At 67.5% G+C, this 56967-nt stretch carries 58 protein-coding genes and 1 tRNA gene (2 of these 59 running past the window's edge); 33 read left to right on the top strand and 26 right to left on the bottom strand.

Features of this window, described 5'->3' with window-relative positions:
- On the bottom strand, window positions 1-113 hold the start of the coding sequence (locus N536_RS0108420) for a phosphoribosylaminoimidazolesuccinocarboxamide synthase (RefSeq protein WP_029113214.1). 778 nt of this gene lie to the left of the window's left edge; the window shows 113 of its 891 coding nt (coding positions 1-113); the start codon lies at window positions 111-113; the stop codon falls past the left edge of the window.
- Between the two features lie 30 nt (window positions 114-143).
- Here N536_RS0108420 and N536_RS0108425 point away from each other — a divergent pair, with 30 nt between their 5' ends.
- Window positions 144-761: a hypothetical protein gene (locus N536_RS0108425; protein ID WP_029113215.1), complete on the top strand. Its 618-nt coding sequence runs from the start codon at window positions 144-146 to the stop codon at window positions 759-761.
- A gap of 95 nt (window positions 762-856) precedes the next feature.
- Window positions 857-1717: a type IV toxin-antitoxin system AbiEi family antitoxin domain-containing protein gene (locus N536_RS0108430; protein ID WP_029113216.1), complete on the top strand. Its 861-nt coding sequence runs from the start codon at window positions 857-859 to the stop codon at window positions 1715-1717.
- 41 nt (window positions 1718-1758) lie between these two features.
- Here N536_RS0108430 and N536_RS0108435 read toward each other — a convergent pair whose 3' ends face one another.
- Both N536_RS0108435 and purB read right to left on the bottom strand, forming a co-directional pair.
- On the bottom strand, window positions 1759-2994 hold the full coding sequence (locus N536_RS0108435) for a cytochrome P450 (protein ID WP_029113217.1): 1236 nt from the start codon (window positions 2992-2994) through the stop codon (window positions 1759-1761).
- Window positions 2991-4409, bottom strand: coding sequence for an adenylosuccinate lyase (gene purB, locus N536_RS0108440; RefSeq protein WP_029113218.1), 1419 nt, complete (start codon window positions 4407-4409; stop codon window positions 2991-2993). Before purB ends, N536_RS0108435 begins: the two co-directional genes overlap by 4 nt.
- A 42-nt stretch (window positions 4410-4451) precedes the next feature.
- Between purB and relZ the strand changes: the two genes are divergently transcribed.
- The gene (gene relZ / locus N536_RS37775; protein ID WP_051574325.1) at window positions 4452-6203 is read left to right on the top strand and encodes a bifunctional ribonuclease/(p)ppGpp synthase; all 1752 of its coding nucleotides are present in this window, start codon (window positions 4452-4454) and stop codon (window positions 6201-6203) included.
- Here the strand turns inward: relZ and N536_RS0108450 are convergent.
- Entirely contained in the window at window positions 6166-7593 is a 1428-nt protein-coding gene (locus N536_RS0108450; RefSeq protein ID WP_029113219.1) for an APC family permease, read from the bottom strand. The two genes, relZ and N536_RS0108450, sit on opposite strands and share 38 nt — an antisense overlap.
- A 16-nt stretch (window positions 7594-7609) precedes the next feature.
- On the bottom strand, window positions 7610-8242 hold the full coding sequence (locus tag N536_RS0108455) for a TetR/AcrR family transcriptional regulator (protein WP_036435778.1): 633 nt from the start codon (window positions 8240-8242) through the stop codon (window positions 7610-7612).
- 106 nt (window positions 8243-8348) lie between these two features.
- Here N536_RS0108455 and N536_RS0108460 point away from each other — a divergent pair, with 106 nt between their 5' ends.
- The gene (locus N536_RS0108460) at window positions 8349-9248 is read left to right on the top strand and encodes an alpha/beta hydrolase family protein (RefSeq protein WP_029113221.1); all 900 of its coding nucleotides are present in this window, start codon (window positions 8349-8351) and stop codon (window positions 9246-9248) included.
- A gap of 4 nt (window positions 9249-9252) precedes the next feature.
- Here N536_RS0108460 and purD read toward each other — a convergent pair whose 3' ends face one another.
- The gene (purD, locus tag N536_RS0108465) at window positions 9253-10521 is read right to left on the bottom strand and encodes a phosphoribosylamine--glycine ligase (protein WP_029113222.1); all 1269 of its coding nucleotides are present in this window, start codon (window positions 10519-10521) and stop codon (window positions 9253-9255) included.
- 124 nt (window positions 10522-10645) lie between these two features.
- Here purD and N536_RS0108470 point away from each other — a divergent pair, with 124 nt between their 5' ends.
- Together N536_RS0108470 and N536_RS0108475 are read left to right on the top strand one after the other, a co-directional pair.
- Entirely contained in the window at window positions 10646-11884 is a 1239-nt protein-coding gene (locus N536_RS0108470; protein WP_029113223.1) for a cytochrome P450, read from the top strand.
- Between the two features lie 27 nt (window positions 11885-11911).
- Window positions 11912-12508: a TetR/AcrR family transcriptional regulator gene (locus N536_RS0108475; RefSeq protein ID WP_029113224.1), complete on the top strand. Its 597-nt coding sequence runs from the start codon at window positions 11912-11914 to the stop codon at window positions 12506-12508.
- Here N536_RS0108475 and N536_RS0108480 read toward each other — a convergent pair.
- The 5 genes from N536_RS0108480 to N536_RS0108500 are packed head-to-tail and all read right to left on the bottom strand — an operon-like array spanning window position 12495 to window position 17270.
- Window positions 12495-13721, bottom strand: a complete 1227-nt coding sequence (locus N536_RS0108480) for a hypothetical protein (protein ID WP_029113225.1) — start codon at window positions 13719-13721, stop codon at window positions 12495-12497. The genes N536_RS0108475 and N536_RS0108480 overlap by 14 nt on opposite strands.
- The gene (locus N536_RS0108485) at window positions 13711-14163 is read right to left on the bottom strand and encodes a carboxymuconolactone decarboxylase family protein (protein ID WP_029113226.1); all 453 of its coding nucleotides are present in this window, start codon (window positions 14161-14163) and stop codon (window positions 13711-13713) included. The genes N536_RS0108480 and N536_RS0108485 overlap by 11 nt, the downstream gene beginning before the upstream one ends.
- A 2-nt stretch (window positions 14164-14165) precedes the next feature.
- A complete protein-coding gene (locus N536_RS0108490; RefSeq protein WP_029113227.1) occupies window positions 14166-15032 on the bottom strand; it encodes an NAD(P)-dependent oxidoreductase in 867 nt (288 codons plus the stop codon).
- Complete coding sequence (locus N536_RS0108495) at window positions 15029-15790, bottom strand: SDR family oxidoreductase (RefSeq protein ID WP_029113228.1); 762 nt, start codon at window positions 15788-15790, stop codon at window positions 15029-15031. Before N536_RS0108495 ends, N536_RS0108490 begins: the two co-directional genes overlap by 4 nt.
- A gap of 10 nt (window positions 15791-15800) precedes the next feature.
- Window positions 15801-17270, bottom strand: coding sequence for an aldehyde dehydrogenase (locus N536_RS0108500; protein ID WP_029113229.1), 1470 nt, complete (start codon window positions 17268-17270; stop codon window positions 15801-15803).
- Window positions 17271-17468: 198 nt separating this feature from the next.
- Between N536_RS0108500 and N536_RS0108505 the strand changes: the two genes are divergently transcribed.
- From N536_RS0108505 to N536_RS0108550, 10 genes are all read left to right on the top strand, one after another.
- A complete protein-coding gene (locus N536_RS0108505) occupies window positions 17469-18080 on the top strand; it encodes a TetR/AcrR family transcriptional regulator (RefSeq protein WP_029113230.1) in 612 nt (203 codons plus the stop codon).
- Window positions 18077-19279, top strand: coding sequence for a cytochrome P450 (locus N536_RS0108510; RefSeq protein ID WP_029113231.1), 1203 nt, complete (start codon window positions 18077-18079; stop codon window positions 19277-19279). The genes N536_RS0108505 and N536_RS0108510 overlap by 4 nt, the downstream gene beginning before the upstream one ends.
- A complete protein-coding gene (locus N536_RS0108515) occupies window positions 19279-20109 on the top strand; it encodes an SDR family oxidoreductase (RefSeq protein ID WP_029113232.1) in 831 nt (276 codons plus the stop codon). Before N536_RS0108510 ends, N536_RS0108515 begins: the two co-directional genes overlap by 1 nt.
- Window positions 20106-21461, top strand: a complete 1356-nt coding sequence (locus tag N536_RS0108520) for a cytochrome P450 (RefSeq protein WP_029113233.1) — start codon at window positions 20106-20108, stop codon at window positions 21459-21461. Before N536_RS0108515 ends, N536_RS0108520 begins: the two co-directional genes overlap by 4 nt.
- 8 nt (window positions 21462-21469) lie before the next feature.
- Window positions 21470-21676: a ferredoxin gene (locus N536_RS0108525; protein WP_029113234.1), complete on the top strand. Its 207-nt coding sequence runs from the start codon at window positions 21470-21472 to the stop codon at window positions 21674-21676.
- The gene (locus N536_RS0108530) at window positions 21676-22221 is read left to right on the top strand and encodes a hypothetical protein (RefSeq protein WP_029113235.1); all 546 of its coding nucleotides are present in this window, start codon (window positions 21676-21678) and stop codon (window positions 22219-22221) included. The genes N536_RS0108525 and N536_RS0108530 overlap by 1 nt, the downstream gene beginning before the upstream one ends.
- A gap of 86 nt (window positions 22222-22307) precedes the next feature.
- Window positions 22308-23435 (top strand): NDMA-dependent alcohol dehydrogenase, encoded by a 1128-nt coding sequence (locus tag N536_RS0108535; RefSeq protein ID WP_029113236.1) that lies wholly within the window; start codon window positions 22308-22310, stop codon window positions 23433-23435.
- Window positions 23436-23520: 85 nt separating this feature from the next.
- Window positions 23521-25575 carry an FAD-dependent oxidoreductase gene (locus N536_RS0108540; RefSeq protein ID WP_029113237.1) on the top strand — a complete coding sequence of 685 codons (2055 nt, stop codon included), beginning with the start codon at window positions 23521-23523 and terminating at the stop codon, window positions 25573-25575.
- A 16-nt stretch (window positions 25576-25591) separates the two neighbouring features.
- Entirely contained in the window at window positions 25592-26023 is a 432-nt protein-coding gene (locus N536_RS0108545; protein ID WP_081809102.1) for a ketosteroid isomerase family protein, read from the top strand.
- 35 nt (window positions 26024-26058) lie between these two features.
- A complete protein-coding gene (locus tag N536_RS0108550) occupies window positions 26059-26889 on the top strand; it encodes an SDR family NAD(P)-dependent oxidoreductase (RefSeq protein WP_029113239.1) in 831 nt (276 codons plus the stop codon).
- 10 nt (window positions 26890-26899) lie between these two features.
- Here N536_RS0108550 and N536_RS37780 read toward each other — a convergent pair whose 3' ends face one another.
- The 3 genes from N536_RS37780 to N536_RS0108565 form a co-directional block, all read right to left on the bottom strand.
- Window positions 26900-27214 (bottom strand): hypothetical protein, encoded by a 315-nt coding sequence (locus N536_RS37780; protein WP_036435781.1) that lies wholly within the window; start codon window positions 27212-27214, stop codon window positions 26900-26902.
- 190 nt (window positions 27215-27404) lie between these two features.
- Window positions 27405-29225 (bottom strand): glycosyltransferase family 39 protein, encoded by a 1821-nt coding sequence (locus N536_RS37785; protein ID WP_081809123.1) that lies wholly within the window; start codon window positions 29223-29225, stop codon window positions 27405-27407.
- Window positions 29226-29278: 53 nt separating this feature from the next.
- Window positions 29279-30523: a bifunctional glycosyltransferase family 2/GtrA family protein gene (locus N536_RS0108565; protein WP_081809103.1), complete on the bottom strand. Its 1245-nt coding sequence runs from the start codon at window positions 30521-30523 to the stop codon at window positions 29279-29281.
- A gap of 95 nt (window positions 30524-30618) precedes the next feature.
- On the opposite strand from N536_RS0108565, the gene N536_RS0108570 reads away from it, so the two are divergent.
- The gene (locus N536_RS0108570; RefSeq protein ID WP_029113241.1) at window positions 30619-31023 is read left to right on the top strand and encodes an HIT family protein; all 405 of its coding nucleotides are present in this window, start codon (window positions 30619-30621) and stop codon (window positions 31021-31023) included.
- A 35-nt stretch (window positions 31024-31058) separates the two neighbouring features.
- Here N536_RS0108570 and N536_RS0108575 read toward each other — a convergent pair whose 3' ends face one another.
- Both N536_RS0108575 and N536_RS0108580 read right to left on the bottom strand, forming a co-directional pair.
- A complete protein-coding gene (locus tag N536_RS0108575; RefSeq protein WP_029113242.1) occupies window positions 31059-32492 on the bottom strand; it encodes a cell wall metabolism sensor histidine kinase WalK in 1434 nt (477 codons plus the stop codon).
- 43 nt (window positions 32493-32535) lie between these two features.
- Window positions 32536-33258, bottom strand: a complete 723-nt coding sequence (locus N536_RS0108580; RefSeq protein WP_029113243.1) for a response regulator transcription factor — start codon at window positions 33256-33258, stop codon at window positions 32536-32538.
- 127 nt (window positions 33259-33385) lie between these two features.
- Between N536_RS0108580 and N536_RS0108585 the strand changes: the two genes are divergently transcribed.
- The 3 genes from N536_RS0108585 to N536_RS0108595 all read left to right on the top strand — a co-directional run bounded on the left by N536_RS0108585 (window position 33386) and on the right by N536_RS0108595 (window position 34663).
- The gene (locus tag N536_RS0108585) at window positions 33386-34114 is read left to right on the top strand and encodes a hypothetical protein (protein ID WP_029113244.1); all 729 of its coding nucleotides are present in this window, start codon (window positions 33386-33388) and stop codon (window positions 34112-34114) included.
- Window positions 34115-34137: 23 nt separating this feature from the next.
- Window positions 34138-34212: transfer RNA gene (locus N536_RS0108590), tRNA-Thr, on the top strand.
- Between the two features lie 46 nt (window positions 34213-34258).
- Window positions 34259-34663, top strand: a complete 405-nt coding sequence (locus tag N536_RS0108595; protein ID WP_029113245.1) for an HNH endonuclease — start codon at window positions 34259-34261, stop codon at window positions 34661-34663.
- Between the two features lie 13 nt (window positions 34664-34676).
- Here the strand turns inward: N536_RS0108595 and ponA2 are convergent, their stop codons facing one another.
- Window positions 34677-37151, bottom strand: a complete 2475-nt coding sequence (ponA2, locus tag N536_RS0108600; protein WP_029113246.1) for a transglycosylase/D,D-transpeptidase PonA2 — start codon at window positions 37149-37151, stop codon at window positions 34677-34679.
- A 341-nt stretch (window positions 37152-37492) separates the two neighbouring features.
- Window positions 37493-38227: a cutinase family protein gene (locus N536_RS0108605; RefSeq protein WP_081809104.1), complete on the bottom strand. Its 735-nt coding sequence runs from the start codon at window positions 38225-38227 to the stop codon at window positions 37493-37495.
- 139 nt (window positions 38228-38366) lie between these two features.
- Between N536_RS0108605 and N536_RS0108610 the strand changes: the two genes are divergently transcribed.
- Window positions 38367-39053: a PAS and ANTAR domain-containing protein gene (locus N536_RS0108610; protein WP_029113248.1), complete on the top strand. Its 687-nt coding sequence runs from the start codon at window positions 38367-38369 to the stop codon at window positions 39051-39053.
- A 175-nt stretch (window positions 39054-39228) separates the two neighbouring features.
- Window positions 39229-39606 carry a hypothetical protein gene (locus N536_RS0108615; protein ID WP_029113249.1) on the top strand — a complete coding sequence of 126 codons (378 nt, stop codon included), beginning with the start codon at window positions 39229-39231 and terminating at the stop codon, window positions 39604-39606.
- A 240-nt stretch (window positions 39607-39846) separates the two neighbouring features.
- Here N536_RS0108615 and N536_RS43495 read toward each other — a convergent pair whose 3' ends face one another.
- A complete protein-coding gene (locus tag N536_RS43495) occupies window positions 39847-40494 on the bottom strand; it encodes a hypothetical protein (protein ID WP_369798397.1) in 648 nt (215 codons plus the stop codon).
- On the opposite strand from N536_RS43495, the gene N536_RS0108620 reads away from it, so the two are divergent.
- Window positions 40457-41893: a DUF4185 domain-containing protein gene (locus tag N536_RS0108620; RefSeq protein ID WP_369798398.1), complete on the top strand. Its 1437-nt coding sequence runs from the start codon at window positions 40457-40459 to the stop codon at window positions 41891-41893. The two genes, N536_RS43495 and N536_RS0108620, sit on opposite strands and share 38 nt — an antisense overlap.
- Before the next feature lie 8 nt (window positions 41894-41901).
- Window positions 41902-42414, top strand: a complete 513-nt coding sequence (locus N536_RS37790; protein WP_036435784.1) for a hypothetical protein — start codon at window positions 41902-41904, stop codon at window positions 42412-42414.
- A gap of 4 nt (window positions 42415-42418) precedes the next feature.
- Here N536_RS37790 and N536_RS0108630 read toward each other — a convergent pair whose 3' ends face one another.
- The 5 genes from N536_RS0108630 to N536_RS0108650 form a co-directional block, all read right to left on the bottom strand.
- On the bottom strand, window positions 42419-42856 hold the full coding sequence (locus N536_RS0108630; RefSeq protein WP_029113251.1) for a hypothetical protein: 438 nt from the start codon (window positions 42854-42856) through the stop codon (window positions 42419-42421).
- Between the two features lie 171 nt (window positions 42857-43027).
- A complete protein-coding gene (katG, locus tag N536_RS0108635) occupies window positions 43028-45259 on the bottom strand; it encodes a catalase/peroxidase HPI (RefSeq protein ID WP_029113252.1) in 2232 nt (743 codons plus the stop codon).
- Between the two features lie 48 nt (window positions 45260-45307).
- A complete protein-coding gene (locus tag N536_RS0108640; protein ID WP_197040096.1) occupies window positions 45308-45724 on the bottom strand; it encodes a Fur family transcriptional regulator in 417 nt (138 codons plus the stop codon).
- 76 nt (window positions 45725-45800) lie between these two features.
- Window positions 45801-46673: a DKNYY domain-containing protein gene (locus N536_RS0108645; protein WP_231514454.1), complete on the bottom strand. Its 873-nt coding sequence runs from the start codon at window positions 46671-46673 to the stop codon at window positions 45801-45803.
- Between the two features lie 30 nt (window positions 46674-46703).
- On the bottom strand, window positions 46704-47711 hold the full coding sequence (locus N536_RS0108650; RefSeq protein ID WP_029113255.1) for a VWA domain-containing protein: 1008 nt from the start codon (window positions 47709-47711) through the stop codon (window positions 46704-46706).
- A gap of 106 nt (window positions 47712-47817) precedes the next feature.
- Here N536_RS0108650 and N536_RS37795 point away from each other — a divergent pair, with 106 nt between their 5' ends.
- From N536_RS37795 to N536_RS0108680, 6 genes are all read left to right on the top strand, one after another.
- Window positions 47818-48975 carry an XdhC family protein gene (locus N536_RS37795; protein WP_051574328.1) on the top strand — a complete coding sequence of 386 codons (1158 nt, stop codon included), beginning with the start codon at window positions 47818-47820 and terminating at the stop codon, window positions 48973-48975.
- 111 nt (window positions 48976-49086) lie between these two features.
- Complete coding sequence (locus N536_RS0108660) at window positions 49087-51417, top strand: xanthine dehydrogenase family protein molybdopterin-binding subunit (protein WP_029113256.1); 2331 nt, start codon at window positions 49087-49089, stop codon at window positions 51415-51417.
- Window positions 51418-51419: 2 nt separating this feature from the next.
- The gene (locus N536_RS37800) at window positions 51420-52037 is read left to right on the top strand and encodes an SRPBCC family protein (protein ID WP_051574329.1); all 618 of its coding nucleotides are present in this window, start codon (window positions 51420-51422) and stop codon (window positions 52035-52037) included.
- A gap of 15 nt (window positions 52038-52052) precedes the next feature.
- Window positions 52053-52934, top strand: coding sequence for a xanthine dehydrogenase family protein subunit M (locus tag N536_RS0108670; RefSeq protein WP_029113257.1), 882 nt, complete (start codon window positions 52053-52055; stop codon window positions 52932-52934).
- Window positions 52927-53403: a (2Fe-2S)-binding protein gene (locus N536_RS0108675; protein WP_029113258.1), complete on the top strand. Its 477-nt coding sequence runs from the start codon at window positions 52927-52929 to the stop codon at window positions 53401-53403. Before N536_RS0108670 ends, N536_RS0108675 begins: the two co-directional genes overlap by 8 nt.
- A gap of 91 nt (window positions 53404-53494) precedes the next feature.
- Complete coding sequence (locus N536_RS0108680; RefSeq protein WP_029113259.1) at window positions 53495-53827, top strand: DUF732 domain-containing protein; 333 nt, start codon at window positions 53495-53497, stop codon at window positions 53825-53827.
- 3 nt (window positions 53828-53830) lie between these two features.
- Here N536_RS0108680 and N536_RS0108685 read toward each other — a convergent pair whose 3' ends face one another.
- Window positions 53831-54265: a YdeI/OmpD-associated family protein gene (locus tag N536_RS0108685; protein ID WP_029113260.1), complete on the bottom strand. Its 435-nt coding sequence runs from the start codon at window positions 54263-54265 to the stop codon at window positions 53831-53833.
- A 36-nt stretch (window positions 54266-54301) separates the two neighbouring features.
- Between N536_RS0108685 and N536_RS0108690 the strand changes: the two genes are divergently transcribed.
- Window positions 54302-55192: an NAD(P)-dependent oxidoreductase gene (locus tag N536_RS0108690; RefSeq protein ID WP_029113261.1), complete on the top strand. Its 891-nt coding sequence runs from the start codon at window positions 54302-54304 to the stop codon at window positions 55190-55192.
- Here N536_RS0108690 and N536_RS0108695 read toward each other — a convergent pair.
- Entirely contained in the window at window positions 55189-56028 is an 840-nt protein-coding gene (locus tag N536_RS0108695; RefSeq protein WP_029113262.1) for an SDR family oxidoreductase, read from the bottom strand. The genes N536_RS0108690 and N536_RS0108695 overlap by 4 nt on opposite strands.
- A gap of 276 nt (window positions 56029-56304) precedes the next feature.
- Between N536_RS0108695 and N536_RS0108700 the strand changes: the two genes are divergently transcribed.
- Together N536_RS0108700 and N536_RS0108705 are read left to right on the top strand one after the other, a co-directional pair.
- Window positions 56305-56649 (top strand): hypothetical protein, encoded by a 345-nt coding sequence (locus tag N536_RS0108700; RefSeq protein ID WP_029113263.1) that lies wholly within the window; start codon window positions 56305-56307, stop codon window positions 56647-56649.
- Between the two features lie 151 nt (window positions 56650-56800).
- Window positions 56801-56967 carry the start of a hypothetical protein gene (locus N536_RS0108705; RefSeq protein WP_029113264.1) on the top strand. It continues 208 nt past the right edge of the window, so only the first 167 of its 375 coding nucleotides appear in the window; it begins with the start codon at window positions 56801-56803; the stop codon falls past the right edge of the window.

A 56967-nucleotide genomic window follows, 5' to 3' on the forward strand; every position in this document is an offset into this window, starting at 1 on the left:
AACGCCGAGATGCGGTCGGAGGCCACGAACAGCAGGTGGTCGTCGTCGATCCGATAGAGCTCGCGAACCTTGCCGCTGGCCAAATGCACGTAGTCGGTCAGAGGTGGGCGCATCGGGCAAGACTATCTGCTGAGATCTTCGACATGACGTCCCGTTATCTGCCGTACGCCACCACGCCTGCCCGGCTGCTCGCGCAGTTGGTCAGCGACATCGTCGTCATCGCGTGGACCGCCGTCTGGGTGTCCGTCGGCCTGGCGGTGCACTCCGCGGTGTCGACGATCGCCGCCGTCGGCCGACAGGTGCAGGAAGGCGCCAACGGCGTCTCCGGCAATCTGAACTCGGCGGGCGACAGCGCCGACGACGTGCCCCTGATCGGCGACGCGCTGAGCAAGCCGCTGCGCGCGGCAAGCGAGGCGGCGCTCGACATCGCCGGCGCGGGCCATAGCCTCGACACGACGGCGACCTGGCTGGCGTGGGTGTTGGCGCTTGCGGTGGCCTCGCCGCCGATCCTTGCGGTCGCGATGCCGTGGCTGTTTCTGCGGGTGCGGTTCTTCCGGCGGAAGTGGACGGCGATCGCGCTGGCCGCCACCCCGGCCGGTGAGCAGTTGCTGGCGCTGCGCGCGCTGGCCAACCGTCCGCTGGCCAAGCTCGCGGCGGTCAGCATCGACCCCGTGAACGCCTGGCGCCGCGACGACGCCATCGCCGTCCGGGGCCTGGCCAACCTGGAGCTGCGCGCGGCAGGAGTCACCCGCCGCCGCTAGCCGATTTGTGGAGTCTCACCGGCGCCCACCGCCGCTTAAACTCCACAAACCGCGGAGAATGGAACCCGTGCGACCCCGCACGCGTCAATTCACAGGTGCTCGACGGTTACCTTCGCGACCAAGACGGCGTCATCACGCTTGCTCAGGCCAAAGATGCGGGCCTCAGTCAGGACGCGGTCAATCGATTAATCCGTTCCGGCCGCTGGCGTCGATGTACTCCGGGTGTGTTCTTCGCCGAAGACCACCAGTACACCGACGCTGCGAGGTATCGCATCGCAGTGTGGAGTTACGGCGCCGATGCCGCAGCCAGCGGGCTGGCCGCCGCGTGGTGGCACGGTGTGCTCCGACTACCGCCGGACATAGTCGAAGTCACGGTTCCCCGCGATCGGCGACTCGCGCATCGCCCAGGTACCCGCTTGCGCAGGCGTGATCTCAAGGCCGCTGATGTCGTTGAGCGCCGAGGCCTCCGGGTCACATCGCTCGAGCTCACGGTGATCGAGGCGGCCAGCCGCCGCGGCGGTGGCGCCAAGATTCTGGACTCGGCACTGCAGCGCCACACTGATTTATCTCCGCTGTGGCGGGCACATTTGCGCAACAAGGGCCGGCATGGTTCACCTCGAGCGCGACGGCTACTCCAGGCTGCCGGCGACGGTAGCCGTTCAGAAGCGGAGCGAATCCTCATACGACTGCTCAAGCAGGCAGGGATCACCGGTTGGGTGGCGAACCTCCCCGTCGGGGGCTATGCCGTCGACGTCGGCTTCGCGGCAAGCAAGGTCGCTTGTGAGGTCGATGGGTTCGCGTTCCACTCCAGCCCGGAGGACTTTCGGAACGACCGCATCCGGCAAAACCGATTGATGCTGCTGGGATGGCAAGTGCTGCGGTTCACCTGGCTCGACCTGACTGAACAACCTGAACGGGTCATCGCCGAGGTCCGCCGCGCGACTTGTGGCGTCTGACCGGTGCTCACCGCCGGTGACACTCCACAAATCGCGAGTATTTAGGGGGTGAGGGCGACGACGAGGTGGCGGATGCCCGTGTGCCGGTTGCTGCGGGTCCACTCAACCGGCTTCACCAGTCGCGCGGAGGAGAACCGCCCAAGCAGCTCCTCGAACAGCACCCGCAACTCCAGGCGCGCGAGGTTGGCGCCAAGGCAGTAGTGCACACCCTGTCCGAAACCCAAGTGCGAGTTGGGCTTACGAGCGATGTCGAACGAGTCGGCATCTGCGAAGACCAACGAGTCGCGGTTGGCCGAGCCCTCCCAGATCTGCACCTTCTGCCCGGCCGCGACCTCACATCCACCGAGCACCACGTCGCGGGTCGCTGTCCGTCGCTTCGACGGCGACGGCGTGGTCCACCGCACCATCTCCTCGATCGCCACCGGCAACCCAGAAGGATCGTCGCGCAGCGCCCGCATCTGGTCCGGATGGTCCAGCAGCGCCAACAGCCCACCGGCGACGGCGTTGCGCGTCGTCTCCGCGCCCGCGCTGAACAACAGCGAAAAGAACAGGTACAACTCCAGATCCGACATCGTCGGCTCGGAGTCGTCCATGGCGTTCGCGACGACCGACAGCATGTCGTCGGTCGGGTGCGCGCGCTTGGACGCGATCAGCTCCTGGCCGTAGGCGTACATCCGCGAGCCGGCCTCCTCCGGAGACATCTGCCCAACCGGCGCGGTGCGCGAACCGCCGAAGTCGAACTGCGGCTCGATGGCTTCGAAGAGCCAATGCCGTTCCGACTCAGGCACTCCCAGCAGGATGCAGATCATCTGCATGGGCAGCTCGGCGGCGACGTCGACCAGGAAGTCGAACGGCACACCGGGCTGCACGGAATCGAGCAGCGTCCGCGCCCTCGACCGCAGATCGTCCTCGACGAGCCGGATCATCCGAGGCGTCAGGCCCGAGCTGACCAACCTGCGGATCGCCGAGTGCCGCGGGTCGTCCATCATGTTGAGCACCTGGCCGGCGATCGACAGGTCCTGCAGCAGCGTGCCACCGAAGGGCCGAGAACCACCGGTCACCGACGAGTAGGTCTCCGGATCACGCAGCACCGCAAGGGTTTCGGCGTAGGTCGCCACCGACCAGAAGCCCTCGCCGTCAGGGGTGTGCTCTGTCGGCTGGTGCCAGTAGACGGGCGCCTCGCGGCGATGCACCGCGAACAGCTCGTGCGGGAAACCCGACGCGAAGTTGTCCAGGTCGGTGAAGTCAACCCCCGCCAGAGCGCCCGCCAGCGTCACAAAATCGCGCCCGACGTGTACTTGGCCGCCTCCGGATACCGGCTCACGAGCTCGTCGACCGCGGCCGCCACGGCATCCACCTGCTCGGCCGCCGCACCCGTGAACGCCTGCTTGTCGGCCAGCGCCGCGTCCAGTGCAGCAGCGTCGAGCGGCAGCCGCGGATCGGCGGCCAGCCGGTCCAGCAGGTCCGGCTCGGCGCCGTGCTCGCGCATCGCCAGCGCGACCGCGACGGCGTGCTCCTTGATCACCTCGTGGGCCGTCTCGCGGCCGACGCCCGCGCGCACCGCGGCGATGAGGATCCGGGTGGTGGCGAGGAACGGGAGATAGCGGTCCAGCTCGCGCTGGATCACCGCCGGGTAGGCACCAAACTCGTCCAGCACCGTCAGGAACGTCTCGATCTGACCGTCGACGGCGAAGAACGCGTCGGGCAGCGCCACCCGGCGCACCACCGAGCAGAACACGTCGCCCTCATTCCATTGCGCGCCAGCGAGTTCCGCGGCCATCGAGCCGTAACCCCGCAGCACCACCTGCAGCCCGTTGACCCGTTCACACGAACGGGTGTTCATCTTGTGCGGCATCGCCGACGAGCCGACCTGGCCCGGCGCGAAGCCCTCGGTGACGAGCTCGTGGCCGGCCATCAGCCGGATGGTGTGCGCCAGCGACGACGGCCCCGCACCGAGCTGCACCAGAGCGGACACCACGTCGTGGTCGAGCGACCGCGGGTACACCTGCCCCACACTGGTGAAAACGTTTGTGAAACCCAGGAATTCGGCGACCCGACGCTCGAGGTCGGCCAGCCGGGACGCGTCGCCGTCGAAGAGGTCCAGCATGTCCTGCGACGTGCCCATCGGCCCCTTGATGCCACGCAACGGATAGCGGTCGATCAACGAGGCCAACCGCGCCAGCGCCACCAGCGTCTCCTCGGCGGCGGATGCGAACCGCTTGCCCAGCGTCGTCGCCTGCGCGGCCACGTTGTGCGACCGGCCTGCCATCACCACGTCGCGGTACAACACCGCCCGCTCGGCCAACCGCGCCACCACCGCGACGCCGTGGGAGTGGACGAGTTCCAGCGACCGCCGGATCTGCAGCTGCTCGACGTTCTCGGTGAGGTCGCGGCTCGTCATGCCCTTGTGCACGTGCTCGTGGCCTGCGAGGGCATTGAACTCCTCGATGCGGGCCTTGACGTCGTGGCGCAGCACCCGCTCGCGGGCGGCGATCGACGCCAGGTCGACGTCCTCGATCACCCGCTCGTAGTCGTCGACCACGCCGTCGGGCACCGAGACGCCCAGCTCGGCCTGCGCGCGCAGCACCGCGAGCCACAGTCGACGCTCGCCGACGATCTTGGCCTCCGGCGACCAGATCGCCACCATCTCGTCGCTGGCATAACGGTTGGCCAGGACATTGGGAATCGTCACGAAGACACAGCTTACGAGGCGCCGTGCGGCAGGGTATGTCACATGTACTTCATCGGCCTCGATCTGGCGTGGGGCGAAAAGAAGCAGACCGGCATCGCCGTCGTCGAGCCCGACGGCAGGCTCGTCCACGTCGGCGCAGCGCACGACGACGCCGGTATCGAGGCGGCGATCAAGCCGTACGTGGCCGGCGACTGCCTGGTGGCGATCGATGCGCCGCTCATCGTGCCCAATCCCACGGGGCTGCGGCCGTGTGAGAAGGCGCTCAACGCCGACTTCCAGAAGTTCGAGGCGGGGGCGCGGCCGGCGTTCTCGGACAAGCCCGAGTTCAAGCATCCGCGTGGCGCGCGGCTGGCCACGGCGCTCGGTCTCGACATGGATCCGACGTCCGGTTCGAATCGGCGCGCGATCGAGGTCTACCCGCATCCGGCGACGATCGTGCTGTTCGGTCTCGCGAAGACGGTCAAGTACAAGAGGGGATCCTTCGCGGACCGTCAGCGCGAGCTGCTCCGACTGATGACGTTCATCGAGGACCTCGACACGGCGTCACCTCGGCTGCGCGCGAACCGCAACATCACCTGGGTGGAACTGCGCAAGCGGGTGCAGGCGGCGACGCGGCCGAGCCAACTCGACCTCGACGAGGACCCGGTCGACGCCGTCGTCTGCGCCTACGTCGCGCTCTACTCGTATCACCGGCCCGAGGACGTGACCATTTACGGCGACTTCGAAACCGGCTACATCCTCACCCCGACGCTCGCCCACGGGGTCAAGACGCCGCGCACCGAAACCGAGCCCAGCAGCCAATCCGCCGTCGCCGAGTACGCCGCCCGCCGCCCGGCCCTGGTGGCCTCCACCGACCACTACCTCCAGTTGGTGACGGCGCTGCTGGACGACGCGGGCATCAACTACCTGAGCATCACCGCGCGCACCAAGAGCGTGGAGTCGTTCGCCGCCAAGGCCGTCCGCATCGTCGGCGACCGGCGGCTCTACAGCGACCCGCTGGTCGAGATCACCGACCAGGTTGGCCTGCGCGTCATCACCTATCTGCGCGAGGACGTCGACGCGGTGGCCACGCTGCTCGCCGACGAGATGCGGCTGCTCGACGATCGCGACATGGGTCTGGAAACCGCGCGCGAGGGCCGATGGGGGTACGCCAGCCGGCACCTTCTGGTCGGGGTGGAGGGAGAGCAGCAGCCGGCGTCGATCCAGGTGCGCACCGTGTTGCAACACGCGTGGGCGGAGTTCGAGCACGACATCCGCTACAAGGGTTCGATTCCCGCCGAGCACGCCCCCGATCTGGACCGCAGATTCACACTCGCCGCGGGGCTTCTGGAGCTCGCCGACCGCGAGTTCACCGGCATCCGTGAGCGGTTGCTCGTCACGATGACCGACGACGAGTCCATCGACGTCGAAGCGGAGACATCGGCCGATCCACGGATCGCGACCCCGGTGCTGGCGACCTATCTGGGCAACCGGTACGCCGACGCCGGCTGGTCCCGCACCGATCACTACGGCTGGATTTCGGGGCTGCTGCTCGAGCTGGGCATCACGTCGCTCGACGAGCTGTCGACGGTGCTCGACGGCGTTGACGGCGACGCGATCAACCTGGCGATGGGCTACCGCTACCCGGCAGGCGCGGTGCGCCGCCTCGACGACGCACTGCTGGCCAGCTTCGGGCAGCGGTACGTCGATCTGCACGGCAATGCGCACCGAAAGGAGTTGCTGGAGAACAGGTTCGAACGATTGCGTGCGGGCCTGGCTAGTCCGGCGCCTCCGCCAGATGCGTCGGATCGCTGATCCCAGCACCGCGGATGCCGAGTTGGCGGTTGATCAGCATGGTGATTCCGAACAGCACGACGCCGATGGCGATCAGGATCAGCGCCAGCACGTACTGCTGCGCGGGCCGCCCTGACAGCGGCGTCACCAGATATAGCGACGCCACGAACCCGATCACCGGCAGCACGGTCGGCGTCTTGAAGTGGGCGCCGTCAGCGCGGACGTCTCGACGCAGCACCAGCACCGCGACGTTGACCATCGCGAACACCGCGAGCAACAGCAGCGCCGTGGTGCCACCCAGCACCGAGATCGCCTCACTGTTCGCGAACGCGGTGACGTAGAAGATCAGCCCGAAGGCGATCACGGTGGTGAAGACGATCGCGACCCACGGCGTGCGGCGACTCGCTGCGACGGTGCCCAGAACCGGCGGCAGGACGCGCTGCTTGGCCATCCCGTAGATGAGCCTGCTGGCCATCAGCATGTTGATCAAGGCGGTGTTCGCCACCGCGAACATCGAGATGAACGGCAGGATGTCCTCGATCGGCAGGCCCGGCGCACCAGCCTTGACGACCTCGATGAGCGGCGTCTCGCTCTCCTGCAGCACTCCGACGGGCACCAGCGCCACGGCGACGATCGCCACGACGACGTAGACGGCGCCTGCGATCGACAAACCCGTCAGCAGAACCTTCGGGAAGATCCGCACCGGATCCTTGGTCTCCTCGGCCATGTTCACCGAGTCCTCGAACCCGACCATGGCGAAGAACGCCAGCGACGTCGCGGTGGTGATTGCCAGGAACACGCCCTTGTCCGTCGCCGTGTCGAACGCGACCACCCGGGAGAAGTCGACGTCGGCCCTGCCGCCGGTGAAGGCCCACAGGCCCACCAGGATCACCATGGCCAGCCCGGTGACTTCGACGAGGGTCAGCACCACGTTGAGTTTGACGCTCTCGCTGACGCCGCGCAGGTTCACCACCGCCACCATCACCATGAAAAGCAGTGCGACGGCGACGATTCCGGCGGTACCCAAGCTGAAGTCGAACGCTTCGAAGAAGTTGGACGCGAAGAACCGCGATGCCGTGGACGCCGACGTGATGCCAGAACACATCACGATGAACGCCACCAGGAACGTGATGAACTGGACGCCGAACGCCTTGTGCGCATACAGCGCGGCACCGGCGGCCTGCGGATACTTGGTGACCAACTCGAGGTAGCTGAACGCGGTGACCGTCGCGATCAGGAACGCGACGAGGAACGGAATCCACGCCGCCCCACCGACTTCCCCCGCCACCTCACCGGTGAGCGCATACACTCCGGTGCCGAGGATGTCCCCGACGACGAACAACAGCAACAGTCCCGGACCCATTACCCGCCGGAGTTCGGGTTGTTCCTCGACTGTCGCCGTCTCCGCCATCACGTCCTCCCCCAGGTCAGCCCACGCTCAGCGCCACCGGCGCCGTTTCGGTCAACGGTGCAAGCACGTCGATGACGTCGACCAAGGTGGCCCGCGCCGTCGCGCGCGGACCTTCGCCGACGCCCACCAGCGAGGCGACGACCGCGCCGTCGACGGCGCACACCAACGCCGTCAACAGTTCCGGACGCACGCACCGTCCGGATCGCTCCACCACCTCGACCACGGCATCGGTGCGTTGCTTCATGATTTGGCGTTGCACGTCACGCAGGTTGGGTTGGCGCGCGCACGCGATGTAGCGCTCGTAGCGCGAGATCAACTGTTCGGCGTCGCGGGTTCCCGGTCCATCACCGACGAGGAGATCGACCAGAACGTCGGCGGTGGACTCGGCCCCGCGCTTGCGCTTCGACAACGCTGCCACCCGCGAATGGAGTTGTTCGGATTCGCGGAGGCCGACGTGTTCGACGGCCTTCGCGATCAAATCGTCGAGAGAGGAGAAGTAGTAGGTGGTCGACGCCAGCGGCAGACCCGCACGGCGCGCGACGGCACGGTGCCGCACCGCGTCGAAGCCACCTTCACAGAGCAGATCGGCAGCCGCGCTGATTAGCGCGTACCGCCGACGCTCTCCCTTAGGAGTGACCGCTCCGTTCACAGGATGCACTCTGCCAGCAAAGGCCGTGTGGTTTCGGGCTTTCGGCCACTCTTAAGCCTCTCCACAGGAAAGTCGCCCCACGCGGGTCGACCGGAGCCTCGATGGCATGATGGCCCGCATGCCAGACCTCGACCGTCGCGCGATTCTGCGTCTCGGGCTCGGCGCCGCGGCCGGCGCGGCGGGCGCCTATGCGCTCGGGTCCGCGTTGCCCGGTCCAGCGGTCAGCACGCCGCCGGTGGCGATGACGAGTGTCGGTGCGCCACTGGCCCCGCCGCCGGAACCGGCGCCGACGGCCGCGCCCACCTACGTCACCGGATCGTTCATCTCGGCGGCGCGCGGCGGAGTTGCCACGAATTGGGCGATCGCGCGGCCACCGGGCCAGACGGGTCCACTCCGACCAGTGATCGCGTTGCACGGCAAGGACAGCAACGCCGCCATGGTCATGGCCGGCGGCGTCGAGTCGGGTCTGGCGCAGGCGGTCGCGGCGGGCTTACCGCCGTTCGCGGTGGTCGCCGTCGACGGCGGCGGAAGCTACTGGCATCAGCGCGCGTCGGGCGAGAACTCCGGCGCCATGGTGCTCGACGAACTGATCCCGATGTTGGCCGGACAGGGACTCGACACGTCGCGGGTCGGCTTCCTCGGGTGGTCGATGGGCGGCTACGGCGCCCTGCTACTCGGCGCCCGGCTGGGCCCGGCTCGCACGGCGGCGATCTGCGCGGTCAGCCCGGCGTTGTGGACGTCGTCGGGCGCGACGGCTCCCGGGGCCTTCGACGGCGCCGACGACTTCGCCGCCAACAGCGTCTCCGGCCTGCCTGCGTTGGCGTCCATCCCGATTCGGATCGACTGCGGCAACGGGGATCCGTTCTATTCGGCGACCAAGCAGTTCATCGCGCAGTTGCCGAATCCGCCCGCGGGCGGCTTCTCCCCCGGCGGCCATGACAGCGCGTTCTGGAATGCGCAACTGCCCGCGGAGATCGCCTGGCTGGCGCCGCTGCTGGTCGCCTGACCCGCTAAACGCCGACCCGGCCCTCAGCCGCTGCCAGCCCGATATCGGTGCGGAAGTGGCTGCCCGGCAAGCGGATCGCGCCAATCAGCGTGTACGCGGCGTCGCGTGCCGCGGCCAGATCGGCGCCCGTGCCCACCACCGACAGCACGCGCCCGCCCGACGACACCACGGCGCCGTCGTCGCGTCGCGTGGTGCCGGCATGCAGCACGCCGTCGGCCTCCGAACCGGAGATGACGTCACCGAGACGTGGCCGCCCCGGATAGTTCTCGGCGGCCAGTACGACGGTGACGGCCGCGCCGTCGCGCCAGACGAGCGGCGGGTGTGTGTCCAGTTCCCCGGTCGCCGCGGCGTACAGCAGCTTCCCGAGTGGGCTGTCCAGCAGGGCCAGCACGGATTGCGTCTCGGGGTCGCCGAACCGGCAGTTGAACTCCACCACCGCGGGGCCCCGCGACGTCATCGCCAGCCCCGCATACAGCAGACCCGAGAACGGGCAGCCGCGCGCAACCATCTCGGCCGCAACGGGTTTGACGATGTCGTCGACGATCGCCGTGACCGCTTCGTCGGCCAGCCACGGCAGCGGTGCGTACGCGCCCATGCCTCCGGTGTTCGGTCCAGTGTCGCCGTCGCCGACCCGCTTGAAGTCCTGCGCAGGCAACAGGGGAACCACCGTCTCGCCGTCGACCACGCAGAACAGCGACACCTCGGGACCGTCGAGGAAGGACTCCAGCAGCACCGGGTGCCCGGAGTCGAGCAGCGCCGCCGCATGAACTCGGGCCGCATCGCGGTCGGCGGTCACCACGACGCCCTTGCCCGCCGCGAGGCCGTCATCCTTGACCACCCATGCCCGGTCGCCAGCCGACGGCCCGAACCTGTCGAGGGCGGCATCGAGATGCGCGGGGTTGTCGACGATCTCACTGGTCGCCGTGCGCACGCCCGCGGCGGCCATCGCGTCCTTGGCGAACGACTTCGAACCTTCGATGCGCGCCGCGCTCCTGCTCGGCCCGAAGCAGGCGATGCCCGCGGCCCGGACGGCGTCGGCCACGCCAAGCACCAATGGCACTTCGGGTCCGATCACCACCAGGTCGGAGCCGAGGCGACGGGCCAGCTCGACGACGGCCTCGCCGGAGGTGATGTCGACGTCGTACTGGTCGGCGATGATCGCGGTGCCTGCGTTGCCCGGCGCGACCGCCAACTCCTCCACGTCGGGATCTCGCCGCAGCGCCAGCAGCAGCGCATGTTCACGGGCTCCGGAACCGACGACGAGGACGCGCACGGTTGCCCACCCTAATCGCAGCGCAGCCTCTGGGTCGGCGATGCCCACTAGTTGCGGGCATACACTTGACTGCACGGTGTATGGTCTTAGGAAAAGTGCTTCACGTCACACGAGGAGGTGCGCCGTGGCCGTCACGGAGAACGCCTGTCCATTCCTGCCCGCCGGGTATGACTTCACCGACCCCGATGTCCTGGTCAAGGGCATCCCCGTCACCGAATTCGCCGAGCTGCGCAAGACCGCGCCGGTGTGGTGGAACGAGCAGCCGGAGTCGATCTTCGACGACGGCGGCTACTGGGTGATCAGCCGCCACGAGGACATCAAGGCCATTTCGCGCGACGGCGACCTGTGGTCGACGAACCGCAAGGGTGTCGTCATGCGCCTGCCCGAGGGCACCGACGCGGAGCAACTCGAGCTGACCAAGGCGCTGCTGATCAACCACGACGCGCCGGAGCACACCCGGTTGCGCAAGATCGTGTCGCGGCTCTTCACGCCGAGGGCGGTCGCGACGCTCGAGGAGAAGCTGGCCGTGGCCGCCCGCGAAATCGTCGCCGCCGCAGCGGAGAAGGAATCCGGCAACTTCGTCGACGACATCGCGATGCGCCTGCCGCTGCTGGCCATCGCCGACCTGATCGGCGTGCCGGAGTCGGATCGGGAGAAGTTGTTCGTCTGGACCAACTCGATCATGAACACCGACGATCCGGACTTCGAATCGGATTACGCCGCCGCCAATGCCGAGTTGATGGGCTACGCCTACAACATGGCCGAGGAGCGTCGCCGCTGCCCGGCCGACGACATCGTCACCCGCCTGGTCGAAGCGGACATCGACGGTGAATCGATGGGCGACGTCGAATTCGCATTCTTCGTCATCCTGCTCGCGGTCGCGGGGAACGAGACCACCCGCAACGCCATGACGCACGGAATGAACGCATTCTTCGAAAACCCCGACCAGTGGGAGCTGTTCAAGCGGGACCGGCCGGAGACGGCGGCCGACGAGATCGTCCGCTGGGCCACCCCCGTGCACTGCTTCCAGCGAACGGCGTTGGCCGACACCGAACTCGGTGGCGTCACCATCCGCGAGGGCCAGCGCGCCGGCCTCTTCTACAGTTCCGCCAACTACGACGAAGCCGTGTTCGACGACCCCTTCCGGTTCAACATCCTGCGTGACCCGAACCCGCATCTGGGCTTCGGCGGCAACGGCGCTCACTTCTGCATCGGCGCCAACCTGGCCCGCATGGAGATCAAGCTGATCTTCAACGAGATCGCCGACCAACTGCCCGACATCGCCAAAGTGTCCGAGCCGCAACGGCTTCGGTCCGGGTGGCTCAACGGCGTCAAGGATCTGCAGGTCTCCTACCGCGGCTGACGCGCCGGGCCAGCTATCATTCCCGGCGTGCGCACTCACGGCTGGTCGGGATCGGCCCCGGCAAGCGACGACGAGGCCGTCGAGCGGATCCTCGTCGCCGCAGGCAAGGCCATCGACGAGCGTGGCGCCGACTTCAGCATCGCCGACGTCGCCCGCACGCTCGGCGTCACGCGCCAAACCGTGTACCGGTACTTCCCAAGCACCGACGCGCTCCTGATTGCCGCAGCAGTGCGCGCCGCGGACGACTTCCTTTTGCGGCTGGCCGAGCACCTGCGCGGGATCACCGAGCCCGTCGAGGCCGTGACCGAGGCCATTGCCACCGCGCTCGAGTGGTTGCCGAAGGACAAGCACATCGGCCTGCTGATCGTGCCCGGCCGCGCCACCGCGCACACCGAGTCCGTGACGTCCGACGTCGCGCTGCAATTCGCCAACTCGATGCTGCGCCGTTTCGACGTCGACTGGGCCGCGCTGGGCTACACAGACGACGAGCTCGACGAGCTCGCCGAACACCTGCTGCGCATCATCCAGTCGTTCGTCATCGACCCTGGCCGCCCGCCGCGGACCGGCGAGGGCCTGCGCGACTACTTGAGACGATGGGTGGGTTCGGCCGTCACACGACCGTGAGCGGCAACGACTTCCGATCCTGGAACACCCACGTCGCGCCGCCACTGATCTTGGCGACCGCGACCTCGTCGAATTCCTTGGCGGGCGTATCGGTTTCGATGACGCGCACAGTCCAGTCGGACTGCGTACCGGACAGTTCGGCGCGCAGATGCGGATCGACCGCCGCGACGATGGCCTGCAGCGGCTTGTCCGCCACCGGCGAGCACAACGAGATCCAGGCGCCGTCCTCGTAGGCCGGTGACCTTCGGACGTGCAGGAAGTCCTTGTCGACGTCGACCGATACGTAGGCCGCCGGGTTCAGCAGCGGATGCAGCTCGAGGACGCGCAGCGCGCCCTTGACGCCGCCGGGCAGCGACAGCGCCCCGCGGATGCGCTCCGCCGCGACGCCCGCGATCCCGATGAGCTGTTTGGTGCAAATCGAATCCGCCAGGGCCGCATCACTTCCCGCCCTGGCGCGCACCGCGAGCGCGAACGACAGGTACAGCAGATGCATCTGCAGGCACACCTCGTCGGCGATTCGGACCAATGCCGAATGGGAGAACGCGCCGAAGTCGACGTCCGAGAGCAATGGCCCGGAGTAGTCGGCCTGGCCCTCGTCGGACGGATCGATCGGGTCGAGTTCGGTGTGCGCGGCACGGGAGGCGCCGACGACCTCGAGCGCCGGGATGCCGGAGACCTCCGGGTAGGACTCGTCGATGATCACCGTCCACGCGCAGTGCGGCTGGCGGTCCGACGGCGTCCGCGGTGGCCGGTGGATGGGCCGGATCTGCGCCTTCGCGTTGGTGGCGACGGCGGTGGCGTCGAAGGTGGGGTCTTCGATGTCGTGGCACATGCCGCGCACGTAGTCCTCGCCCATCGGCTCGACGTCCATGAGCGCGCCGCAGTGGTCGAGGTGGAACTCGCCGTGCCAGCGGTCGTGCACGGTGTAGCGGAAGTCCATGAATTGCGGTGGCGCGCCGATGTCCAGCTGCAGGCCCTTGAAGATCGTGATGACGTCGACGCCCTCGTAGCGCAGCGCCCTCTGCATCCGCCTGGTGTAGAGCGGGCTGGCGCCCATCCACTCCTCGATGGCGATCTGCAGCATCTCCTCGCGGCCGAATTCGGATATGCACCAAGCCATTCCGGAGCGGTCGATGAGCTGTCCGATCAGCAGGAGCTCCGGTACCAGGGTGGCCAGTTCGTCGCGGGAGAGCGCAGCGTACCTACTGTTCATCGAGTTTGCTCCCCGAGTGCATGTTCAGGGCCGCATTGACGTTGGCTCGTCTTTCTTCGGCCGTGTCCTTCCCACTCCCCTTCTCCGCATCCTTCCTCCGCTTGCCCGCCACCTTCGTCACGACCCCGTCCAGCTTGGAGCCAAGGGGAAAGCCTAGGTAGTGGGTCAGGAAGATCGCCATCTCCTTGAGCTCTTCCTCGGTGAGTTCGCCGTTGTGCAGGGCGGCGTTGACTTGAATCTCGGCGAGATCCGTTATGCCCAGCGCGGTGACGCAGGTCAGCGTCATCATGCGCTTCTCGCGCATCGACAGGCCTGGGCGGCTCCAGATCGTTCCGAACAGGTGATCGGCCGTCAGCGCGAAGTAATCACCCGGCATGTCGGGCATCTCCCAACCGTAGACCTCGTTCATCTTGTCGAGGCCCTTGCGGCGCAGCTCGTCCATCGCTATCCCTCACCCTCGTACGTCGAAGTCGTGTGCGGCACGCCGAGCCCGGCGGCCAGGTCACGCAAGGCGATCTCGGCCAGCGGCAGTTCGACCCCGGTGGCCTCGCCGAGGCCGAGCGCCAACCGCAGATCCTTCTCGGCCAGTCCGCGGGTATGGATGAACATGTCGTAGACGAAGTGGTCGGGCCCAAGGGGTTTGGTGTCGTCGCGCACCATGATCGCGCCTGGCCCGCCGCTCTGGGCGTCGCTGTGCCTGACCACCCGGCCGAGCTTCTGCAGGTCGATGCCCGCCGCCTCCGCCAGTTTCGCCGCTTCGCACGCGGCGGCGAAGCCGATGAAGGTCAGCATGTTCCGGGCGAGCTTCATCCGGGTTCCCGCGCCGGGCTCCCCCGCGCGGACGACCATCGAGGCCCACTGCTTGAACACCGGCTTCACGATGTCGTAGACCTCGTCGTCGGCCCCGACCATGACCGCGAGTTCACCCTTTTCAGCAGCGCCGGCACCACCACTGACTGGCGCATCCACGATGTGAATCCCCCTGGGCCGCAACTCGTCCGCCAGCTCACCGGCCGTGCCGGGTTCGATCGTGGAGTGGATCGCGATGACGGTACCGGGCTCGGCATGGGCCGCGAGTTCACCGACGACGCTGCGCACCTGCTCGTCGGTGAGCACGGTGACGCTGATGACATCAGCCTTTGCAACGTCGGCCACGCTGTCGGCGAGGCTGGCGCCCAGTTCGGCCAGCGGCGTCATGGCGTCGGTGCGCACGTCGAACACCGTCAGGCCGCCAGGCCATTCGACGAGGCGCTTGGCCATCGGTGCCCCCTGGTTGCCCAGGCCGATGTACCCCAACTTCAGCTCACTCATCTGATGATCTGTCCGCCGTCGACGTTGAAGATCTGCCCGGTGATCCACTTGGCCTGATCCGACAGTAGGAACAGGCACATGCCGGTCAGGTCGTCGACCTCGCCCATGCGCGACAGCGGGATTCCCTTCACGATGTCGGCGACCATCTCCTGCGGCGTGGTGCTCCGATTGGCCTCGGTATCGATGGGGCCGGGCGCGATCGCGTTGATCCGGATGTTCTGGCCGCCGAGTTCGGTGGCCAGCTGTTGAGTCAAGCCGTTGATGCCAACCTTGGCCAGCCCGTAGAAGTTCGAGTACATCCACGCCGCCGTCGAGGACTGGTTGACGATCGCGCCACCACCCCGCTTGGCCATCTTGCGGTACACCGCGCGGGTGCACACCAGCGCACCGTCGAGGTTCACGCTCATGAACTTCTTGTAGTAGTCCCAGTCGACGGTGATGAGGAAGTCGAGCTTCATCCCGCCGAAGATCGCGGCGTTGTTGACCAGGTAGTCGATGCCGCCGAACTCCGAAAGTGCCTGCGCAGCCATCTCCTTGGCCGACTCCGGGTCGGACACGTCGACACGCACCGCCAGCGCGTTGCCGCCCTCACCCTTGATGCCGTCGGCGACCTTCTGGGCGCCCTCGGTGTTGATGTCGGCGACCACCACGGCCGCACCTTCCCGAGCCAGCGCTTCGGCGTAGGCCTGACCGATGCCGCCACCGGATCCGGTGACGATGGCCACCTTGTCCTTGAACTGATCGCCGTAGAGTCCCACCGATGTCTCCTTAATTCGCTGCCGTGGCAATCGCCTTGGTCTCGAGGTACTCCTCGAAACCCGCGAGCCCCATCTCCCGGCCGATGCCGGACTGTTTGTAGCCGCCGAACGGCATGTCCGCCGAGTACCAGACCCCACCGTTGACGTTGACGGTGCCGACCCGCATCCGCGCCGCCACCGCGGCCGCCCGCTCGTCGTCTCCCGAGAACACCGTGCCCGACAGGCCGTACGGCGAGTCGTTCGCGATGCGCACGGCGTCGTCGTCGCCGTCGTGGGCGATGACCGTCAACACCGGGCCGAAGATCTCCTCCTGCGCCACCTTCGCACCGTTGTCCAGACCCGCGATCACCGTCGGCTCGATGAAGAAACCGGTGTCCCGGTCGGCGGGTCGCCCTCCGCCGCAAGCGAACCGGCCACCCTCGGCGACGGCGGAATCCAGGTAGCCCTGAATGCGGTCACGCTGGCGCGCGGAGATCACCGGCCCGCAGACCGTGCCCGGATCGTTCGGGTCGCCCGGCTTCAGCCCGGCCATGGTGCCCGCGGCGGCCTCGACCGCCTCGTCATAGCGTGCGCGGGGCACCACCAGCCGCGTGGTGATCGCGCAGCCCTGCCCTGCGTGCATCGACGCCGTGAACGCCGACATCGAGCACGCTGCCGCCAGGTCGGCGTCGTCGAGCACCAGAAACGCCGACTTTCCACCGAGTTCGAGGAACACCTTCTTGAGCGTGGCCGCCGCGTCGGACATGACGGCGCGCCCGGTGTTCGTCGACCCGGTGAACGACACCATGTCCACGCGAGGGTCCTTCGACAGCAGCGCACCAACCGAGTGGTCACTGGACGTGACGATGTTGACCACACCCGCGGGGAAGTCGGTGTACTCGGTGATCAGCTCGCCGAGAACCGCCGCCGCCCACGGTGTGTCGGGAGCGGGCTTGAGCACCAACGTGTTTCCCGCCGCCAGCGCCGGACCGATCTTGGCGAGGTTGATCTGATGCGGGAAGTTCCACGGCGTGATGGCGCCGACCACGCCGATCGCTTCCCGTGCGATCGTGCGGTGGGTCTTGATGCCCATCGGCGATGCGATGCCGTAGTCGGAGGTCCACTCATACGACTCCGCGGTGTCCGCGCAGAAGCTCAAATCCTCGACAGGGCCCTCGAGCTGAGCCATCGAGGTCAGCATCCGCGGCGCGCCGACCTCCGCGATCGTCAGCTCGCGCAGCTCCTCGACGTGATCACGCATCGCCTGTTGCAGCTGGCGGATGCACCGCACGCGGAGCTCGACGTTGGTGGCCCAGTCGGTCTCGTCGAACGCCCGACGGGCGGCCCCGATGGCCGAATCCATGTCATCGGCGGTGGCGTCGGCCGCGACGCCAAGCACCTCTTCGGTGGCGGGGTTGGCCGTCGGGAACGTGCCTCCGCTGCCCGTGACCAGCTTGCCGTCGATGAGAAGTCGACTCTCGCGATCGCTCAATAGCGCCATCGGAACTCCCCTGTGCCGAATCCGGTGTGGATGCCTGGACAACTGTCCGACCACGTTCCATCGAACCATAACCGCAGACCGCCGCCGGTCGCAAGGGTGGGCCGCCGCCTAGCCGCGATGCTGAAGATTCATGCACTTCACGCGCCATTTTGTCCGATGTGCTTGCCTCCGGGCGCGGTCGTCGGATAACTTGGACATGTGTCCAGCGATGCCGTGGTTGCCGCCCCAGGCGGATCACCGACCGACCCCGGCGAGACGACGCGCAACCGGCGGCAGGAGGAGACCTTCCGCAAGGTCCTCACTGCAGGCATGGCCATGCTCCGCGAGTCGTCCTATGCCGACCTGACCGTGCGGGCCGTGGCCGCGCGCGCGAAGGTCGCACCCGCCACCGCCTACACCTACTTCTCGTCGAAGAACCACCTGATCGCCGAGGTGTACCTCGACCTGATGCAGCAGGTGCCGTACTTCACCGACGTCAACGAGCCCATGCCGAGCCGCGTCGAGAAGGCGCTGCGCAGCCTCACGCTCGCGGTCGCCGACGAACCCGAGGTGGCGGCGGCGTGCACCACCGCGCTGCTGTCCGCGAGCGACCCCACCGTCCGCAAGGTTCGCGACCGCATCGGTGGCGAGATCCACCGTCGCATCAGGTCGGCCGTCGGGCCCGACGCCGATGCCCGCGTGGTCTCGGCTTTGGAGATGACGTACTTCGGCGCGCTGGTGAACGCAGGCAGCGGCGCCTTCACCTATCACCAGATCGCCGACCGGCTCAGTTACGTCGTCGGCCTCATTCTTGGAGAAGACGACCGATGAGCATCGAGACGACTGCCCCGATTCTCAACCCGTACGACTACCACTTCCACGAGGAGCCGTACCCCTACTACCGGCGCCTGCGCGACGAGGCACCGCTGTACCGCAATGAGGAGCTGAAGTTCTGGGCGCTGTCGCGACACAGCGACGTGCTGGCCGGCTTCCGCAACAGCACCACGCTGTCCAACCGGTATGGCGTCTCGCTCGATCCGATCTCGCGCAACACCGATGCCCATCGGGTGATGTCGTTCCTTGCGCTGGACGACCCGGCGCATCTGCGGTTGCGCACGTTGGTGTCGAAGGGCTTCACGCCGAGGCGCATTCGCGAGCTCGAGTCTCGCGTCACCGAGATCGCCGTCCAGCACCTCGATTCCGCGCTGCAGTCCACCGCCTTTGACTACGTCGAGGAGTTCGCGGGCAAACTGCCGATGGACGTGATCTCCGAACTCATGGGCGTGCCGGTGGCCGACCGCGACCGCATCCGCGGCCTCGCCGACGGCGTCATGCACCGCGACGAGGGCGTGGCCGACGTGCCCGCCGAGGCGATGCAGGCGTCAGCGGAGCTGATGGTCTACTACGCCGAGATGGTCGCCCAGCGCCGCAAGCAGCCCTCCGACGACCTGACGTCGGCGCTGCTGGAGGCCGAGATCGACGGCGACCGGCTGACCGACGAAGAGATCATGGCGTTCCTGTTCCTGATGGTCGTCGCCGGTAACGAGACCACCACCAAACTGCTTGCCAACGCGGCCTATTGGGGTTTCAAGAACCCCGATCAGCTGGCGCCGGTCTACGAGGACCACTCCCTCATCCCGCTGTGGGTCGAGGAAACGCTGCGCTACGACACGTCCAGCCAGATCCTGGCCCGCACCGTGTCAGGGGAATTGACGTTGTACGACACCACGATTCCCGACGGCGACGTGCTGCTGCTGCTGCCGGGGTCCGCCAACCGCGACGACCGCGTGTTCACCGACGCCGACGACTATCGCATCGGCCGCGACATCGGCTCGAAGCTGGTGAGTTTCGGCAGCGGTGCCCACTTCTGTCTCGGCGCGCACCTGGCTCGGATGGAAGCGCGCGTCGCGCTGACCGAACTCTTCAAGCGCATCCGCGGATTCGAGGTGGACGAGGCCAACGCCGTCCGCGTCCACTCGAGCAACGTCCGCGGATTCGCCCGCCTACCCATCACCGTGGAGGTTCGCTGATGCCCCGGTTCTCCCCACTCCCCGACCGCAGACCTGCCGTCGTCGCCGGTGCGTCATCCGGCATCGGCGCGGCCACTGCGATCGAACTCGCCAGCCGCGGCTTTCCCGTCGCGCTCGGCGCCAGGCGGGTGGAGAAGCTCGACGAACTCGTCGGCCAAATCCGCAGCGACGGAGGCGAAGCCGTCGCCTTCCACCTCGACGTCACCGATCCCGATTCGGTGAAGTCGTTCGTCTCGCAGTCCGTCGACGCACTCGGCGAGATCGAGGTGATGGTCGCCGGTGCAGGCGACACGTTCTTCGGGCGGCTGCACGAAATCAGCACCGACACGTTCGAATCGCAGATCCAGATCCACCTCATCGGCGCGAACCGATTGGCGACCGCGGTGTTGCCCGGCATGCTGGAACGTCAACGCGGCGACCTGATCTTCGTCGGCTCCGACGTCGCACTGCGCCAACGTCCGCACATGGGCGCCTACGGCGCGGCGAAGGCCGCACTCGTCGCCATGGTCACCAACTTCCAGATGGAATTGGAGGGCACCGGCGTGCGCGCCTCGATCGTGCACCCCGGCCCGACGAAGACGTCCATGGGTTGGAGTCTGCCCGCCGAGGCCATCGGACCCGCGCTCGAGGACTGGGCCAAGTGGGGTCAGGCCCGGCACGACTACTTCTTGCGCGCATCGGATCTCGCGCGGGCCATCACGTTCGTCGCCGAGACGCCGCGTGGCGGGTTCATCGCGAACATGGAACTTCAACCGGAGGCGCCGCTGGCCAGCGCCCCCGAGGAACGTCAACAGCTCAAGCTCGGTGAAGAAGGGATGCCTCCGGCATGACCACGACGACCGCTGTCCCCCGGGTGTCCGGCGGCGAGGAAGAACACGGACACCTCGAGGAGTTCCGCACCGACCCCATCGCCCTGATGCAGCGGGTGCGCGAGGAATGCGGCGACGTCGGCATCTTCCAACTCGCCGACAAGCAGGTGGTGTTCCTGTCCGGGGCCGACGCCAACGAATTCTTCTTCCGTTCCAGCGACGAGGATTTGGACCAGGCCGCCGCCTACCCGTTCATGACGCCGATCTTCGGCGAGGGCGTGGTGTTCGACACCGATCCCGAGCGGCGCAAGGAGATGCTGCACAACTCCGCCCTCCGGGGCGAGCAGATGAAGGGCCACGCCGCCACCATCGAACACGAGGTCCGCCGGATGATCGCCGGCTGGGGCGATTCCGGTGAAATCGATCTCCTCGACTTCTTCGCCGAGTTGACCATCTACACCTCGTCGGCGTGTCTCATCGGCCGCAAGTTCCGCGAGGAACTCGACGACCGGTTCGCCCATCTGTACCACCAGTTGGAGCGTGGCACCGACCCGCTGTGCTACGTCGACCCGTACCTCGACATCGAAAGCTTCCGCCTGCGCGACGAAGCACGCGTCGGTCTGGTGGCGCTGGTGCAGGAGATCATGAACAGCCGGATCGCGGCCGGGCGCCCCGACAAGGCCGACCGCGACATGCTCGACGTGCTGATCACCATCAAGGACGAGGAGGGCAACCTGCGCTTCTCGGCCAACGAGATCACCGGCATGTTCATCTCGATGATGTTCGCCGGGCACCACACCAGTTCCGGGACGTCGTCCTGGACGCTCATCGAGATGCTGCGCCACCCCGACGTCATGGCCGGTGTCATCGCGGAGCTCGACGACCTCTACGCCGACGGCCAGGAGGTGAGTTTCCATGCGCTGCGCCAGATTCCGAAGCTGGAGAACGTCATCAAGGAGACACTGCGGTTGCATCCGCCGCTGATCATCCTGATGCGCGTGGCCAAGGGCGAGTTCGAGGTGGCCGGCTACCCGATCCACGAAGGCGAGATGGTGGCAGCGTCCCCCGCCATCAGCAACCGGATTCCCGAGGACTTCCCCGACCCCGACGCGTTCGTGCCCGACCGGTACGACAAGCCGCGGCAGGAGGATCTGATCAATCGGTGGACCTGGATCCCGTTCGGGGCGGGCAGGCACCGCTGCGTCGGGGCGGCGTTCGCCACCATGCAGATCAAGGCCATCTTCTCGGTCCTGTTGCGCGAGTATGACTTCGAGATGGCGCAACCGGCCGACTCGTACCGCAACGATCACTCCAAGATGGTGGTGCAGTTGGAGCGCCCTGCCAAGGTGCGCTACCGGAAGCGCACCGGCTAGGAGACGCGATGGCATACCGGATCGAAGTCGACCTGGACCTGTGTCAGGGCCACGCGATGTGCGAACTCGAGGCACCCGACTACTTCACGGTGCCCAAGCGCGGCAAGGTCGAGATCCTCGACGCCGAACCGCCCGGCGACGCCAGAGACGAGATCGAACGCGCCGTCGCCATGTGTCCCACCCAAGCCTTGTTGATACGAGAGAAGGAAGACTGATGCCCTCACTGTCGCGGGACGAACTGGAGAACTGGGTCGAGCGGTGGCTGCAAGTCAACCGCGACGCCGAGAAGGCCGGTGACTGGAAGCCGTTGGCGGACTTCTACGCCGACGACGCCACCTACGGCTGGAACATCGGCCCGAAGGAAGACGTGATGTGCATCGGCATCGACGAGATCCGCGACATCGCGCTTGGCCTCGAGATGGCCGGCCTGGAGAACTGGACCTACCCGTACCAGAAGGTCATCATCGACGACAAGCAGGGCGAGATCGTCGGCTTCTGGAAGCAGGTCGCCACCGACTCCGATGGCACGCAGTCCGAGATCTACGGCATCGGCGGCAGCTGGTTCCGCCTGAACGCCGAGCTCAAGATCGAGTGGCAGCGCGACTTCTTCGACTTCAACCACGTCCAGAAGCTCTACCTCGACCTGATGAAGGCGGGCAAGCTCTCCGACGGCATGCAGAAGCGCATCGAGCGCAGCCTGGCCGGCGAGAAGCTGCCCGGCTACTACCCGCTTGGCAAGAGCCCGGTCCCGATTTGGTAGGTCTGGCGGCCAACCACCCGGTTGGTCATGCTGTGATGTAGATAACTTAACCTCGGATGCACGTCCCCTACGGAAAGCAGGTCGCGATGAAGACAAAAGGCGCTCTCATCTGGGAGTTCAACAAGCCGTGGTCCATCGAGGAGATCGAGATCGGCGATCCGGTCAAGGACGAGGTCAAGATCCAGATGGAAGCGTCGGGCATGTGCCACTCCGACCACCACCTGGTCACCGGAGGCATCCCGATGGCCGGCTTCCCGGTGCTCGGCGGCCACGAGGGCGCCGGCATCGTCACCGAGGTCGGCCCCGGCGTCGAGGACATCGAGCCCGGCGATCACGTCGTGCTGTCCTTCATCCCGTCGTGTGGTGCATGTCCGTCGTGTCAGGCCGGGATGCGCAACCTCTGCGATCTGGGCGCGGGCCTACTCGGTGGCCTGGCCGTCTCCGACAACACCCACCGCATTACGGCCAACGGCCAGCCCGTCTTCCCCATGACGCTGCTCGGCACGTTCAGCCCGTACATGGTGGTGCACAAGAGCTCGGTGGTGAAGATCGACAAGTCGATTCCATTCGAGGTCGCCTGCCTGGTGGGCTGTGGCGTGACGACGGGCTACGGTTCGGCCGTGAAGGCCGGCGACATCCGCCCGGGCGACGACGTCGCCATCATCGGCGTCGGCGGGGTCGGCATGTCCGCACTGCAGGGTGCGGCCAACGCGGGCGCTCGCAACATCTTCGTGATCGAACCCGTCGAGTGGAAGCGTGACGCCGCGCTGAAGTTCGGTGGCACGCATGCCTATCCGGACCTGGAGTCGGCGTTCGGCGGCATCGCCGAGGTCACCCACGGGCTGATGGCCAAGCAGGTCATCGTGACGGTCGGCGAGTTGCACGGCGCTGACGTCGACAGCTACGTCAACCTGACCGCCAAGGGTGGTACGACCGTGCTGACGGCCATCGGCAGCCTGCTGGACTCCAATGTCAGCTTGAACCTGGCGATGCTGACCCTGATGCAGAAACGCCTGCAGGGCACCATCTTCGGCGGCGGCAATCCGCACTACGACATCCCTCAGCTGCTGTCGATGTACAAGGCAGGCAAGCTCAACATCGACGACATGATCACCCGCCAATACAAGCTGGAGCAGATCAACGACGGCTACAAGGACATGTTGGAGGGTCGCAACATTCGCGGCGTCATCCGCTACACCGATGCCGACAGGTAGGAGATGATCGGGTGAGTAGCCCTGTGCGGGGCATCGTCACCAGCGCCGGCCGGCCGCTGCGCGCATTCGCCGGGCGCTTCGCACGTTGAGCCAATTCGCCCACCTCTTGGCGCCGGGCCGCATCGGCTCGATGCACGTGCGCAACCGCATCGTCATGTCGCCGATGGAAACCATGTACGGCACACCCGACGGGCTGCCGTCCGAGCGCACTCGCGACTACTTCGTCGCCCGCGCCAAGGGCGGCGTCGGGCTGATCACGGTCGGCGCCACGGGCATCGACCATCACCACCCGGAGACACCCGGCGGCCTGCACCTGGGCACCGACGCCGCGGTCGATGCGCACCGTGCGCTGGTGGACGCCGTGCACGAGCACGGCGCCAAGATTCAGCCCCAGATCGTGCATGCCGGCCCGGACGGCCTCGGGCCGGAGATGCACGGCGTCACGTCGATCGGGCCGTCGGTCATCCCGTCGTACCTCACCGGCCGGCCGTCGGCCGAGGTGACGCGTGAACAGATCGTCGAGGTGTTCGACCTGTTCAAGGCTGCGGTGCGGCGTGCCGCCGAGGCGGGGTACGACGGCATCGAACTGCACGCCGCGCACGGGTACATGTTCCTCGGCTCCTTCCTTGCCCCGCAACGCAATCGGCGCACAGACGAGTACCGCGGCGACTCCGTGCAGGGCCGACTGCGGGTGGTGCTCGAGGCGCTGGCGGCCATCCGCTCCGAGGTGGGTGACGCATTCCCGATCACGCTGCGAATCTCCGGCTACGAACGCGTCGCGGGCGGCCGTCCGATGTCCGAAACCGCCCAGGTGGCACCGCAACTCGTCGCGGCCGGTGTGGACGCCTTCCACGTCAGCGGCGGCGTGATCGACCGGCTGGTGACGGGGATGGTCAACGCCGCCGACGACGGCGACGCGCTGAACGTGGGGGCGGCGGCGGCCGTCAAGCAGGTGGTCGACGTCCCGGTGATCGCGGTGGGCCGCATCCACGACCCGGCGCGCGCCGAATGGATCCTCGCCAACGGTCGCGCCGACTTCATCGCGATGGGCCGCCCGATGCTGGCCGACCCCGAACTCGCGCTGAAGGTCGCCTCCGGCCAGGCCACCCGTGTCCGCAAGTGCATCTCCTGCGAGAACTGCATCGACGCCATGGAACAACGCTTCTCGGTGGACTGCGCGGTCAACCCGCGGACCGGCAAGGAACGCGAACTGGCCGTCCGTCGCGCCGAGCGCGCGAAGCGGGTGACCGTGATCGGCAGCGGCCCAGCCGGACTGGAAGCGGCACGGGTGGCGGCCGAGCGCGGCCACCACGTCACGCTGTTCGAGCGCAACGACCAGCTCGGTGGCGCCCTGGTCTGGGCGTCGATCCTGCATCCCGAGAACGAGCCGTTCCTGCGCTACCTGCGCGACGAGATCGCCCGCAGCAGCGTGAACGTGGTGCTTGGCCACGAGGTGTGCGCCGACGACGTCGTCGAGACGGCGCCCGACGCCGTGGTGGTGGCCAACGGCGGCCACGTGGTGCTGCCCTCGATCCCGGGCGATCACCTCCCGCTGGTGCAGCGCGGGCCAGCACTGCGCGAACTGCTGGCCGGACACGCCGACGCCGACGCCCCGGGCTGGCAGCGCCTCGGTGCGCGGGTCCTCGGTGGCTGGCGGCAGCGCCTGGTGCGCCCGTCAGCGGTAAGGCTGGCGACCAAGGCGTGGATGCCGCTTGGTGCCCGCGTCGCCATCGTCGGTGGCGACCTCGTCGCGCTGGAACTGGCCGAATTCCTCGCCGCACGTGGACGTTTCGTGACCATCCTGGAATCGGGGAAGGTGGTCGCCCCCGAGATCGGCGGCAAGCGGAAGACCGAACACATGGACCGGCTCGACCATCTTGGCGTCACCGTCCACGTACGTGCCGAGGTCGAACGGATCGTTCCCGCGGGGTTGATGTTCACCCCGGCCGGCGGCACCAGCCGCCACCTGTCCGCCGACAGCGTGGTCGTCGCCGGCGCACTGCAGGCCAATACCGAACTGTACGAGAAGCTCAGCGCCGCATTACCGAACTCTGCAGTCACCGCGGCGGGTGATTGCACGGGTCTTGGACTCGTCCGCAAGGCCACCGAAGACGGCGCCCGCGCCGCCTGCGCCATCTAGTAAAAGGAGAATCACCGTGTCACAGGAGACCGCTCAGCACTCACCCGCGCTCGCCGCATCGCAGTCGTCGTGGCGGTGCGTGCAGGCCCACGACCGCGAGGGCTGGCTGGCGTTGATGGCCGACGAGGTCGTCGTCGAGGATCCGATCGGACCGTCGGTGACCAACCCCGACGGCACCGGTGTGCGCGGCAAGGAGGCCCTCGCCGCGTTCTACGACGCGAACATCTCCGCCAACCAACTCCGGATCACCTGTGAGGAGACGTTTCCCTCCAGCTCCCCCGACGAGGTGGCCCATATTCTGGTGCTGCGCAGCAAGTTCGAGGGCGGCTTCACCAGCACCGTGCGCGGCGTGTTCACCTACCGCGTCAACGAGGCCGGTCTGATCGCCAACATGCGGGGCTACTGGAACATGGACGTGATGCAGTTCGGCCAGGAGGGCCAAAGCTGACCATCGACGGGCCGCTGGCCGGCCGCGGCGCCGTCGTGGTCGGTGGTTCCCGCGGCATCGGGCTCGCGGTCGCCGAACTGTTGACCGCCCTCGGTGCCGGCGTGGTGGTCAACGGCCGAGACTTCGACGCCGTGTCGGAGGCCGTGGAACGCATCGGCGGGCGGGCGAGCGCGTTCGCCGGGTCGCCAGCCGATCCGGACACCGCCGACGCGCTGATCGACTTCTGCGTCGACGAATTCGGTGGCATCGACATCCTCGTCAACTGCGCGGGCACGGCCGAGCCTGCCGGTTCGTCGATCCTGACCGTCACCTCCGCGCAGTTCCACGAGCTGCTCGACGCGCATCTCGGCACGGTGTTCGAGACGTGCCGCGCGGCGGCGCCGAAGATGGTGGCGCGCGGCGGCGGTGCGATCGTCAACACCAGCTCGTTCGCGTTCCTGGGCGACTACGGCGGCACCGGGTACCCGGCGGGCAAGGGCGCCGTCAACGGCCTGACGCTGGCGATCGCCGCCGAGCTCAAGGCCTTTGGGGTGCGCGCGAACGTGGTGTGCCCAGGTGCGAAGACCCGACTGTCCACCGGTGCGGAGTACGAAGCTCACATCGCCGAGCTGAATCGCCGTGGGCTACTCGACGACGTCAGCATGCAGGGTGCGCTCGACGCCGCGCCGCCCGAGTACGCCGCACCGACGTACGCCTATCTGGTCAGCGACCTCGCCAAGGACGTCACCGGCCAGATCTTCATCGCCGCAGGCGGTTTCGTCGGCCGCTTCGACCGTCAGACTCCGAGCATCGTCGCGTACCGGGACCACCACGGCTCACCGCCGTGGTCGATCGAGGATCTCGACGGGTTCGTCGACGCGGGTTAGCGCAGGTCCGCTAGCACCCCAAGAATCGGCAGGTTGCGTTGGTGTCCTCGCCAGCGACTAGGCGCCAGTTGCCGCCACGGCCGCCGTCTTCGACTTTGAGTCCAACGATCTGCGGCGGATATCCGCGCACCGGGGCGTAGAAGTTGTGGCAGACCGTCCAGTCCCAGTCCACTTCTACGAAACCTCCGGGGACTGGCTGGCCCGGGCACCAGGTACCCGACGTGGGGTCTGCTTGGGCGATGCCGGCGCCCAGCCCCAACGAGGCCAGACTCATCCCGCCCGACACCAGCGCCGCTCCGGCCAGTACTGCGATTCGTCGCATCATGTTGATTCAGCTCTCTGGTGGTCGGTGATATGTGACAACAAGAGAGTGCATCCGACCGCTTGGGAAATTCTTGACGTGCAGAACTCGCGAGGATTGCGCCGAGATCTGCGTACGCGTCGTGCTTCGGCCCCGCGCAACGACGCTCACGCAGAAATCGGCGTGGATTACGCGAGTTCTGCACGAGTGTCGTCTAACGCGGCGCCGTCAGGTCGTAGATCGTCGCGGCGCCCACCACGATCGGCGTGAAGTGCATCTGCACCCACTGCTGGATCTTCCCGCTGACGAGCAGGTGCTGGCCGACGCGATAGTCCGTGCGATGGTCGCCCGTCATCGTGATGAAGTAGTGGATGCGGTGTGCGGCGACGAGCTGCTCGAACTGCTTGCGTGACGGCGCCGGGTCGGAGCCGTTGAAGCCGCCGACCGGCATCACCGGATCTTGCGTCGCCAGTTGATAACCCGCGGCGCACGTGGATCCGACCGTCGCCGCGACCCAGGTGAAGTGACCGGCATTCACCTCGAGACGGTCCACCACTGCGACGGGTGGCGCGACCGCCTTCAGGAGGCCGCAGCTACCCGCCTCGATTGTGGACCCATCGGTCTCGGACTGCTTGAACGCCGCCGTGGCCAGCAACGCAGCGGTCGACGTCGTCACCGGACCGGCGGCGGGCAATGCCCCGGGCGCGCGATGCGACACCGTCGTCAACGCGTATGCCGCCGGCCCTGCCAACCCCAGCACCACCGCGGCGGTCAGTACGACCGCGTGGACGTCGCGCCGCCGTGTCCACGGTGCATCGACCCGCATCAGCCACGCCAGCAGCACGGCGACGGACGCCACCACGATCCACCGCAGCCCCGGGTAGTAGCGCGGGAAGTGCTGCAGGATCGCGTATCCCGTCACCGCGGTGGCCGCCCCCGCCGCAGCCAGCGTCGCCTGCGCCCACAATCGGCCGCGTCGCTGCCAGCACACCGCGACTCCAATGCCGACTAGCGCCGCGATGGGCGGACCGAGTATCGCGGTGTAGTACGGGTGGAAGATGCCGGCCATGAAGCTCAGCACCACTGCGGCGGCGATCAGCCACAATCCCCACGCCAGCACCGACGCCCGCCGGACGTCACGGCGCGGCGCACGCCATCGCCAGGCAAGCAACGCGATCAAGAACACGACGGCAGCCGGTAGCAGCCACGCGATCTGGCCGATCTGCGCCGCCTGGAACAACCGCCCGGCACCCGGCCCGCCGAAACCGTGGGCGACCTTCGCCGACGGCCCGAGCGGCATGCCCACGCTACCCACCTCGTGCCCGTTGAGCCTGCCGAAGCCGTTGTAGCCGAACGTCAGTTCCAGCTCCGAATTGTGTTGGGAGCCACCGATCCACGGCCGGTCGTCGGCCGGCCACAGCTGCACCAACGCCACCCACCAGCCGCCGGCCAGCACCGCCGCGACGAGCGCGAGACCGACCTGCCACGTCCGGCGCAGCCAGGTCGGTGGGCCGGCGATCAGGTATGGGACGAACAACGCGGGCAGCATCAGGACCACCACCAGTTGCTTGGTCAGATACCCACAGCCGACCAGCACGCCGCACAACACCAGCCAGCGGGTGCGCCCGTCGTCGACCGTGCGCAGGGCCGCCCACAGCGCAGCCGTCAGCAAGAGCACCAGCAGTGCGTCCGGATTGTTGTGCCGGAAGATGGCCACCACCACCGGAGTGAGCGCGAATACCACGCCCGCGATCAGACCCGCCGCGTCGCCGAACCTGCGGCGCACGGTGTCCCACATCAACGCCACGCTCGCCACGCCCGCCAGCGCCTGCGGCACCAGGAGGCTCCACGAGTTGAGCCCGAACAGCCGCACCGACAACGCCATCGGCCACAGTGACATCGGCGGCTTGTCGACGGTGATGGAGTTGGCCGCATCCGACGATCCGAACAGGAAGGCCTTCCACGATTGCGAACCAGCTTGGGCGGCAGCCGAATAGAAGACGTTGGCCCAGCCCTGCATACTGAGGTCCCACATATACAACACCGCGCTGCCGATGAGCAGCGCGGCGAGGGCCCAACGGGTGCGGGTCACATGCGGTGCACGCCGAACACCCGCCGCAACGCGACGAACCGGACCATCGTGGCGACCAGGTTGGCGACCACGAGAACGGACAACTCCACGACCTTGCCGACCGTCGGGTCGAAGCGGTGCAGGACGTACAGCGAGCCGCTGGTGATGGCCAGCCCGAACGCGAAGACGACGAGGCCGTGCATTTGATGGCGGGCGGCACCGCCGCGGCCGCGGATGCCGAACGTGAACGCCCGGTTGGCTGCGGTGTTGGCGACGGCGGTGAGCAGCAGCGCGGTCAGGTTGGCGGCCTGTGCACCCATCGTCGAGTGCAACATCAGATACAGCAGGGCGTAGGCCAATGTGCTTGCGATACCGACGATTCCGAACCGAACCAATTGCCCGACCATGCCGTGGGGAACGCCCGGCACCAAGGGCTCGCGGCCGAGACTGGCCTGCAGTTCGCGCACCGGAAGCGCCCCGGTGGCCAGCGCCCGGCCCACCCGCCAGCAACCCTTGAGGTCGTTGACCGCCGTGCGCAGCACGTCGACCCGGGAATCGGGGTCGTCGATCCAGTCGACCGGCACCTCGTGGATCCGCAGCCCAGCGCGCTCGGCGATGACCAGCAGTTCGGTGTCGAAGAACCAACCGGTGTCGGCGACGAGGGGCAGCAATCGCCGTGCCACGTCGGCGCGCACCGCCTTGAACCCACACTGGGCATCCGAGAACCGTGCACCCAGTGCGCCGCGCAGGATCAGATTGTAACTGCGCGAAACGAATTCGCGCTTGGGCCCACGGACCACCCGCGACGACGCCGAGAGGCGTGACCCAATGGCCACATCAGAATGACCCGAGATCAGGGGCGCCACCAACGGCATCAGCGCGGTCAGGTCGGTGGACAGGTCGACGTCCATGTAGGCCACCACCGTCGCGGTCGACGACATCCACGCCGCGTGCAGAGCGCCGCCGCGGCCCTTGCGGTCGAGATGAATGACCTCGACGTCGGGCAGTTCGCGGGCCAGCTGCCGCGCCACCGCGAGCGTGCCGTCGGTGCTGGCGTTGTCGGCCACCGTGATCCGGGCCGGATACGGCACCTCGGTGGCCAGGAAGTGGTGCAGTCGCCGGACGCTGCCAGGCAGGTCGCGTTCCTCGTCGAAGACCGGGATCACGATGTCCAGCACGTAGTCGCGCTTCGCCGGGAGCGCAGCCAACTCGGCCGGTCTGGGCCCTGCCAGGTCGGTCACGGAGCCGCCCGGCGGCGACATTCGAACATGGCGTCAACCGTCGCCCAGCAAGCTGCCACCGGTCTGCGGCGAGGCTGGGAAGTTGCTGGCAGCGCGGTTCTGGCATGCTCGAACCCATGTCCTCCGTCTTCACCAAGATCATCAACAGGGAACTGCCGGGCCGCTTCGTGTACGAGGACGACGACGTGGTCGCGTTCCTCACCATCCAGCCGATGACGCAGGGCCACACGTTGGTGGTGCCGCGCGAGGAGATCGACAACTGGCAGGACGTCGAACCCGCCGCCTTCAATCAGGTGATGGCGGTGTCGCAGAAGATCGGCAAGGCCGTCTGCAAGGCGTTCGGGGCGCAGCGCTCCGGCGTGATCATCGCCGGACTCGAGGTGCCGCACCTACACGTGCACGTCTTCCCGGCGTACAACCTGACCGACTTCGGCTTCGCCAACGTCGACCGTGACCCGTCGCCCGAATCGCTCGACGAGGCACAGACCAAGATCAAGGCGGCGCTGGCCGAACTCGGCTAACCGGCGGGCAGGAGCGAAGCGACCGGGGAATCGATTTAACCGACCGGTACCGCCACGTCGGCGATGCGCGGCAGGGTGACCGTGAACCGGCACCCGCTGCCTGGAGCGGTGGTGACGCTGACCGTGCCGCCGTGCGCGTACACCAGCGAGTCCACGATCGACAGTCCCAGCCCGGTGCCGCCGCTGGCCCGCGCCCTCGACGAGTCGGTGCGGTAGAACCGCTCGAACACCCGTTGCGCGTCCTCGCCGGTCATGCCGGGCCCCTCATCGCAGACCTCGAGCACGGCGTTCCCGCCGTCGGTGCCGACGCGCACCGCGACGCCCGCGGACTCGGGCGTGTGCTGCAACGCGTTGGCGACCAGGTTGCTCAGCACCTGCCGCAGCCGGGCCTCGTCGCCGAGCACCTCAGGCGTGCCTGGCCCGTCGAAGACCTGCATCGTGATGTCGCGCTTGGGCGCAACGGATCTGGCGTCGTGCACCGCGTCGCTGGCCAGCGACAGCAGGTCGACGCGATTGCGTTCGAGCGGGCGCTGCGCATCGAGGCGGGCCAGCAGCAGAAGATCCTCGACGAGCAGACCCATCCGCCGAGCCTCGCTCTCGATGCGGCTCATCAACAACTCCATGTCGCGCGCGGCGCCCTGGCGGTACAGCTCGGCGAAGCCGCGGATGGTGGTCAGCGGTGTGCGCAGCTCGTGGCTGGCGTCGGTGATGAACCGGCGCATCCGGTCTTCGGAGGTACGCGCCTGCTCGGCCGACGACTCCGACGACGCGACCGCACGCTGAATTTGGGCCAGCATTCCGTTGAGCGCCAACGATAATCGGCCAACCTCGGTGCGTGTGTCACGTTGTGGAATGCGGCGGTCGAGCTCTCCCGCGGCGATCGCGGCCGCGGTCTGCTCCACTTCGACGAGCGGCCGGAGGCTGCGATGCACGACGGCGTAGCCGGCGATCCCGAGCACCAGCAGCACCGCCGCACCGAGGCCGACCTGCGACCAGGTCAGCGCGCGCACCGTCGACGACACGTCCGACAGGTCGATGGCGACGGTCGTGAGTTCACCGCGGGGCCCGCGCACCGTCATCGCCCGCCACTGCACGTTCGAGTGGTCGATCGAACCGACCGTCACAGGCACCGGTCCGACGTCATTGTTGTCGGGCAGCGCCGGTTCGGCGTCGCGGTCGTTGACCGCCATCCACACGCGACCGTCCGGATCGATGCCGCGGACGTAGAAGTTCGACGGTGGCCTGGCCGGGTTGGGACCTTCGATCGGGGTGCTCGGCGTCCGGCGGGGGGCTTGGGCCCAGCCGCGGGAGGCGTCGAGCAACGTCTGGTCGACGCGGTTGATGAGGCTGTGCTTGATGATGGACGTGACGGCGACACCGGAGGCCAGCAGGCCGCACGCCACCAGGAGCAGGGTGGCGGCAACCAGCCCGACCCGAAGAGGAATGCCCCGTCCGCGCAGTCTCGCCATCCCCCTATTGTTCGCTAGGTCGAGCTAGATCTTCGGCTGTTGACTACCGCGGTTCGCGCAGCACGTACCCAACTCCGCGCAGCGTGTGCAGCAGCCGCTTCTCGCCGGTGTCGATCTTGCGCCGCAGGTACGACACGTAGGACTCGACGACGTTGACGTCGCCGCCGAAGTCGTAGCGCCAGACGTGGTCGAGGATCTTCGGCTTGGACAGCACCGTGCCCGCGTTGATGATGAAGTACCGCAGCAACGTGAACTCGGTGGGCGACAGCGATACCGGCTCGCCGGCCTTCCACACCTCGTGGGTGTCCTCGTCGAGCTCGATGTCGGCGAACGAAAGGCGAGCGCTGCGAGGCTCCTCGACGCCGCGGCCCGACCGCCGCAGGATCACCCGCAACCGGGCCACCACCTCTTCCAGGCTGAACGGCTTGGTGACGTAGTCGTCGCCGCCGAGCGTCAGGCCGGCGATCTTGTCCTGAAGGGTGTCGCGTGCGGTCAGGAACAGTGCCGGCGAATCGATGCCGTCGGCGCGCAGGCGGCGCAGCACGCCGAACCCGTCCATTCCCGGCATCATGACGTCGAGGATGACGGCGTCGGGCCGTATCTCCCTGGCCTTGTCCAGCGCGGCGGGACCGCTCGACGCGGTATGCACCTCGAAGCCCTGGAACTTGAGGCTCACGGAGAGCAGTTCCACGATGTTAGTTTCATCATCGACGACGAGGACGCGCGCTTCTGGGACGGATTCGGGGATCGCAGCAGCCATGGCCATGCGACTAGCGTCCACCCATTTACTGGCATTACACCTGCAGGAGCGCTGTGAGCTTCCTGTGAGTTGGTTTTCCAGGCGATAAGCGCAACCACCAGGGCGACTGTGACCGCCGCCATAGACTGGCTGGATGAATCTTGGCAAAACCCTGGTCGACCTGGCCACCGCGCCGGCCCGCATCGGCCTCGCCGTTGCCGACGCCGGTCTGACGGTCGCCAACGGGGCGCTGGGCGTCGCGAAGACCACGCTCGGTGACACCAGCGCGGGGCCAGGGCCGGCATCCGTGGCCAGCATGTTCGGCATCGACGACGCCGTCGCCCGCGCCAATCGGTTGGCCAAGCTGATGGACGAGGACCAGCCCCTTGGCCGGGCGCTGGCACCGGACGGACCCGTCGACCGGCTGCTGCAGCCCGGTGGTCTGGTGGACAAGCTGACCATGCCCGGCGGTGTGATCGACCGGCTGACGCAGGAGAACAGCGGCCTGATGCGCGCCATCGAGCCGGGCGGACTCGTCGACCAACTGCTGGCCGAGGACGGGCTGCTCGACCGAGTGCTGGCCGAGGATGGCGTCGCCGATCGGCTACTGGCCGAGGGCGGCGTGATCGACACCCTCACCGCGAAGAACGGTCCGCTCGAACAGCTCGCGACCGTGGCGGACACGCTGAACCGACTGACCCCGGGGCTCGAGGCATTGGAGCCGACGATCGAGGCGTTGCGCGAGGCCGTCATCACGCTCAGCGCGGTGGTCAACCCGCTGAGCAACATCGCCGATCGAATCCCGTTCCCAGGCCGCCGCCCGAGGAGCCGTCCGCCGTCACGGACCGTGACGTCGCAGCGCGTTATCGACGCCGACGAGTGACCCGATAAACTCCTGCCTCGCAGGCCTCCTTAGCTCAGTGGTAGAGCGTTCGCCTTGTAAGCGGAATGTCATCGGTTCAATCCCGATAGGAGGCTCCAACTTCAACGCCGGCTGGTTGTCGGTGCCCGGTCGTAGCTTCGGAGCATGAGACAGTGCCGCGGCTGCGGTTCGGAACTCGTGAAACGCAGCCAGAAGATCTACTGCAGTAACGCATGTCAGTCGTTGGTCCGGCGCGAAATCGGTACCAAACGTTGGCTCGAATCCGGCGAGGCGGTCGTCGCCACCTACCACGACCACTACATCCGGCAGTATCTCGCCGCCGCTCAGTCCGGCTGCTGCGCGATTTGCGGCGGAGCCAGCGTCTGGCTGGACCTGCCGCTGGCCTTCGTGTTGGACCACATCGACGGGGACTCGACCAACAATCGGCGGGAGAACCTCCGGCTGATCTGTCCGAACTGCGATTCACAGCTTGCGACGTACAAGAGCCGGAACCGCGGCAAGGGCCGCCATTACCGCAGGCAGCGCTACGCGAACGGCCAGTCGTACTGACGGAACGTCGACGTCACGGCGGAGGCGGCGGTGGTGGCGGAAGTGGTGGCGGCTCGGCGGGTGGCGGCGGCTCAGGCGGCGGCGGCCCGAGCAGTGGCACCGTGATCGGCGGCAGCCCCGGAATCTCAACCACCGTCGTGCCGAACGGGGGCGACGCTCCTGGTGGGGGCTCCGGCGGTGGCGGGGGCGGCGGAGGAGTGCCGTTACTGATGTTGATCGTGATGATCGACCCGGGCATGGTCTGGCCAGTCGGGGTGGTACCGACCACGTATCCGTACGGCGCGCCGCTGTTCACGGGCGTTGCCTGATCAGCAACCCGAAAACCGGCGTCCAGCAAGCGCTGCCGCGCGGCATCCAATTTCAAGCCGGACACCGTGGGCACGCGGCCACCCGGCGCGCCCTCGACATAGCGGGGATCCGTCGGCGGCAGACGCACGTCACCGAAGTCCGTCGCGATCGGCTTCATCGCCTCGAACCATGTCCGGGCGGGTTCGCTACCGCCGAACAAGTCGCCGTCGTAGCACTTGCGCAATGGAAAGGAACAGATTCCCCCTGGACTGCTCGAGTCGTCGAAGACGTATACGGCCCCCGCGTAATGGTTCGTGAATCCCACGAATCCGGCCGACCGATGCGATTCGGTCGTGCCGGTCTTGCCCGACATCGGCAGATCCCAGCCGACCGAAGCCGCGGCGCCGGCCGCAGTGCCCGGGCTCGACGCGTCCTTGCTCAACGCGTTCGCGAAGGTGTTCGCCAGTCCCGTGGGCACCGCTTGATCGCAGGGCTGGCTCGTGAACGGCACCTCGTTGCCGTGGCGGTCGATGATCTTGTCGATCGGGCTCGGCGGGCACCACACGCCGCCCGATGCCAGCGTCGCCGCCACATTGGACAGCTCGAGCGCATTGAGCTGGAACGGGCCCAGCGTGAACGAGCCGATGTTCTGTCGCTTGATGAAGTCGGCCAAGCTCTCGTTGCTTTCGGGGTCATAGGCCCGTGCCGTTCCGGGAAGCGCGTAGGACCGAAGTCCTAGCCGCACCGCCATGTCGACCGCACGGGTAACACCCACCTGTTGAATCAGCTTCGCGAACGCCGTGTTCGGCGAGGCGGCAAGCGCGTCGGTGACATTCATGGAGCCGCGGTAGTTGCCCGCGTTCTTCACACACCACGTCTCCTTCGGGCAGCCTGGCGTCTCGCTGCTGCCGAGCCCCTTGGCCTGGAACGAGCCGGGCACCTGCAGCTGAGCATCGATACCCATGCCCATGTCGAGCGCCGCCGCGGTGGTGAAGATCTTGAAGATCGAGCCCGCCCCGTCGCCGATGAGCGAGAACGGCAACGGCTGCACCGACTCCCGGGCGTCACCGTTAAGGCCATAGGTTCGGTTGCTGGCCATCGCCATGATTCGATGCGCGTCCTTGCCGGGCTTGATCACGCTCATCACGCTGGCGACGCTGTCGAGCGTCGGTCTGGCGAATTCGTCGATCGCCGACTTGACGGACGTCTGCACCTTCGGTTCTAGCGTCGTGCGAATCAGATAGCCGCCGCGGGCCACTTGATCCCTGCTGATGCCGGCCCGGGCCAGGTACTCGAGGGCATAGTCGCAAAAGAAGCCACGGTCGCCAGCTGCGATGCAGCCACCAGGAAGCTGGTTCGGTTGAGGCAACACGCCCAGTGGCGCGGCCTTTGCGGCACGCAGCTCATCGGCATACTGAGGAAGATTGGCAATCATGGTGCCCAACACGACGTTTCGCCGCTCCAACGCACCTTGTGGATTCGTATACGGATCGAGCAGACTCGTCGACTGCACCACTCCGGCCAACAGCGCGGCCTGCTGCCAATTCAGCTGCGAGGCATCAATGCCGAAGTAGGTCTGCGCCGCGTCCTGGATGCCGAACGCGCCGTTCCCGAAATACACCAAGTTGAGGTAACGCGTCAGAATCTCGGCCTTACTGAATGTCGTATCGAGCGTCAGCGCCATCCTGATCTCACGCAGCTTGCGCGCCGGAGTGGGGGCGACAGCCGCGCGCCTCTGCGCAGCGGTCTGGGCCGTCACCAGCAACTGGTAGTTCTTGACGTACTGCTGCTCGATCGTCGAGCCACCCCGCGTGTCGAGGTCACCCCGCAGGTACCCCGTCAGTCCGGTCATCGTGCCCGGCCAGTCCACACCGTTGTGCTCGGCGAACCGCTTGTCCTCGATCGACACGATCGCCAACTTCATCGTGTTCGCGATCTGATCGGTCGGCACCTCGAACCGGCGCTGGCTGTAAATCCACGCGATCGGATTACCTTCGGAGTCAACCATTGTCGACACCTGTGGGATGTCACCCTGGAGCAGCTGAGCGGAGCCGTTGGCGACCACGTCCGCGGCGCGATTCGACATCAACCCGAGGCCGCCGACCAACGGGAACAGTAGCGCTGCCACCAACATTCCGGCCATCACACAGCAGCCAGCCAGCTTGTAGATGGACCCCGAAATCGGCCGCCCCTCCGACATGCATCCAGGTTATTCGCGGCGCCGCTCGAAATCGGTGCAACCGCGAAACCTGAAGCCAGAACGAGACTCTAAGCGCGCAGCACCGCGACGATGATCTGCGCTCAGCTCAGCGACATATCGGTGGCATTCGCAGACGACGAAGCAGCGAAGCCGGGCACCGTCCCCTGCGAGGGCGAATCCCCCGACCCCACATGCGGAAACCCGTAGCGGATCCCACGCCGGGGGATTCGCTGAACCCACCGCCTGAGCTGGATGCGTCGATCCGGCCAGTAGCGGCGGGCTCAGATAGGGGATAGCCGGGTTTGCGGCGTGTCAATCACGAATCCCCCAAACCGACTGAGTCAGAGCCGACTGGCTGCGAAAGCCGCGCCCTCGTTGACTTGTCCATTGACGACGTACAACCCGTGCGCCGCGTCGTCGCCGCCTTCGCCACAGACTGGATCACCGAGTGCGCACAACGAGACGACCCTGTCGGCCAACGGCGGTTCGATGACGACCGGTGGCGCGCCGTACTTCTGCAGGAACTGACCGTTCGGCTTCCCGAACAGAGCGACTGCGGCGACGTGGTCGGCGGCCTCCGGGGGCAGCGGCGTGGGTTCGGACGAGGCGGCTACGCCATTCGGAATGACCTCGGCGGGAACGAATTCGGCCACCACCGCCCCTTGGGAGTAGCCGCCGAGCACCATCCTGGTGTTGGGACACTCCGTCGACATGAACTGGACCCGAAAGATCGCGTCCCTGATCCCGTCCGCGACGGTTCGGGGGAAGTCCGGGCTGCCGAAATCGCCGCTCGCCGGGTAGTTGACCGGATACTGCCCGACCGTCCTCTGGCCCGCCTGCGCGCGCAGTGAATCGACGAACGCCTGGCCTACCCAGCCGAGACCTGGCGGTTCGTTGGTACCGCGCGCGAAGACCACCTCGATGTCGGGACACGGCTGGGCGGATGCGCTGGGCAGGGGTGCGCAGAACAGTGCGGCCCATGCCACTGCCAGTGCCACACCGAACGACCTCACTTCGACCACGCTCCCCTCTACCCCGAACCGGGCGACCCGAATCGCCTCGACGACGAACAGCATGCCGAACGGGCAGGCTTCACCGCAGCCATGTCGTCAGACCACGATCCACCGGCTGCCCTCGGGGACCGCGCACCCGCTGGCGATGACCCGATCATCTGAGCCGCGCGCCCCTCACGAGGTGGCGGTTTAGTCTTCAGCTGTGGCTGAACAGTTGCCCGACGACCAAGCCGATCCCGACCTGCTGGAGCAGGCGCTGGTCGGAGGCGTTCCGCAGCGCGTCGGGTGGTTCCGCTTCTACTTCGACTCCGAGCGCTGGGAATGGTCCGCCGAAGTCCAGCGGATGCACGGCTACGAGGTCGGCACCGTCGAGCCCACGACCGAACTGGTCCTGTCACACAAGCATCCCGATGACCGCCAGCAGGTCGCCGCGACGCTCGAGGACATACTGGTCACCCGCCAGCCCTTCAGCACGCGCCACCGCATCATCGACACCCACGGGGAAGAGCATTCGGTGGTGGTCGTCGGCGACCTCATGCACGACGACGACTCGGTGGTCGGCACCCACGGCTTCTACATCGACATCACCGAATCCCAAGACCGCGACGCACAGGAGGCGATCACCGAGGCGGTGATCGAAATCGCCGAGAACCGCGCCGTGATCGAACAGGCCAAGGGCATGTTGATGATGGTGTACGGCATCACCGAAGAGCTCGCGTTCCAGCTGTTGCGCTGGCGCTCACAGGACACGAATACCAAGCTGCGGCCATTGGCACAGCAGCTGACCGACGAATTCGTCGCGCTCGCGAAGATCGAGGGGCTGCAGCCGCGCACGGTGTACGACTCCACTCTCATGACCGTGCACAAGCGGATAGACCCAACGGCATAGAGGGTGCGGCGGCCGCGGGCTGCGCTGTGTTCTCAACACAGGGTTGCTCCCAACGGCCTCCTCGTGGGAGGTCGGTGGCAGCCAACCGACGTCTCCCACTCATTGAACGTGTTACCCATGTGCGGCGCGCGCAATCTCAGTAGCGTGCGCAGCGTCTGGACGAAGGAGGAAGGCCATGGCTGAAGCGGGGTTCTGGGTGGCATGGGGTATCCCGGCCCGCGGGCGTGAACGGCAGGCCCTCGATCTCCTCAAACACACCACCACGGACTACCTCGAGCGCCTGAAGCAGGAACAACGGATCGAACGCTTCGATGCCGCGATCCTCAAGCCGCAGAGCACGGAACTGGGTGGCTTCATCCTGATTCAGGGCACCCAAACGCAGATCGACGCGCTGCGCAACGACGCCGAATTCGGGCGCTGGGTCACCCAGGTTCAGTTGGTCGCCGACCGGGTCGGGATCGTGGACGCCTGGGTGAACAACGGCCTAGCCGACGCCATCGAGCTCTACGAAGACGCCCTGACACGCCTCGACGAGGGCACGCCCTCGACATAGCTGGCGATGTCCCATCGCACCGAATCAAGGTCAAAACCCCATGATCATGATTCGGATGGGAGCTATGAGGCATTTTCGCGATTTGCTCCGCGACGCCGTGGCTGCTGAGATTGAATGGCCATATTGACGGGGGCGGCTACTGGCAGCACAGAGGGGTTTCAGCATGGGAGCAGCTTCCTACGTAGGTCGTGTCGGTCGCCTGGCCGTCGCACTGGGGGTGGGCACGGCGATCGCCACCAGTCACGGCGTGGCCGTGGCCGACGATGCGCCACCCGCCAACTCGTCGACCGAAAGCGTGCAGTCGACGGGCACTGCCCCAACTGCGGATGCGCAACCGGAACCGACCGCGCCGACCGCGTCGGAACCGACGGAGCCCGGCGCCACGACGACATCGACCACGACATCGACGAAGACGACCACCTCCAATACGACCACCAGCACCCTGCCGTCGGGCGTCGTGGTGAGCGCGCAGACCACGACGGGCACGACCGGTGCCACCAGCACCGCCGAGACGGCCGATCCCGCGCCCACGGAGACCGCCACTCCGGAACCCACGGCCACCCCGAAGCCGACGCCGACCAACGACGCCAAACCGTCACCCGAACCCAAGCCCCAACGCAGCACCAGCACGCCGAACAGGCCAACCGACGAACCGTCCACGCCGCCGGCCACGGCGACGACCCAGGCCCGCGCGGCGGCCACCACCGCCAGCCGACCGGCGGACACCGTCGCGGCGCACACCGTTTCAGCGCTCAGCCTCGCCACCGCGTCGGCGGTGAACAGAACCGTCGACTCCCCCGCGGTGACCGTGACCGCCCCAACCCACGCCCCCGCCAATCCGCTGCAGACCGTGGCCGACGTGGTCACCGGCGTCGTGTCCAGTGTCATCGGCTGGGCACTCGGCCCACTGGCGGGCGCTGCTCCGACGACGCCTGCCCAGCCGCCGCTGGCGTGGACGATGCTCGCCTTCGTCCGGCGGGAATTCGACGACTTGGTCGCGTCGTTGGGCGGCAGCCCCGCGTCGAACGTCGCGCTCGCGGCCACGCAGACGACCACCAGCCTCGCTCTTGCCGCGGCGCCGCTGGCACTCAGCGCGATCAACGTGCCCGCCTTCCCGACGCCGGGCGCGCAACTCAGCCCGTCGACGCAGTTCGTGCAGTGGGTCACCGGCGACTACCAGACCGGCAATCCGCTGATCGCGGACACGTTGACCCGGTTCGGCATCGCGGGGACCGACGTCGGCGTCATGTGGGACAACGGCATGCAGGACGACCCGTCGACGCCGTACAACGAACACCAGATCCTGATGGCGTTCGGCGACACGTTCAGCGGCGACAACATGACCGGCGCGTGGCGCTTCAACGTGCTGCTGCGCAGCGCCGACACCGTGCTGTCCGACGGGATGACCATTCCCAACGGAGAGTGGTTCAACGGCAACATGTTCGGCGGCACACCTCTCGGCAATCCGACGTTCGCTCGCCAGATCATCCATCCCGACGGCCTGCCTGCGGGCATCACCCTGATCCCGACGGCGGGCATCTCGCTGCCCACCCCCGGCACCAGGTTCGGGGTGACCCAGTACGTCAACTTCATGTCGGTGACGAACTGGGGCGCCCCGGGCAGCTGGACCACGAACTACTCGGCGATCGCCTACTCGGTCGACAACGGCGAGAACTGGACGGTGGCACCGACTTCCGTCCGCTACAACCAGCCGTGGACCGGCAACCAGAACTTCCAGCAGGGTGCGTTCGTCCGGCCGGGTGACGGCTACGTGTACAACTACGGCACACCGAATGGGCGGCAGGGAGCGGCGTATGTGTCGCGGGTCCTGGAGAAGGACATCCTGGACGTGAGCAAGTACGAGTACTACAGCAAGGGCACCACCGGCGGGTGGTTCGGCTGGGGCGCCACCGCCGCAGGCTGGCACAAGAACAATCCCGCCGCCGCGACACCGGTGTTCGGCCAGGATCAGGGCGCCTGCGGCGTCGCCAATCCCGGTAACCAGGTCAGCGAGATGTCCGTTCAGTTCAACAAGCAGTTGAACAAGTACGTCGTGCTCTACGGCGACCAGTTCAACAACATCGTGATGCGGACGTCGGACAGCCCGCAGGGCAAGTGGTCGACGGCGAAGGTGCTGTTGCCGCAGCAGCCCGGCGGCATCTACGCGCCGATGATGCACCCGTGGTCGTCGTCGACGATGGGTACCGGCAACGACCTGTACTGGAACCTCTCGCTGTGGTCGGAGTACAACGTGATGCTCATGAAGACCGACCTCACCAAGGTGTAGGGCACACCGTGCTGCGCTCGTCCGCGATCGTCGTCGCCGTGGCTGCGACGCTACTATCCTCACCCGGCCCGGCAAGCGCCGAACCCGCTGTGCCACAGCCTGGTACGGCGTGCGCGGCAAGCTTGGTCGGCGCGTTGACGTGGCCTGCCGACACCAAGACGCCTCTTCAGTGCGCCCAGCCCGGGCGCTGGGAACCCGTCGACAACCCGTATCCGATCAGTGACCGATGGGTCAGCTACGGACCCGTCATGACACTGCACGGACAGGGCCGGGCCAACCCCACGCTGCTGTCGGGCGCCTGGACCGCCACTCCCCTCGACGGCGAAAGCCGCTGTGCTGCCACGCAAACCGCCGTAGTGCGCGGGGCTCCGATCGTCGCACCCGCGGGAACGGCAGAGGGCGAGCCCGGACAACCGCTGTCCCTTGAGGTGGTCCCCACCCTGGTCACCATCGAGATGAGTGGAAACTGCCTGTGGCAGAAGGTGGATCAGGGCGATTCAGGTCCCGGGTCCGGCTGGTAGTCGGTCAGCGCACTTGCCGCGAAGGCACTGTGGTGTTCTGCACCGGCAGCTTCTTCTTGGGCAGCGGGTTCGAGATGACGTGCTCGTTGCCGGTGTACTTCTCCTGCCAGTGGCATTCCTCGATGCCGGCGGCGACGACGGTCGCCACCCAGCCGTGCGTGATGACGCAGGCCTGTCCGAAGGTGGTACCGCTTGCGGACACGGCGGGTGCGCCGATCGGGCTGGTCTCGATCCACTCGTTTCCGGTGTTCGGATCCTGCCAGTGGCACTCCTCGATACCGGCGCCGACGACGGTCGCCACCCAGCCGTGCGTGACGGCGCACGCCTGCGCGAACGTCATCGGGGCGGCCTGAGCGGCGGGGGCCAACGCCATCACGCCGATCGCAGCGGCTGCCGCTCCCAGGACGATCTTGGCAGCGGCGCGGTTGGTGGTGGCGGACATGATGTCTCCTCTTGTGGGTTCACCGCGGACGTGTGCCGCGTTCACCTGTTAGGAGCAGTCGCCAACGCCGATTCCCTCACTTTTTCCACCGACACTTCGAACTGACGCCAAACGCACGACACCCCGCGAGCCGGGGTGGCTCGCGGGGTGCCGCGTGGGGCTGCGATCAGGTCAGGACAGATCGAACCTGTCGTTGTTCATCACCTTGACCCACGCCGCGACGAAGTCGTTCACGAACTTCTCCTTCGCGTCGTCGGCGGCGTAGACCTCGGCAAGGGAACGCAGGATCGAGTTCGAACCGAACACCAGGTCGGCCCCGGTGGCGGTCCACTTGGGCGCACCCGAGGCGCGGTCCCGTCCCTCGTACACGTTCTCCGCCGACTCCGACACCTTCCACTCCGTGGCCATGTCGAGCAGGTTCACGAAGAAGTCGTTGGTCAACGCGCCGGGCTTGTCGGTGAAGACGCCGTGCTTGGTCTGGCCGTAGTTGGTGCCGAGAGCACGCAGGCCGCCGACCAGAACCGTCATCTCCGGTGCCGTCAGGTTCAACATGTAGGCCCGGTCCACCAGCAGGTGCTCCGCCGGCGTCTTCATCCCGGCGCGCTGGTAGTTGCGGAAGCCGTCCGCCTGCAGTTCGAGCACCTCGAACGACTCGACGTCGGTCTGCTCCTGCGAGGCATCCGTACGTCCCGGCGCGAAGGGCACCGTGACGTCGAAGCCGGCATCCTTGGCCGCCTTCTCCACCGCTGCGGAACCGGCCAGCACGATCAGGTCGGCAAGCGAAACCTTCTTGCCGCCGGACGCCGAACCGTTGAAGTCCTGCTGGATCTTCTCGAGGGCTGGGAGCACCTTGGCCAGTTCGGCCGGCTGGTTGACTTCCCAATCCTTCTGCGGCGCAAGGCGAATCCGCGCACCGTTGGCGCCGCCGCGCTTGTCGGTGCCGCGGAAGCTGGCCGCCGACGCCCACGCGGTGGACGCGAGCTGGGCTACCGAGAGTCCCGACTCGAGGACCTTGGCCTTCAGCGCTGCGATGTCCTGCTCGCCGATCAACTCGTGGTCGACGGCAGGGACGGGGTCCTGCCACAGCTGCGGCTCGGGAACCCACGGGCCGAGGTAACTCGACACGGGTCCCATGTCGCGGTGCAGCAGCTTGTACCACGCCTTGGCGAACGCCTCGGAGAGCTCTTCCGGGTGGTCCAGCCAGCGCCGCGTGATGTCGGCGTAGATGGGGCTCTCCCGCATCGAGATGTCGGTCACCAGCATGGTCGGTGCACGACCCGGCCCGTCGAACGGGTCGGGAATGGTGCCCGCGCCCGCCCCGTCCTTCGCGGTGAACTGCCACGCGCCGGCCGGGCTCTTGGTGAGCTCCCACTCGTAGCCGTAGAGGGTCTCCAGGAAGCTGTTGTCCCACTTGGTCGGAGTGGGCGTCCAGACCACCTCGAGGCCGCTGGTGATCGCGTCCTTGCCGACGCCGGTGCCGTACGAGCTCTTCCAGCCGAGGCCCTGGTATTCGAGCGGGCAGCCTTCGGGCTCGGCCCCCACGAGGTCGGCGTCGCCCGCACCGTGGGTCTTGCCGAAGGTGTGGCCGCCGACGATCAGCGCGGCGGTCTCCTCGTCGTTCATCGCCATCCGGCCGAAGGTCTCGCGGATGTCGATGGCGGCGGCGATCGGATCCGGCTTGCCTTCCGGGCCTTCCGGATTCACGTAGATCAGACCCATGGTCGTCGCGCCGTAGGGGTTCGCGAGCTCGCGCTCACCGGAGTACCGCTTGTCGGTGCCCAACCAGGTTTCTTCCTCACCGAAGAGGATCTCCTCGGGCTCCCAGATGTCCTCGCGGCCGAACGCGAAGCCGAAGGTCGGCAGGCCCATGTGCTCGATGGCGGCGTTGCCCGCGAACACCAGCAGGTCGGCCCACGAGATCTTCTTGCCGTACTTCTGCTTGACCGGCCAGAGCAGCCGGCGCGCCTTGTCCAGGTTGCCGTTGTCGGGCCAGCTGTTGAGCGGGGCGAAGCGCTGAGCGCCCTCGCCGCCGCCACCGCGGCCGTCGGCGATGCGGTAGGTACCGGCGGCGTGCCAGCTCATCCGGATGAAGAACGGACCGTAGTGGCCATAGTCGGCGGGCCACCAGTCCTGCGAGTTCGTCATGACCTCGAACACGTCCTGCTTGAGGGCCTCGACGTCGAGCTTCTTGAACTCTTCTGCGTAGTCGAAGTCCTCACCCAGCGGGTTCGCCTGCGGCGCATGCTTCTTCAGCACGGACAGGTCGACCTGCTCCGGCCACCAGTCCCGGTTCGTCAGGGGCCGATGCGCCTTGGGCGTCGGGGAGGCGAGTGCCGGGTTTTCGCTCTCGCTCTTGCTGTGGGTCGGTGCCTCGGGGGCGGGCGGGCGGCTATCGGATGTCACAACATTCCTTCCGGAGTTGAGTGATGCGGGCTGCAATCACGTTGATAATCAGGAACTTCGGGCGGTGGAACAGTCGGGGCACAGACCCCAGTAGGTGACCTCGGCCTCGTCGATGGCGAAGCCCTCCAAGAGGCCCTCGTCATCGGAAGGGGTGAGGCAGGGCGCCTCTCCGACGGCGCAGTCGACGTCGGCGATGACACCGCACGTCCGGCACACGACGTGGTGGTGGTTGTCGCCGACCCGCGATTCGTAGCGAGCCACGGAGCCCGATGGCTGGATGCGTCGCACCAATCCCGCGGCCGTCAGCGCGCTGAGCGAGTCGTAGACGGTCTGGTGTGACACCTCGGGCAGGTCGCTGCGCACGGCACGGATGATCGAGTCGGTGTCGGCGTGCGGATGCGCGTACACGGCGCTGAGCACCGCGACCCTTGGACGGGTGACGCGCAGAGTGGCCTCCTGCAACATCTGCCGGAAGTCTGCGTGGGAAGCCACGTCCGTAGTCTGGCCCCTTTTCTGGAATCAGTCAAGAATAACTTCGGGCCTAGTTCGCGAAGCTGATCGACGTCTCCGAGCAGTTCGTCACCGCACGGCCGGGCGGGAACGACCGCGGGTCCGCCCCGGCGATCACGGTCTGCCGGTAGTAGGCGTTCCGCGCATCGGCCGAACACTCGAAGTCGGCGTTGAGCACGCGGAAGGTCGCCGGATCGGCACCGTCGATCGGCTTGCCCATCCAGTACACGCGCTTCCCGTCGCCGGCATACGGGCCCTCGAGCGGACGCAACGCCACCGCGTCGGCGCCCGCAATCCGGTCGGTGAAGTAGAAGACGCTCGGACCGTCGGTCGCGTAGGCGCCGCCGAGCACGCGGAACGTGGCCGGGTCCGCCCCGTCGATCGGGCTTCCGTTGACGTGGACGGTGTCGCCGTCCTTGGTGAACAGGTAGTGGTCGACGTTGGAGACGATCGCGAAGTGCGCGGGGTCGCGTGACAACACACTGCCGTCGGACCAGTACACCGCTGCGGCGTCCTTCGCGAGATTGCCGTCGAGCAAGTCGAAGTGGGCTGGGTCGTCGCTGATCGGCGCGTCGCGCAGGTAGACGTGATGGGCGTCCTTGGCCCAGCCCGGACGATCGAGCGGCTGGAAGCTGGCCGCGTCGGCGCCGGGCAGCACGTAACCGTTGAGGTAGACGTTGGACCGATCGCGCGCGAAGGTCTGGTCGAACACCTCGAACGAGCCGGCGTCGGCGCCGTCGATCTGAAATGCCTTGCCGGGGAACGCGTTCAGGTAGTAGACGGTGTCGCCCTTGACGTGATAGCCGGCGGTGTCGAACAGTGAGTTGGGCGTGCGGTCACGGCTACATGCCGGCAAAAGCGCCAGCGCCGCAACGCACAGGCCGAGGACCACCTTGCGCAGCATGGGCAAACGGTACCGGCAAACTCCCCGAACTCAGACCGGCATCCGCCGGTTGATCACCAGCGCCGCGATGGCCGAGAGCGCGAGGACCGCAACGCCAAGCCGCAGCCAACCCGCGCTTGCCTCGCCGCGGACCGTCTCGTAGCCGATCTGGTCCTGCAGTGACTTGTAGACGTCCTCGAGCTGCTTGAGGTCGGACGCCGAATAGGCGGTGCCCCCGGAGAGCTGCGCGACCTGCTTCATCGTGGTGTCGTCGACGGGCACCGGCACCTGGCTGCCGTCGACGGTGACGGTGCCGTCGGGCGTGCCGAACGTGATGGTCGAGATCGGGATGCCCTGATCGTGCGCGGCGCGTGCCGCCGTGAACGCTCCGCGCGGGTTGTTCGGGTTCGACGGGCTGGTCTCCTTGCCGTCGGAGAACAGGATGATGCGCGCGGGCGGCGGCGTGTCACCCCCACCGATCACCGCGCCGACGGTCGAGATCGCTTGCAGCGCAGCGAAGATCGCCTCACCAGTCGCGGTCCGTTCGGAGACCTGCATCTTGTCGATGGCGATCTTGGTGGCGTCGTGGTTGGTGGTCGGCGAGCTCAGCATCGTGGGATTTGCGGCGAACGAGATCAGGCCGAGGTTGACGCCCGCCGTCAGATCGCCTGCGAACTTCTTGGCAGCCTCCTGCGCGGCCTTCATCCGACTGGGCGGCACGTCGGTGGCGTCCATCGACGTCGACACGTCCATGACGAGCATGACGACCGCGCGGTTGCGGGGAATCTTGCGGTCCAGCGACGGTCCCGCCATCGCGATGGTGAGGAACACCAGGGCGAGCGCCAGCAGAACGGCAGGCAGGTGGCGCCACCGGCTGGCGCGCTGCGGCGAGACGCTGACGATCATCTCGGAGTCGGCGAACCGTGACAGCCGCTGCCGGCGGGACCGCAGCACGCCGAGGTAGAGCAAGACCAGACCCGCGACGGGGATGAGGAACAAGAAGAACCACGCATGCGCGAACGCCGACAGCGGCATTGGCCCCAAGACGGGCAGATTCACTGGTGTCCCTTCGCCGAGCCACGTTGACCCTAGAGCCGAGGGTACAAAGGTGCACCGCTGGGCACTCGCACAGCGGGTCGCTGACCGCGGAACATAGACTTCAGCTGTGCGTGACGTTCTCGACGAGCTGCTGGCGGTGTGGCGCGCCGGCGGTACGGCCGGCCTGGCCACCGTGGTGCGCACCATGAAGTCCGCACCCCGCGCGCCGGGCGCCGCCATGGTGGTCTCCCCCGACGGATCGGTGGCCGGCTCGGTGTCGGGCGGTTGCGTGGAGGCCGCGGTCTACGAGCTGGCCGGCGAGGTCGTGCAGACGGGACGGCCCCAGCTGCAGCGCTACGGCATCACCGACGACGACGCGTTCGCCGTCGGCCTGACTTGCGGCGGCATCATCGACATCTTCGCCGAGCCGGTGTCGCGGACGTCCTTCCCGCAGTTGGACGCGGTGGCAGACGACATCGCCATGCACCGCCCGGTCGCGGTGGCCACGGTCATCGCCCACCCCGACGCCGACCGGGTGGGCCGCCGCCTCGTCATCGGCGAGTCCAGCGCCGACGGCTCCCTCGGTTCAGCCCGCGCGGACGACGCGGTGGCCGACGATGCCCGCGGCCTGCTCGCCGCCGGACGCACCGGCGTGCTCACCTACGGTCCCGACGGCGAACGTCAGGGCGAGGGCATGGAGGTCTTCGTCGCAGGCCATGCGCCGCGGCCCCGGATGATCGTCTTCGGCGCCATCGACTTCGCCGCCGCGCTCACCCGTCAGGCCGCCCTGCTCGGTTATCGCGTCACGGTGTGCGACGCGCGTCCGGTGTTCGCGACGCCCGCCCGCTTTCCGGCCGCGGACGAAGTGGTCGTCGACTGGCCCGACCGCTACCTCGCCGGGCAGCAGGCCGTCGGCGAGATCGACGCGCGGACCGTGATCTGCGTGCTCACCCACGACCCGAAGTTCGACGTGCCGGTCCTCGAGGTGGCGCTGCGGCTGCCGCGGGTTGGGTACGTCGGGGCGATGGGGTCGCGCCAGACGCACCTCGACCGTCTCGACCGGCTGCACGCGGTGGGCCTCACCGAGGCCGAGACCAGCGTGCTGTCCAGTCCCATCGGGCTCGACCTCGGCGCCCGCACGCCCGAGGAGACAGCGGTGTCGATCGTCGCCGAGATCATCGCCCGGCGGTGGGGCGGCGGAGGCCGTCCGTTGACTGCGATCGACTCCCGAATCCACCACGACGCCGTTGAGATCGCCCCGGCCACCACCTCCGACGTGCGATAACGCCACTCTCCCTTTTTGCCACACGCCTTCTCTGTGTACGATAACGACACTCGCGAAGTGTTGTGACGACCGCCACTTACACGCGAAAGTGATCGAGGGGGATCTCACGCCGTGACCGCCACCACGCAGTCCGCCGTCACCGCCCGCTATGCGGGCACCCGGGTAGCCCGCGTGGAGGACAACCGGCTGCTGACCGGACGCGGAACCTTCGTCGACGACGTCGTCCGGCCGGGCATGCTGCACGCCTGCTTCGTGCGCAGCCCGTTCGCGCACGCCAGGATCAACGCGATCGACGCGTCCGCGGCGCTGGCCCTGCCCGGCATCCACGCCGTGTTCACCGCGGCGGATCTCAATCCCGACGTCCGAGAGGCCTGGCACGCCGTCGTAGGCAAGGACATGCCCGACACGCCGCGCCCACCACTGGCCGAGGCCGAGGTGAAGTTCGTCGGCGATCCGGTGGCGCTGGTGGTGGCCGACAGCCGCTACCTCGCCGAGGACGCCGTCGACCTGGTGGACGTCGACTACGACCCGCTGCCCGCGGTCGCCGACTTCCGCACCGCACTCGAGTCCGACGTCACCGTGCACGACGCCTACCCCGACAACAACGCGGGCGGCATGGCGGGCGCGCCACCCGACGAAGAGGTCTTCGCCAGCGCGGCACACGTCGTCTCCGAGCACGTCTACCAACAGATGTACGTGCCCGTGCCGATCGAGACCCGCGGCATGGTCGTCGAGTGGTCTTCTGCCAGTGAGGAACTCACCATCTGGGCGTCCTCGCAGACGCCGCACGAACTTCGCGCGTTCAGCGCGCGTCTGCTCGGCATCCCCGCCAACGGCGTTCGGGTCATCATGCGCGACACCGGCGGCGGGTTCGGCCAGAAGGTCGTCCCGATGCGGGAGGACATGTGCATCCTGCTGGCCGCCCGCAAGGTGCCCGGCGCGCTGAAGTGGATCGAGGACCGCCGCGAGAACCTCATGTCGGCGGGGCAGTCCCGGCACGTCGACGGCACCGCGCGGATGGCGTTCGACGCCGACGGCCGAATCCTGGCTGCCGACATCGACTTCGCGCAGGACGTCGGGGCCTATCCGACGCCCTACCCCGTGTTGACCACGGCGGCCATCGGCATGTTCTTCCCCGGCCCCTACCGCGTACCCAAGGCCAGCTTCTCGTACAAGACGGTGTTCTCGAACACCGCGGGCCTGCACGCCTACCGCGGACCCTGGCAATACGAAACCCTCACGCGCGAAATACTTCTCGACTGCGCCGCGCGAAAGATGGGCATGGACCCCGTCGAGCTGCGACGGATCAACATCCTGCGCGGCGACGAGATGCCCTACTTCAACGCCAACGGCATGCCGTATGACCACGTTGCCCCGGCCGACACGTTCGAGCAGGCCGTGAAGATCCTCGACCACGAGGGGTTCCGCAAGGAACAGGCGGATGCCCTGGCGCAGGGACGGTATCTCGGGCTGGGCTTCTCGGCCTACATCGAACCGACCGCGTCCGCGCAGGGCTTCATGGCCACCGAGGGCGCGCGCATCCGCATGGAGGCGACGGGCAAGATCAACGTCTACGTCAACGGAGGGTCGAGCGGCAACAGCATCGAGACCACCGTCGTCCAACTCACCGCCGACGCACTCGGCGCAGACATCGACGACGTCGCGACCATCCAGGGCGACACCGCGGTGACGCCGTACGGCGCAGGCACCCAGGGCAGCCGCAGCGGGCCGATGACGGCAGGCGCGGTCGACGAGGCAGGCAGCATCCTGCGCGGGCGGGTCGTGGCGATGGCCGCGCACTATCTCGGCGTCGAGGAGTCCGACATCGAACTCGCCGGCTCGCGCGCGACGGCCACGTCGGCCCCCGACAAGAGCGTGAGCTTCGCCGACCTGGCCTATCGCGCCTACTACGAGCCGCAGCAGCTCGCGCCCGGCATGGCGGCCACCCTGGAGGCAACCGCTCAGTTCACCTCGAAGGAATTCGTGCACTGGGCCAACGCCACTCACGCCTGCACGTGCGAGGTGGACGTGGAAACCGGCCACGTCACGCTGACCCGCTACATCGTCAGCGAGGACGTCGGGCCGATGATCAACCCCAACGTCGTCGAAGGCCAGGTCGCCGGTGGCACTGTCCAGGGCATCGGGGGTGCGCTGCTGGAGAACCTCGCCTACGACGCCGACGGCAACCCACTCGCGTCGACGTTCGTCGACTACCTGCTGCCGACGGCCACCGAGGTGCCCGCCATCGAATTCGGCCACGTCGAGATCCCCGGCCCCGGCATCGGTGGTTACAAGGGCGCGGGCGAGGGCGGCGCCATCGGGTCGACGCCTGCCGTCATCAACGCCATCAACGACGCGCTGGCACCGCTCGGCGTGACGATCACGCAGCTGCCCGCCAGCCCCGCGCACATCGTCGAACTGATCGAGGGAAAGGACCACTAGACGTGGAGCTGCACAACGAATTCCGGGTCGCGGTGCCCGCGGCGAAGACGTGGGAGGTGCTCACCGACGTCTCGCGCGTCGCTCCCTGCCTGCCTGGCGCCACGCTGCTCTCGGTCGACGGCGACCAGTTCACCGGCGCGGTCAAGGTCAAGGTCGGCCCGATCACCGTGTCCTACCAGGGCGAAGCGGCCTTCCAGGAGAAGGACGCCACCGCCCAGCGCATGGTGCTCAGGGCCAATGGCAAGGAGACCCGCGGCAACGGCAACGCGGCAGCCGTCGTCACCGCACAGCTCAAGGACGAGGGTGACGCCACCACCGTGGTCATCACCACCGACCTGACCATCTCCGGCAAGGCCGCGCAGTTCGGCAGGGGTGTGCTCGCCGACGTCGCGGCCAACCTGATCGGCCAGTTCGCCAAGCGGCTGGAGGCCGACCTGCTCGGCGGCGCACCCGGTGAAACCGTCTCGGCGGCAACCCAACTCACCGAGCCCTCCACCGCCGGAGACTCCGTGAACCTCGTCAAGGTGATGGCCGTGCCCATCGCCAAACGCGCCGCGCCGGTGGTGGCCGCTGCGGTGGCGGCCGGCGCCGTCGGCTACCTGCTGGGTAGGCGGGCGTGAAGTGAAGGCTCAATCGTGAAAGCGGCGAACTTCGCCTACCACCGCCCCGACACCGTCGCCGAAGCGGTGGGGTTGCTCGGCCAGTACGGCGACGACGCGAAGATCCTGGCAGGCGGGCAGAGCCTGGTACCGATGCTGGCCATGCGGCTGACGTTCTTCGACAACCTCATCGACGTCTCGCGGGTGAGCGAACTTCAGGGCATCGATCTCGAGGGCGACGAGATCCGCGTCGGGGCGGCCACCCCGCATGCCTTCGTCGGCATGGACGACGAGGTGGCCGACTCCGTGCCGCTGCTGACCCTGGCCACACCGCACATCGGGCACTTCCAGATCCGCACCCGGGGCACGCTCGGCGGTGCGATCGCCCACGCCGACCCCGCCGCGGAGTACGCCGCGGTGGCACTGGCACTCGACGCGTCCATCGAGGCCGAGTCGGCCCGTGGGCGCAGGCGCATCCCGGCAGCGGAGTTCTTCACCGGATTGTGGGAGACCGCACTGGCGCCCGACGAGATCCTGGTGGCCGTCCGCTTCCCGGTCTGGTCCGGCCGCTGCGGTTTCGGCGTCCAGGAATTCGCCCGCCGCCACGGCGATTTCGCGATCGCCGGCGCCACGGTGGCCGTCGAACTCGACGACGACGACCGGGTGACACGGTGCGGCATCGGCCTGCTGGGCCTCGGTTCCACCCCGAAGCGGGCCACGCCCGCCGAGGACGCCGTCATCGGCAGGCCCGTCACCGACGTCACCGCCGCAGAGGTCGGCACGCTGGCCATGTCGGGACTCGAGGACGTGCCGTCCGACCTACAGGGATCCGCGTCCTACCGCACCAGGGTCGGTGCGGCGATGGTGGCGCGGGCCTGGACCCAGGCCGTCGAATCCACGGAGGTGCGCGATGCATGAACTGCCAGTTGCGGTTTCGGTCAACGGACGCGCCTACGAGGGCGTCGTCGAGCCGCGCGTCACGCTCGCCGACTTCCTGCGCGAGAAGTGCGGACTGACCGGGACCCACCTCGGATGCGAGCACGGTGCGTGCGGCGCGTGCACGGTGCTGCTCGACGGTCAGGCGGTGCGGTCGTGCCTCATCTTCGCCGTCCAGGTGGACGGCCAGGAGGTGACCACCGTCGAGGGCATCGCCTCACCCGACGGTGAACTGTCGCCGGTGCAGGCCGCCATGCGGGACTGCCACGGCCTGCAGTGCGGGTTCTGCACGCCCGGCTTCGTCACGTCCATCACGGCGCTGCTGCGGGACAACCCGCAACCCTCCGATGCGGAGATTCGTGAGGGACTGTCCGGCAACTTCTGCCGCTGCACCGGCTATCAGGGCATCGTGAATGCAGTGCACCGCGCCGCGGAGACGATGCGCAGCTGATTTGCCAGCGCCTGATCGACGTGCTCCGATGGTCATATCGGGTTTGCTGGCGTATTGTGGGCCCCTGCGTTGTCCGTGACAGGGGAGACAGATGAGATCGAAGAACATCGTGGCTGCGGTCGTCGTCGCCATGGCAATCGGAACGGGCCTGACGACCGTCGCCGCCCCTGCGTACGCCGATCCTCAAGACGAGCAACTCGACCAGGCGTTCCTCAACGCGATTCGGGAGAAGGGCGTCCGGGTCGAAACCGACCGATCCGCCATCGCCCTCGCCCACTCCACCTGCGACCTGCTGCACCGCGGCGGCACGGTGAACGACGCCTTGCTCCACGTCAAGAACGCCACGAAGTGGTCGGTTGACGACGTCACTGCCTTCGCCGGGGTGGCCGTGTACGCCTACTGCCGCGACAAGACGCCGAAGTAGGCTTTAGCCGCCAAGCTTCGCGACGACGGCGGCGATCCGGCGCGCCCGGGTCTCGGCCGCCTTGGCTCCCAACACCGATGTGACATGGGCCTTTTGGTGACTGAAGGACAGCTTCTCCCACGCCGCCGCCGTTTCCGGCGCTTCGTCGAGCGCCGCCCGCAGATCCGCGGGCACCTCGACGACCCGCGGCGCGGTGTCCAGCTCCAGTTCGACGTCGATGGCATCACCGCCGCCGATGCACGACTCGCCGCGCCGCTCGGCGCTGAACGGGATCAGGTACTTCCCGCCCATCGGGGCGATCGTCGAGCGGTATTCGTAGCCGTTCACCGTGACCACGACCGGCGGTCGCTTGCCCGCTCCGAGCGCCTCCACGACGTCTGCGGGCACCTCGATTCCGGTGTTGTTTCCGGTCTGCAACATCGTGGTGGAGAACCTCACCGGGTCATTCTCAACCAGCCGGCGTAGAAGTGAAGCATGGACATCGGATTCATCGGACTGGGCAACATGGGCGCCGGAATGGCCGCCAATCTGCTCAAGGCCGGACATCACGTGACCGCCTACAACCGCTCCCAGGACAAGGTCGAAGCGCTCGCCGCACGAGGCGCGCGGCCCGCCCGCACCGTCGCCGAGGCCTGCGGCGGTTCTGTCGTGATCTCGATGCTCGCCAACGACGAGGCCGTCGAGGCCGTCACCTTCGGCGCTGGCGGCATCCTCGCGACACTGCCCGCAGCGGCGGTCCACGTGTCGTGCTCGACGATCAGCGTGGCGCTCGCCACCCGCCTGAGCGCCGCCCACGCCGATGCCGGGCAGCGGTTCGTCGCGGCGCCGGTGTTCGGCAGGCCCGAGGCGGCCGCAGCCGCGAAGCTGTTCGTCGTCGCCGCCGCTGAAGATGCGGTGCTGCAAGCGGTTTCACCGGTGTTCGATGCGATCGGCCAGCGCACCTTCGTGGTGTCCGACGACCCCAAGGCGGCCAGCCTGGTGAAACTCAGCGGCAACTTCCTCATCGCCTCGGTCATCGAGTCGCTCGGCGAGGCGATGGCACTCGTCGGCAAGGCCGGGGTCGACAAGTCGCAGTACCTCGAGTTACTCACTTCGACGCTGTTCGGGGCACCCGTCTACCAGACGTATGGCGGCATGATCGCCCGCGACGAGTTCGAACCGGCGGGCTTCGCGGCGACGCTCGGACTCAAGGACGTGCGGTTGGCGCTGGAAGCCGGCGAGGATCTGCAAGTGCCGCTTCCCATCGCCAGCCTGCTGCGCGACCGCTTCCTCACCCTGTTGGCGCACGGCGGCGGGGAGTTGGACTGGTCGGCCGTCGGCGCGTTGAGCGCATGGGAGGCCGGCGGCAAGAGCCCTGTCGGTTAACCCACCACGCCGCGCAGCGCGTCGGCGCCGAACACCGGCTCGAGCATCGCCGACATGTCGGGCCCGCGCCGCAGGCCGTGTCCGCCATCGACATTGATCACCTGGCCGGTGATCCAGCCGGACAGATCGCTGAGCAGGAACACCGCGGTGTTGGCGATGTCCTCGACCTCACCGGGCCGCGGCAACGGGGTGCAGCTGGCGTAGTCGCCGCTGATCTCCGGCGAATCCAGAATGGGCGCAACCATATCCGTGCGAATGAGCCCCGGCCGGATGCAGTTGACCCGCACCCAGGAGGCACCCAGCTCGTCGGCCGCCAGCATCATCAGGTGATCGAGCGCGGACTTGCCGACGCCGTAGGCGCCGAACCACCGGTGGGTGTTGCTGGCGGCGATGGACGAGATGCCGATGAACGAGCCGCCCCCGCCCCGCACCAATTCACGGGCGCTGTGCTTGAGCACGTACATGCTGCCGTTGACGTTCAGGTCGATGGTGCGCCGCCACGCGTCGGAGTCGACCTGGGTAATCGGTCCGATGGTCTCCGACCCGCCCGCGCAGTGCACGACGCCGTGCAACTGGCCATGCCACGCGGTGGTGGCCTCCACGACCGCGGCGACCTCGTCCTCGTTGGTGACGTCGGCGGGTTCGTAGCGCACCGAACCGGAGCCGTCGCCAGCGCCCGCCGTGATGTCGTCCGCGGCGGCGGACAGCCGATCGGCGTTGCGCCCCACGATCATCGCGTTGCCGCCCGCGGCCACCACCGCTGCCGCCACGCCCTTGCCTATCCCACTGCCACCGCCAGTGACGAGGATGGTCCGTTCCGCCAACGAAAGCTGCACCGCTGCCCCTTCGAGTAGTTCGAATGATCACAAAACTGGAACACGTTCTCGTCATCGAACCACGCCCGACGCGTTGCTCGACGGAATTCCGCCCGAGGCGTCATCCAGCAATGCCACAGGGCGCTGGCAGTGGCCTCACAGAATTGGGACGAACGCACCAATCCAAGTGGTGTTCGACCGATGTTTCGCCTACTCTCCGCGTATCCTCGGGGAGGTAATCGGCTGGCAATCAGCTGATTCCAAGTCGAGTCGGTCAACACAACAGAAAGCGTGACGATGGCGACCCTTGAGTTCTCAGCACGACGACTGATCCTTGCCGGAGGGTTTGCCGTGGCGATCGCCGCGGCGCCTGCGGTCGCCGCCTTCACCGTGCCCGCCGCCACCGCACCGTCCATCGCCGCATGCCCCAATGGCGAGACCGAGGACATCTACACCGGCGAGTGCACACCCGAGATGGTGCCCAATTCGCCTGAGTTCCAGTCCTCTCCGGGCGGACTGCCCTCGGTCGACGGCATCCCGTGCAGCGGCGGCAACTCCGGCCAGTGCATCGGCCTCTCCGAGGAGGAGCAGTCGGCAGGCCCCATGCCGGTGCCGCACTCCTCGGTGAGCTCCAGCCCGTAATCGCCGGGGCTGGCACCGCTTAGATCAAGATCACACTCGCCGCAAGTCGACGAGACCAGTTCTCAGGGAACTGGTGGAACCCATGCAGATTCCTTTCAGGTTCCATACAATCCTCCCGACGAGACGGTCAATTACGACAGAAAGCGTGACGATGGCGATCTACGAGATCTCAGCCCGACGACTGATCCTGGCCGGCGGATTCGCGCTTGCCGTCGCCGCGGCTCCCGCGGTTGCCGCGTTCGCCGTGCCGGCAAACCCCGGCACGTCCGTCGCTTCGTGCCCCGCGGGCGAGGAAGAGGACCTGTACACGGACATGTG

This window comes from Mycobacterium sp. URHB0044, from assembly GCF_000620625.1.
Lineage (GTDB): Bacteria > Actinomycetota > Actinomycetes > Mycobacteriales > Mycobacteriaceae > Mycobacterium.

Excerpts from the sequence above, each read along its gene's own strand:
- N536_RS0108645 (WP_231514454.1), bottom strand. The coding sequence starts at position 46,673 with ATGCTGCGCAAGGTGGTCCTCGGCCTGTGCGTTGCGGCGCTGGCGCTT.
- N536_RS0108535 (WP_029113236.1), top strand. The coding sequence starts at position 22,308 with ATGAAGACAAAAGGCGCTCTCATCTGGGAGTTCAACAAGCCGTGGTCC.
- N536_RS37780 (WP_036435781.1), bottom strand. The coding sequence starts at position 27,214 with ATGATGCGACGAATCGCAGTACTGGCCGGAGCGGCGCTGGTGTCGGGC.
- N536_RS0108580 (WP_029113243.1), bottom strand. The coding sequence starts at position 33,258 with ATGGCCATGGCTGCTGCGATCCCCGAATCCGTCCCAGAAGCGCGCGTC.
- N536_RS0108510 (WP_029113231.1), top strand. The coding sequence starts at position 18,077 with ATGAGCATCGAGACGACTGCCCCGATTCTCAACCCGTACGACTACCAC.
- N536_RS0108450 (WP_029113219.1), bottom strand. The coding sequence starts at position 7,593 with ATGGCGGAGACGGCGACAGTCGAGGAACAACCCGAACTCCGGCGGGTA.
- N536_RS0108630 (WP_029113251.1), bottom strand. The coding sequence starts at position 42,856 with ATGTCCGCCACCACCAACCGCGCCGCTGCCAAGATCGTCCTGGGAGCG.
- N536_RS0108570 (WP_029113241.1), top strand. The coding sequence starts at position 30,619 with ATGTCCTCCGTCTTCACCAAGATCATCAACAGGGAACTGCCGGGCCGC.
- N536_RS0108595 (WP_029113245.1), top strand. The coding sequence starts at position 34,259 with ATGAGACAGTGCCGCGGCTGCGGTTCGGAACTCGTGAAACGCAGCCAG.
- N536_RS0108640 (WP_197040096.1), bottom strand. The coding sequence starts at position 45,724 with ATGTTGCAGGAGGCCACTCTGCGCGTCACCCGTCCAAGGGTCGCGGTG.
- N536_RS0108425 (WP_029113215.1), top strand. The coding sequence starts at position 144 with ATGACGTCCCGTTATCTGCCGTACGCCACCACGCCTGCCCGGCTGCTC.
- N536_RS0108525 (WP_029113234.1), top strand. The coding sequence starts at position 21,470 with ATGGCATACCGGATCGAAGTCGACCTGGACCTGTGTCAGGGCCACGCG.
- N536_RS0108480 (WP_029113225.1), bottom strand. The coding sequence starts at position 13,721 with ATGAACAGTAGGTACGCTGCGCTCTCCCGCGACGAACTGGCCACCCTG.
- N536_RS0108700 (WP_029113263.1), top strand. The coding sequence starts at position 56,305 with ATGGCGACCCTTGAGTTCTCAGCACGACGACTGATCCTTGCCGGAGGG.
- N536_RS0108565 (WP_081809103.1), bottom strand. The coding sequence starts at position 30,523 with ATGTCGCCGCCGGGCGGCTCCGTGACCGACCTGGCAGGGCCCAGACCG.
- N536_RS0108530 (WP_029113235.1), top strand. The coding sequence starts at position 21,676 with ATGCCCTCACTGTCGCGGGACGAACTGGAGAACTGGGTCGAGCGGTGG.
- ponA2 (WP_029113246.1), bottom strand. The coding sequence starts at position 37,151 with ATGTCGGAGGGGCGGCCGATTTCGGGGTCCATCTACAAGCTGGCTGGC.
- N536_RS0108680 (WP_029113259.1), top strand. The coding sequence starts at position 53,495 with ATGAGATCGAAGAACATCGTGGCTGCGGTCGTCGTCGCCATGGCAATC.
- N536_RS0108585 (WP_029113244.1), top strand. The coding sequence starts at position 33,386 with ATGAATCTTGGCAAAACCCTGGTCGACCTGGCCACCGCGCCGGCCCGC.
- N536_RS0108575 (WP_029113242.1), bottom strand. The coding sequence starts at position 32,492 with ATGGCGAGACTGCGCGGACGGGGCATTCCTCTTCGGGTCGGGCTGGTT.
- N536_RS0108675 (WP_029113258.1), top strand. The coding sequence starts at position 52,927 with ATGCATGAACTGCCAGTTGCGGTTTCGGTCAACGGACGCGCCTACGAG.
- N536_RS0108605 (WP_081809104.1), bottom strand. The coding sequence starts at position 38,227 with ATGCTGTTCGTCGTCGAGGCGATTCGGGTCGCCCGGTTCGGGGTAGAG.
- N536_RS0108690 (WP_029113261.1), top strand. The coding sequence starts at position 54,302 with ATGGACATCGGATTCATCGGACTGGGCAACATGGGCGCCGGAATGGCC.
- N536_RS37785 (WP_081809123.1), bottom strand. The coding sequence starts at position 29,225 with ATGTGGGACCTCAGTATGCAGGGCTGGGCCAACGTCTTCTATTCGGCT.
- N536_RS43495 (WP_369798397.1), bottom strand. The coding sequence starts at position 40,494 with ATGACACTGGACACGACGCCGGTGACCACGTCGGCCACGGTCTGCAGC.
- N536_RS0108500 (WP_029113229.1), bottom strand. The coding sequence starts at position 17,270 with ATGGCGCTATTGAGCGATCGCGAGAGTCGACTTCTCATCGACGGCAAG.
- N536_RS0108485 (WP_029113226.1), bottom strand. The coding sequence starts at position 14,163 with ATGGACGAGCTGCGCCGCAAGGGCCTCGACAAGATGAACGAGGTCTAC.
- N536_RS0108460 (WP_029113221.1), top strand. The coding sequence starts at position 8,349 with ATGATGGCCCGCATGCCAGACCTCGACCGTCGCGCGATTCTGCGTCTC.
- N536_RS0108515 (WP_029113232.1), top strand. The coding sequence starts at position 19,279 with ATGCCCCGGTTCTCCCCACTCCCCGACCGCAGACCTGCCGTCGTCGCC.
- N536_RS0108520 (WP_029113233.1), top strand. The coding sequence starts at position 20,106 with ATGACCACGACGACCGCTGTCCCCCGGGTGTCCGGCGGCGAGGAAGAA.
- relZ (WP_051574325.1), top strand. The coding sequence starts at position 4,452 with ATGTACTTCATCGGCCTCGATCTGGCGTGGGGCGAAAAGAAGCAGACC.
- N536_RS0108490 (WP_029113227.1), bottom strand. The coding sequence starts at position 15,032 with ATGAGTGAGCTGAAGTTGGGGTACATCGGCCTGGGCAACCAGGGGGCA.
- N536_RS0108615 (WP_029113249.1), top strand. The coding sequence starts at position 39,229 with ATGGCTGAAGCGGGGTTCTGGGTGGCATGGGGTATCCCGGCCCGCGGG.